The organism is Methylophilus sp. 14, assembly GCF_015354345.1.
In the GTDB taxonomy this organism is placed as follows: domain Bacteria; phylum Pseudomonadota; class Gammaproteobacteria; order Burkholderiales; family Methylophilaceae; genus Methylophilus.
Window position 1 is genome coordinate 858,295 of the sequence record NZ_JADKYS010000001.1, and the last position, 57,671, is coordinate 915,965.

Here is a 57,671-nt window from a genome sequence, read left to right on the forward strand (position 1 = left end):
TGACGGCGATGAAGTGGCATTTTTTCCACCGGTGACCGGGGGCTAGGTTGAGCGCACTCATTGACCTCAATGTGTCTGTGCAGGCTGACGATTTTGATGTTGGCCTGGAGTTGCAGCGGCTCAGGGCCGCGACGCCACAAGCTGGTGCGCTGGTGAATTTTGTCGGCTTGGTGCGCGAGCTGTCTGCGGCTGGCCAGTTAAGCGAAATGGTCATTGAGCATTATCCTGGCATGACCGAAAAAGCCTTGCAGCAGATTGCCCTGCAAGCCGCACAGCGCTGGCCATTGCTAGGGGTGCGTATGATTCATCGCGTTGGGAGGCTGCCCGCGCAGGCGCAGATTGTGCTGGTGGCTGCCACCAGTTTGCACCGGCAAGCGGCGTTTGAAGCCAGTGCCTTTATGATGGATTATTTAAAAACCGAGGCGCCTTTCTGGAAAAAAGAAGTCGGTGATTTTGGCCAGCACTGGGTAGAAGCCCGTGCATCCGATGAACAAGCAAAACAACAGTGGCAAAAGAATAGTGGAAAGTCTCCTAAATGATGCAAGTACTCAGTCCTAATGAAATGACCGTTTCCTACAAACTGTCGCCCATGTCGTTTGAATCTACCGAAGCGTTACTGGATGCGGCCGACTTGGGATTAACGGACTATGGCTGGAAATTACAGCCGGAAGCGCAGAAAACCCTGATGCTGGGGCTGTCCTTGCAGCAGGCCGGGAGTAATGTGCTGGTACTGGGTACACCAGGTTCTGGCCGGGCGGCGTTAACCATGGCGGCCATGAAGGCCGCTGCCGTCACGGGCATTGATAGTTCGCTGACAGATCTGGTAGCCCTGTATGACTTTAGCCAGCAGGCGTGCGTCAACTACATCAAATTGCCAGCAGGCCTGGGTGCGCAATTACGCACGGTGATGGACTCCTTTATCAAGGCCTTGGTCGCTGAAATGCAACAGTGGGTGGATGCTAGCGGGCAGGTGAATCTGCCGCAGGCTGAAACCTGGCTGGAAGAGCGCGTGGATAGCTTGCGCTCGCAGTTAAGCAGTGCCAAGTTGTCACCATTCTTTAATATCATTAAGCCGGAAGTACTGGCCTATTTGCAAGCCTGGCAGCAAGTGGGTGGCGAGGGCGAAAGCGGCTCTGACAGCATTATCAACGATGGCTTCTTGTCCCGCTTCCGCGTCAATTTACTGGTCGATCAGCGTGCCAATCTCACGGCTGGTGTGAAACAACCGGTGGTTGAAGAGAAAGACCCGGGGTTTGCGGCGTTGTTCGGCATGCTGGAAACAGCCGCTGGTGAGTCTGCGCAATGGCCGGAATTTTTACGCCTGCGTGCCGGTAGCCTGCATCAGGCCGATGGCGGCATGCTGTTGTTGCATCTGCGTGATTTAATGCAGGACGAAGGTAATGGCAGCGCATTGCTCGAAAAGCTGTATCGTTTTATGCGCAACTGCGAGGTGCAGATCGAGGATTGGGCCAACCACGCGCAGCAGGGCGCAGGCGGCAACCGCCATGGCGCACTGCCAGTGCATGTGAAAATGGTCATGATTGCCAGCCGCGAAGATTATTACGATTGCCTGGAAGCGCAACCGGATTTCTTTGACTTCTTCCCGATTAAAGTCGAATTTGAAGACCGTGTGCCAGCCACGCTGGAAAACTATGCCTGGGTGTCAGGCTATATTGCCCGCAAATGTCAGCAGCAAGTGTTGCCTCATTTTAGCGGCGCAGCCGTCAATGTGATGTTGCAGTTTATGCATCGCGTCGAGGAGGACCAAGGCCGTATCAGTACGCGTTTTGCGCATCTGGACCAGTTAATGTACGAAAGTGTGGCGGTGGCAGCAGATGCACGCCTGGTAACCGATGTGCATGTGAAACAGGCGCTCTCGGCTCGTTTGCTACGTCAGCAGTTTTTTGAAACGCAGATTCGTGACTCCATTATCGATAACGAGTTGCTGATCCAAGTGCATGGCAATGTAGTGGGGCAGGTCAATGGTTTGACGCATATTGAGTTGGGCGATGCCAGTTTCGGCTCGCCCATCCGGATTACTGCGCGTTGTTATCCTGGCCGCAGTGGCGTCATTAATATTGACCGTGAAGTCAATATGAGCGGTCCTACACACGACAAGGGGATTTATATTCTGCAAAACTGGCTCAGTGCCAGTTTTTGGGCGCTGGCACCGCTGAGCCTGAATGCCTCGCTGGTATTTGAGCAGGAATATACCGGTGTGGAGGGTGACTCTGCCTCGTGTGCCGAGTTGTTCGCGCTGCTTTCTGCGTTGACTGGCCTACCAATCAAGCAAGGCATGGCAGTCACCGGCGCGCTCAACCAGTTTGGCGAAGTGATGCCGATTGGCGGCATCAACGAGAAGATTGAAGGGTATTTCCGTGTCTGCGAAGCCTTGGGTTTGAATGGCGAGCAGGGCGTGATTATCCCCAAACGTAACCAGCGCCACCTGGTGCTGGATGAGAGTGTGGTGACGGCGGTGAGTAATGGCATGTTCAAGATTATTGCTATCGACCACGTGTTGGAAGGGATTGCGCATTTAACTGAATGTGAGGCCGGCACGCAGGAAGCTGACGGCACGTATGCAGGGAATACCCTGATGGCGCGTGCGCAAGGCGCCTTGGCCAGTTACCGCCATACGCTGGAACGCAACCAGGCGCGCATGGCTTATATCCAGCAGCATCCAGATCAATTGGATCTCTAATATGCCACGCACGCATCATCGTAAGCAGGAAGCGCCCCCGGAAAAAGACGACGGTTGCCGCCTGGACAAATGGTTATGGGCTGCACGCTTTTTTAAAACACGCAGTTTGGCGGCAGAAGCGGTAGATGGCGGTAAAGTGCGTATCGATGGCGACCGTGCTAAAAACGCACGTGAAATGAAGCCGGGCATGCGTGTCAGCATCAAAAACAAGGATATGCAGATTGAGGTCGAAGTGCTGGCCTTAAGCAATGTGCGGCGCGGTGCGCCTGAGGCCGCGTTGCTCTACCGTGAAACGGATGAAAGCCAGCGTCTACGCCAGCAGGCACAAGAGACGGGTGCTGATCAGTATGCTGAGCGTGACCGTGGCCTCGGGCGACCCACCAAGCGGCAAATGCGCGAGATTCAGCGCTTTACCGGGCGGGGCTAGCTGCTGGATTAGCTCGGGCGGCGTACACCTGCAGGCATCCCTGTTTTAGCCACGGCTTGTGCCCGGCAAGACACATCCAGCTTCTGGAAAATGCGTTTGAGGTGGTTTTTAACGGTATTGGCGCTGATATTCAGGATCATGCCGATTTCGAGGTTGGTCTTGCCGCTACGCACCCAGTGCAGAATCTCCTGCTCACGGTCAGACAAGCCGCCTTGCGCCATGCTATCCAGCAAGTCTTCATCTTTAATCACCGGGGTCAGGTGGCCGATACGGCGGATAGCAGCATCCAGGTGCGGCATAATCATGCCCAGCATCTGGTCTGGCACCGTAAACTCTTTGGTGCGGTCAAAAAAGACATAAATGCAGTCCGCTTTGCCACGCGTATCGCGCACGCCATACACCATTAATGAATGCATTTTAATCAGTTGCTGGGTGAATGGATTTGGGGATTGTGCATGAATGCCGCTGGCATCAAAGCGGTTGATCACATACCATTTGTCATCGTTTTCCACCCAGCGCTTGTATAAGTTGCACATCAGGTAGTTCACAATAGCCGAGTCTTCAAGCAGGCGCTGTGTGGATAATTCAGGAAAGGACGACGACACATCAAAATGCAGTTCACCACTGCTAAAGTCGCCCCAGGCCGCCAATAGTACATCGTGCCGCATCAGCGGATGAATGTCTTGTTTTAGCCAGTTAAAGAATTCAATATGGCGTTTAATCGCATATGAGTTCTGGATGGCCTGCAAGATGCCTTCCCAATGGGTTTGTTTTTTTTGTACCAGCATGCAGTTACCTCAAGTTATTCTACGCAGGACGGACTTAGCCCGCTGTATCTTCATGGTCTCAAGGTCTTTACGGCGCAATTCTATACTTCTTTAATAGGGATAGTCTGTGGCTCAGACAGAAATCTCGGTTGATACAAGTCAAAGATTCCACTTTTTTGGATTTTTCATTTCAAAACAAAGGGATACTTGCGTTAAAATAAGAAGTAAAGAATCGTAATGCATCAGCAGGTATGAGTGGACAGCGATGAGTAGACTAAATAAGTTGCCGAATGGCGTGCGATATCCCAGTCATAAAGAATGGCAGTTGCTGAAAAAACTGCCCAAATGGTGGTTGTTGGGCACGCTGGTATTTGTGGCGCCGCTAGCGTATGCCTGGTGGCAGAACGGCGATTTGTTGACGCGTGATATCGAGCGCACGGCCATGTTTCTGGGCTTGCTGTTTACCTTCTGGTTTTTTATTGGCGCCATGATGATAGGGCTGATCGTCATCATTATCATGAAAGGGCCGGGTTATGTGTCTGATCCTTATTACCTGCCAAAAGAGGATAAGGCGCTAGAGAATCCGCCAAAAAAGTAATAAGTCCTTGTTGTAGCATGAAATCCGGTTTATAATCGCGTGCTTTGCAACCTTGCCACACTTTGTTCGCAACCACTGTATGCCCCATGGCATGTGCGTGATTGGATCTGGAGGTGGCTATTAACCACAAGGAAATCTCATGCGACACTATGAAATCGTGTTTATTGTTCACCCTGACCAGAGTGAACAAGTGCCAGCAATGATCGAGCGTTACCGCGCTCAAATCACTGGCAATGGCGGCAACATCCACCGTCTGGAAGACTGGGGCCGTCGTCAACTTGCCTATCCAATTCAAAAAGTACACAAAGCACACTACGTGTTGATGAACATCGAAGTGAGCCAAGAAGTGCTGGAAGAAATGGAACACGGCTTCAAATTTAACGATGCTGTATTACGTCACCTGACAATCGCGACGAAAACAGCCGTGACAGCACCAAGCCCAATGATGAAAGAGGAAAAATCCAAAACCATCGTTGGTGACGCACCTGCTGCGACCACTGAGGCAACTGCTTAAGTCGTGTTGTGAATACGCTGGTGATTGCGGCAAGGATTCACTCTGTTGAAGCGTTGCGTTACACACCGGCAGGCTTACCCTTGTTGCGATTGCAATTGCAACATGATTCAGAGCAGCAAGAAGCTGGGATGAATCGCAAAGTGCAGTGTCAGTTACCCGCAGTGTTGATTGGCGAAAAAGCCAATCTGCCATTGCAAAGCGGCGATCACATCAAAGTCAAAGGGTTCTTGGCGCAGCGCAGTGCAAAAAGCACACAAGTGGTACTGCATATACAAGAATTACAGCGAATACAGTATTAAAGAATTTAAGGAGTTTCAAATGGCAAGAGATATGTACAAACGTCGCCGTTACTGCCGTTTTAGCGCAGAAGGCATCAAAGAAGTTGACTACAAAGACGTAGATCTGTTGAAAGATTTCGTTTCTGAAAACTTCAAAATCATCCCAGCCCGTATGACTGGTACCAAGGCTAAATACCAACGTCAACTGACAACCGCGGTAAAACGCGCACGTTTCCTGGCGCTGATGCCTTACACAGACAAACACCCAGGTTAATTGGCGGCTTAGGAGAACAACATGCAAGTAATTTTATTGGAAAAAGTAGCAAACCTGGGCTCACTGGGCGACGTGGTTAAAGTGAAAGACGGTTACGGCCGTAACTTCCTGATTCCACAAGGTAAAGCTAAACGTGCAACAGAAGCAAACAAAGCTGTTTTTGCAGCACAGCGCGCTGAGTTGGAAAAACAACAAGCTGACTTGTTGGCCGTTGCACAAGCACGCGGCGAAAAACTGGCTGGTTTCAGCCTGACAGTAGCTCAAAAAGCAGGTGTGGATGGTCGTCTGTTCGGTTCCGTGACTAACATGGACATCGCTGAAGGCTTGCAAGCACAAGGTCACGAAGTGAAAAAATCTGACGTGCGCCTGCCAAACGGCCCACTGAAGAACATCGGTGACTTCGCTGTGAGCGTTGCACTGCACCACGACGTGGTTGTAGACATCACTGTAACAGTGACACCAGAAGCTTAATCAAGCCTCTGTATGCAGTATAAAAAGGCTACTTCGGTAGCCTTTTTGCTTTTTATGGCCAGGATAAGAATAAACTTTTGTCCGCCGATGAACGCAGATAAACGCCGATATTAAGTCCTGTATTTTAAAGTTGTTTACAGGGCATTGTTACAAAGCTTCTCTGATTGATTGTCTGAATTTTGGCTTTTATCGGCGTGCATCTGCGGTAAATTAAATTCATTTTTCTCTGTGTACTCCGTGCCCTCTGTGGCTAAATTATTTTTAATCTTTCATCCCTGCCAAAACCCCAAAATGCGTGACGGCTTTTCGGTATAATCGCCAGATGGCTGATGAACAACTCGAATTCTTAAAACTCCCTCCACATTCCATTGAAGCTGAGCAATCGGTCCTCGGTGGGCTGTTGCTCGACAATGAAGCGCTGGACAAGATCGCCGATATCCTCGCGCCGCAAGATTTTTACCAGCACGACCACAAGCTGATTTATGAGCATATTGCGCGCCTGATTGAACGCAACCAGCCTGCTGATATTGTGACCGTGGCTGAATCGCTGGAAAACAGCAATGAGCTGACAACGGTAGGCGGCGTGGCTTATCTTGGCGCACTGGCGCAGAACACGCCGACGGCGGCCAATATCCGCCGCTACGCGGAAATTGTGCATGAGCGCTTTGTCATGCGCCAACTGGTTGCGGTGGGCACCGATATTGCCGAAAGTGCTTACCAGCCTAATGGCCGTGATGCACAACAGTTATTGGATGAGGCTGAAGCCAAGATTTTCCAGATTGCTGAAGGTGGTAACCGTAAAAGCCAGGGCTTTTTGGGCATGCAAGTGCTGTTGCCGCAAGTGGCTGACCGTATCGACTACCTGTATTCCCGTGAAAACCATTCTGATGTGACCGGGATCCCGACCGGGTTTACTGACCTCGACTCCATGACCTCAGGCCTGCAAGGGGGCGACATGGTGATTATTGCCGGTCGTCCTTCCATGGGTAAAACGGCATTTGCCATTAACATCGCCGAAAACGTCGCGCTGGACACCAATAAAGCCGTGGCGATTTTCTCAATGGAGATGGGCGCGACACAGTTGACAACGCGTATGATCGGCTCGATTGGCCGCCTCGACCAGCACAAAATGCGTAACGGTAACCTTGAAGATGAGGACTGGGAAAAGCTGACAACAGCGCTGGGCAAACTGAACGAAGCGCCGATTTATATTGATGAAGGCGCAGGCCTGAGCAGCTTTGACGTGCGTGCGCGTGCGCGCCGCTTACACCGCCAGACCGGCGAGCTGGGCCTGATTGTGATCGACTATTTGCAGTTGATGACCTCGCCTGCGGGGCGTGCCGGTGAGAACCGCGCGACGGAGATTTCAGAAATTTCACGTTCGTTGAAAGCGTTGGCCAAAGAGTTGAACGTGCCGTTAATTGCGATTTCTCAGCTCAACCGTAGTGTGGACCAGCGGCCTGACAAACGTCCGGTGATGAGTGACTTGCGTGAGTCGGGCGCGATTGAGCAGGATGCTGACTTGATCATGTTCGTGTACCGTGACGAATACTACAACCCGGATAGTGCCGAAAAAGGCACGGCCGAGATTATTATCGCCAAGCAACGTAATGGCCCGATTGGCCGCGTGCGCCTGACGTTTATGGGCGCGCATACTCGCTTTATGGACTACGCCAACGCGGCATATATGCCTGACGAGTATTAATTGGCAGGCATGACTGATGCGTCCTATTGTTGCCCATATTTCAGAAGCTGCGCTGGCGCATAACCTCGCGCAAGTCAGGCGCTATGCGCCGCAATCCAAAGTGATTTCTGTCGTCAAGGCCAATGCCTATGGGCATGGCCTACTCAATGCTGCGCGCGGATTAAAAGATACCGATGCGTTTGCTGTCCTTAATATCAGCGAGGCGATTGCCTTGCGCGACGCCGGTTACCAGCACCCGATTCTGTTGCTGGAAGGGGTGTTTTCAGCGGATGAAATGACGCTGGTGGATCGCTATCAGTTGGATACGGTGGTCTCTCATCAGGCCCAGTTGGCATGGGTGCTTGAAAGTGCGCCCAATATTCCGCTGCGGATTTACCTCAAGCTGGATAGCGGTATGCACCGCCTGGGTTTTCAGCCGCAGGCATACGCGCATGCTTTGCAGCAGTTGGCCAGTTCAGCGAATGTGCGTGAGCTGATCCTGATGACGCATTTCGCCAACGCCGATGTGGCGGACGGCACAGCTGCTGCCATGCAAGTGGTGGCGCAAATGATGCCAGCGTCCTATGCACGCTCGCTGGCCAACTCCGCGGCTATTGTGCAGCAGTCACACACGCATGCAGACTGGGTGCGCCCAGGCATTATGCTGTATGGTGCCACGCCCGTAGCTGAAAAATCTGCCAGCAGTTTGGGGCTGAAGCCGGTGATGACCTTGCAGTCTGGCTTGATTGCGGTGCAGGAAATTACTGCCGGTGAGAGCGTAGGCTATGGCAGCCGCTTTACCGCAGACAAACTTACGCGCGTAGGCATTGTCGCTTGCGGGTATGCTGACGGTTATCCACGGCATGCACCGACCGGCACGCCAATTGCCGTCGCTGGTCATGTAACCCGCACATTAGGGCGGGTTTCCATGGATATGCTAGCCGCCGATATTAGCGATATTCCACAAGCCGCCATTGGCAGTGCAGTGGAGTTGTGGGGGGAACAGGTGCCGGTGGACGCGGTGGCGCAAGCAGCCGGTACCATAGGCTACGAATTATTATGTGCCGTCACGGCCAGGGTGCCTTTTAAAATTCATGGCTAAAGCAAAAACACAATATACCTGTACCGAATGTGGTGCGTCTGAGCCTAAATGGCAAGGCCAGTGCCCGAGCTGCCAAGCCTGGAATACCTTGGTTGAAACCGTGCCCGAGGTAGCAACGCAAAGCCGGTTTGCCAGCCTGGCACCGACGGCGCAACTGCAAAAGCTGGCCGATGTCGAGGCGCAGGATGTGTCGCGACAGGCCACCGGCATTGCCGAGTTTGATCGTGTGCTGGGCGGCGGGCTGGTAGCCGGAGGCGTGGTGCTGATTGGTGGTGACCCCGGTATCGGTAAATCTACGCTCTTGCTGCAAACCGTGTGCAAGGTGTCGCAGAGCCTAAAGTCTTTTTATATCAGCGGTGAAGAGTCTGCGCAGCAGATTGCCATGCGCGCACAACGCCTGGGGCTGGATGCCAGCCAGGTCGATGTGCTGGCCGAAATTAACCTGGAAAAAATCAGCCAGGTATTGCAACAGCATAAACCCGATGTGGTGGTGATTGATTCGATTCAAACCGTGTATTCCGAGGCGTTGCAATCAGCGCCTGGTTCTGTCGCGCAAGTGCGTGAATGCAGTGCGCAACTGACACGTATTGCCAAGCAGTTGGGCATCAGCATGATACTGGTCGGTCACGTGACCAAAGAAGGCTCGCTGGCCGGGCCGCGTGTGCTGGAGCATATTGTTGATAGTGTGCTCTATTTCGAAGGTGACCAGAATTCGAGTTTCCGCTTGATCCGCGCCTTTAAAAACCGTTTCGGTGCGGTCAATGAGTTGGGCGTGTTTGCCATGACTGAAAAAGGCCTGCGCGAAGTCAGCAATCCTTCGGCTTTATTTTTATCGCATCACGAGTCGCCGGTGCCTGGTTCCTGCATCACCGTCACCCAGGAGGGCACGCGGCCTTTGCTGGTTGAGATTCAGGCGCTGGTGGATACCGCGCATGCCCCGAATCCCAAGCGCTTGTGTGTTGGCCTAGAACAAAACCGGCTGGCCATGTTGCTGGCCGTGCTGCATAGGCACGCTGGTGTGGCCTGCTTTGATCAGGATGTGTTTATCAACGCTGTCGGCGGCGTTAAAATCAGTGAGCCTGCGGTTGATTTGGCCGTGTTGCTGGCTATTGTGTCGTCATTGAAAAACAGACCACTGGCCAATAAGCTGATTGTATTTGGTGAGGTTGGTTTGGCTGGAGAAGTACGGCCAGTACAGCGCGGCCAGGAACGCTTGAAAGAGGCGGCCAAGCTGGGCTTCACACATGCGATTATCCCCAAAGCTAATGCTCCTAAAGGCGGTGTGGCTGGCTTGCATATTGATGCGGTGGATCGGCTGGAGCAGGCGATAGACGTGCTGCGCGCATAAAAAAGTGGCAACGACTGCTGGGAGTGCAATCGTTGCCAGAGAGTGAGGCTGCCCAGAAGAGGGAGGACAGCCGCAGGGAAGCGGTTGTGCGCCTGGGTGCAGGCTAAATCATTTAAAAAAATTCGGTTTGTTTCGGGTTGTCAGTCTTCAAGTTCTGGGTATTCTTAGCTGTTTTATCTGCTGTATTAACTTCTGTACGGGTGACTAGCGGCTGACAGGCGCGTAGCGTCTGCTCGTCACCAGCCAATCTGATACATTCCACCTGTTTATTCAGCTGCTTGATCATGCGTTGCTTGTTTTTCATCAACTCGGCATAGGGTTCCGTGGACGACATGTCTGATGCGAAGATAGAGATATTCACCAACAGTCCCGTGGTCATCACAGTTGCGTATTTCATGGGCTTGCCTTTCTGCGATTGACGATGGATGCAGTATAAAAAACCGCTGCGGCATTGTCAGTTACAAACCGGTTGGCTTTTGTAGCAATTTGTAGCGACTTCGATACAGAAGGGGGTCCGTCGGCCACGACGATGGCATTTAGTCACAAAAACTTCATGCAACTATTCGCAATAAGCACTTGCCCAAAATGGGTGTCACTTATCACTTGGGTGTGACAATAAGATGACATTCAATAAAAAATACATCAGGAGCAACAATAATGAAAAAAATCATTTTTCTTTTACCTCTGATGATGTCGGCTTGTGCCAGCGTGACGCCGCATCAATATACGACGCAACAAGGCAGGATGGGTTATACATTGACGTGCAGCGAGTTCAATACGACATGGGAGCAGTGCCAGTCCAAAGCTGGTGAGTTGTGTTCACAGGGATATGAAGTAGACAAACAGTTGTCGTTTAAAGAGACTTTCCCTGATAGTGGCGATGGTATTTACCGGCCAGCCAACAACCATCTGGCGGTTGTGTGTAAAGACTCAGCGGGCTAAGTGTGCGCCGTCTATGATGGCCTGCGCGGCGGCAAAGCCACTGCTGACCGCACCTTCAATAGTGGCCGGGTAGGGGCCGGCGATATAGTCGCCCGCCAGGTAGATATGCGGATCGACGGTATGCGTGGCAGGTCGCTGTAGCGATGGCGTGCAACTGAAGGTGGCGCGCTTTTCGGTGATGATTTGCGACCACAGTGGTTGTGCTGGTAGCGAGCAATGGTAGGTGGATAAAGCTAGATTGATTTCGGCGATACATTGTGCCACCAGAGCGGTTTTATCAGCGATCAGCGGCGGATGCGCGCTGATGACCACGGCAAGTAGGCCTGCCTGGTCGCAACATTGTCCGCGGTCAAATACCCATTGAGCGAAGCCGTGACATAAGCCCATGATGGGGTGTGGTAAACGCGTCTCAGCGCTGTATTGCAGGTAAACCGTGGTGATTGGTTGATAGTCGAATGCCGGGATGGCCGCCACACCGGTCATGGTTTTAAGTTGATGCGGGCCCGCGGCAATAATGACATCGTCAAATATGTCTATATCTGTCGCAGTAGATATTTCACAACCGGCATCTGTGGTTTTGATCGCTGTCACCGGGCAGCGCAACCTGACCTCACCACCCAATGCTTGAATACGCTGTAATAACGGTTGTATCAAGGCACTGGATAAGTCTGTTTTCACTACCAGAAAGTCGCTGTCCTGGCGGCGATGTTGAAAGCTATCACGTAATACATTCAGAAAAACTTGTGCGCTGGCCAGGTTGATTGGTGTATTGAGCGCCGCCAGGCACAGGGGCTCCCACAATGTGCGAATGGCGAATGGCGTTTGCTTGCCTTGTTTGAGTAATTCAGCAACAGGGATGTCTTGCGCCAGCGTAAATGCTTGTTGTTTCAGCTGTTGCATCCAGCAGATCGCGCGCCATTTGCTAGGCCAATCCAACCCTTGCGCAGTGAGCAATCCCCATAACAAATGCAGCGGCGCAGGCAGCCAGGCGGGCGTGACGAGTGACATGCGCTGTGCACCATGGTGCATATGCAAGGCCAGTGGCAGGCGCATAAACACTTGTGCTGCTTCTAGCTGCGCTTCTTGTAGCAATGTGAGCGTGGCACGATAAGCGCCTATACACAGGTGTTGCCCGTTATCCAATAGGGTCGTGTGATGTGGGACGCCGCGCGCACGGCCACCGGCTTGCGGCGCAGCTTCAAACAGGCACACCTGGTGACCATGTTGTAGTAGCCTGATCGCGGCAGAGATGCCCGCCAGTCCGGCACCGATGACCGCTACTTTTTTACCCGCAGACGCAGTTGCGTTCATGACTGGCGATATTTAAACCAGGCGCCCAGCGCCAGTTTGAGCTTTCTGAAAGGGGGTAATGCAATTTTATGTGTCAGCACCAGGTTAGGCTCTGGTTTGATTTCTTGCAGCAGCGCGCGGTAAATGGCCGCCATCATTAAGCCTGGCAATTGCGGTTTGGTATCTGCCTTGGGGAGCTGGCTCAGCGCTTTGTCATAAAACATTTCAGCGCGTTCGATCTGCTTCAGCAACAAGGCTTGTGTCTGCGGCGAAGCTTGGCTGTGCAGCAACTGTTCCTCAGTCACCCCGGCGCGTTCTAGTTCATCGAGCGGAATATAAATGCGGCCACGGCGTGCATCTTCGCCAACATCGCGAATGATATTGGTGAGCTGGAATGCCATGCCCAGGTCATGTGCATATTCCAGCGTTGCCTGGTCTTTGTAACCAAAAGTCTGTGCCGACAGCAGACCCACCACGCTGGCAACGCGGTAACAATACAAGGCCAGTTGCTCAAAGTCGGCATAACGGTTGTATTGGGTGTCCATTTGCATGCCGTCGATGATTTCAACGAAATGCGCTTCTTGCAAGCCGAAGGTTTTGACCACCGGTTGCAAGGCCTGTGTCACCGGATGTTGCGGAGTCTCATGAAATAATCTGTGGATTTCCTGCTTCCACCAGGTCAGCTTGGTCTGGGCGATCTGGTAGTCCGTGCACTCGTCCACCACATCATCCACTTCGCGGCAAAACGCATACAGCGCGGTCATGGCATCGCGTTTGTCTTTAGGCAAGAACATAAAACTCAGCGTGAAGCTGGAGCCACTTTCACGGGTTTTTTGTTGGCAATATTGTTGCGGTGTCATTGTTTAAACAGGGCTTTCAGCAAAATCAGTAGCCAGTCATAGGCTTTCAAGGTCGGGCGATGGTGATAAATATCGCCACGGCAGGATTTTAATTTATGTAGGATACGTTCGCCACCAGCAATCATCATGCGCAATTCAAAACCGATACGGCCAGGCAGGGCACGTCCCAGTGGTTTCCCAGCCAGCAGCAAGTCTTCTGCACGCATCACGTTGTGTAAAAAGAATACTTCCCAGGTGGCATCCAGGCGTTGTTGACGCAAATCCTGCTCACTGATGCCCGCCGCTTGCATCTCGTCCTGGCACAGGTAAACCCGTCCGGTTTGACCGTGCTTTTGCAGGTCGATGGCAATGTCCTGATAAAAATTAATCAGTTGCAAGGCACTGCAGATCTGGTCAGACCACAAACAGTGCTGTGGCGTGTCGCTACCGTAGAGTTGTAGCATGAGGCGGCCGACCGGGTTGGCCGAGCGGCGGCAGTAGTCCAGCACCTCGTCAATATTGGCATAGCGCGTTTTAACCACGTCCTGTTTAAAGGCATCAATCAGGTCCAATAATAGTTGCACGTCCAGCTTGTGTGTCCTGACTACTTGCTGCAAGGCCATAAACAAGGGCAACGATGGCTGGATATAGGCCTGGATCAGCTGTAACTCGCCTTCATAGGCTTGCAATGCCTGCAAGCGTTCGGCCTCGGTGGCGTGACCTTCGTCGGCAATATCGTCTGCCTCGCGTGCAAACTGGTAAATGACGGTGACGGCATGGCGTAAATGCGCGGGTAACAGCAGAGAGGCGACCGGGAAGTTTTCGTAATGGGTCTGTGCCAGCGACAAACTGGGTTGTGCCCCAGATGGCGGCTGGGCTGGCTTGGAAAAGGCTTGCATGGCTTAAGTATGCCATAAATCCGTGATACGCTTACGCCTTGCATATTAACAAGTCATAAAGAGAACTTATGTTAGGAATTATTGGCGGCACCGGACTCACTGAGCTGGCGAATTTGAATATTTCTAAACGCCTGATTGTGCGTACGCCGTACGGGGAGCCTTCTCAGCCATTGGTATTCGGTGAGATCAATGGCAAAGAAGTAGTGTTTTTGGCACGTCATGGTGGCGGCCATACGATTCCTCCGCACGCCGTGAATTACCGGGCGAATATCTGGGCGCTGCATTCAGTCGGGGTGTGTGATTTGCTAGCCGTGGCTACCGTCGGTGGGATCGGCGATCACTTGATCCCCGGCGATATTGTGCTGCCCAACCAGATTCTGGATTACACCTATGGCCGTAGCAATACCTACCATGATGGCATTGAGCTTCCGGTGCGCCACATCGACTTTACCTTGCCGTATTCACAGGCCATGCGCGATCGTTGCATCAAGGCTGCCAGTGATGTCGGTTACCGCCTGGTTGATGGCGGTGTCTACGCCTGTGTGCAGGGTCCCCGGTTGGAAACTGCGGCAGAAATCGACCGTTATGAGCGCGATGGAGCAACCGTGGTTGGCATGACGGGCATGCCGGAGGCGGCATTGGCCCGTGAACTAGGCGTGGCTTATGCGGCCATCTGCCCGGTGGCCAATTTTGCGGCTGGGCGTGGCGATAGCCGTCAATCTATCCAGTTTGAGCAAGTCATGCCTTTGTTGCAGCAAACCATGGATAAAGTGCGCACCGTGATTGCACAATATTTGTCCGATAACGATTGTTCGGTGGCCTAAGTCCACCCAGGCATCCCTGAGGAGTAACGCCAATGGCGGTAAAACCTGTACTTAGAATGGGCGAGCCACTGCTGAACCGCGTGGCAGAAAAAGTGACTGACTTTGATACGCCAGCCCTGCATGCGCTGATCCAGGATATGCACGACACCATGACGCAAATGAATGGTGCAGGCATTGCCGCGCCGCAAATTGGCGTCAGTTTGCAGGTGGTGATGTTTGGCGTCGGGGCGAACCCGCGTTATCCCGATGCTGAAGAAGTGCCATTCACTATTTTGATCAACCCTGAATTGACCCCGGTTGACCAGGCAGAAGAAGAGGGCTGGGAAGGCTGCTTGTCTGTGCCTGGTATGCGTGGCATGGTCCCTCGCTACCAACACTTGCATTACCGTGGGTTTGATCCGCAAGGGCAGGTCATTGATCGCACCGTGAGCGGCTTTCACGCGCGGGTGGTACAGCATGAGTGCGACCACTTATTTGGCATACTTTACCCTATGCGCATCCGTGATCTGACAAAATTTGGCTTTAATGATGTACTTTTTCCTGGAATAACACTTCCAGATGACTGATTGTTTGTTATAATGCCGTCTTTCCGGAAGAGTGGCAGAGCGGTTTAATGCTACAGTCTTGAAAACTGTCGAGGGTTCACGCCCTCCGTGAGTTCGAATCTCACCTCTTCCGCCAAACACGACATGCCGCAGTTTTTGCGGCATTTCTATTTGCAGGTTTTAATTACACATTTTAAGGAATCGTCATGACACAAATCATCATCGACCATAACCCGTCAGAAGAAAAACTGAAAGAGCTGGGCGTAAAAAGCTGGAACACATGGGATTGCGCACCTTCAAAATTCCCTTTGGACTTCACTGCCACTGAAAAAGCCTACGTATTAGAAGGCGAATTCAGAGTGACTCCACAAGGTGGCGACACTGTAACGATCAAGGCTGGTGACTATGTTGAGTTTCCAAAAGGCCTGAAATCCCAGTGGGAAGTGGTTAAACAATTGAAAAAACACTACAAACATTTCTAATTGATTTGTTGTAGCCAGTATTCAATAAAAAACCCTGCATTGCAGGGTTTTTTGTTTTTGGCACTCAGAACACTTTTAGAGAAGTCCGATATTTAAAGCTGGAATCATTAAACTTTGCAAAGTGTGCGCAGTATTTAAACCTAATACGATGCCACTCTCTAGCCAAGTGGTTGATATTAAAATACAATCTCATCCTGATTGAAAAATCAAAACGCCTTGGGGTGGCTAAAGCGCCTGAGATCTCGCACTCGCGGGAAACCCAATGAACCTGACCCAGATAATGCTGGCGTAGGGACAGGCAGAGCATCTACAACGCAAATGTTTCTGGTTTGTTGTCGCATCAATAAACCTACTCACGTCATTGTCACTCTCCCCCTGTCCTTTTTATGTGTCTTATAGAAAGGATAATCGTGAAACCGATTACAAAACCGCTGTCCTTAATTGGATTGTTATTGACCACCCCTGCGTTAGCCGCAGAAGAGGAAGAGGTGCGTGAGCTCTCTGAGGTCGTGGTGAGCGCGGATTTTCGCCCCAGCACGGCACAAAAAACCGCTGTCAGCCTGACAGAAATTGACAAAGAAACCATAGAGGCACGCGGTGCTCAGCATCTGGAAGAGGTATTGAACCTGGCGCCGAACGTGAACATATCTGCCGGGGCATCCCGCGGACGTTTTTTCCAGATTCGCGGCATGGGCATCCTCAGCCAATACGATAATCCCGTCAATCCATCCGTGGGCTTAATCATTGATGGTATAGACTTTAGCCGCTTGGGTGGCGCCGCGACCATGTTTGATATTGATGCGGTAGAGGTGCTACAAGGCCCACAGGGCACTAAATTTGGCCCGAATGCCATCGCTGGCGCCATTACCATGCGCAGTGCCGAGCCTAGCAAAGAGTTTAAAATGCGTGCACAAACCGGTATTGGTGAATATAACACGCGTAACTTTGGGGCAGCGGTAGGCGGTACCATCGTCGAGGATAGGTTGCTCGGCCGCGCTTCAATTTATACGCACAAATCTGACGGTTATATGCAAAACGATACCTTGGGGCGTGATGACACGCAAAAGCAGGATGAGCTCACCTTTCGTAGTAAATTCAAGTTATTTGCAACAGAAGATTTAACCCTGGATTTTACCTTGATGCATGTGAATGTGAATAACGGTTATGACGGGTTTACCTTAGACAATTCGAGGCACAGTACCTCTAATCAGCCAGGTGTAGACACGCAGAACACGAATGCTTTTGCTGTCAAAGCCAATTGGCAAGCTTCCGATGCGGTCATTATCCAGTCAGAAGCCAGTTATTTAAATTCTTCATCGACCTATAGTTTTGATGGGGACTGGAGAACATTGGATGACCGCGAGAAACATAACCGTGATCGCGACAATTACTCGTTTGAGCTACGTGCTTTGTCTGATAAGGCGGGCCGTATTTTCAACGACTCAACCGATTGGACGGTGGGTGTTTATCGTTTTGTGCAAGATGAGCGTTTTAATTCGCGTGTCGATTACAGAAGTTATGGTCCGGATTATTTGACGCAAATTGCGGGGAAGTACAACACAGAAAATACTGCTTTATTTGGGCAATTAGATAGCCATTTGACCGATAAGTTAACCTTGGTTTCAGGATTGCGTATAGAGGACTTCAAAGCGCAATATTCCGATAGCGGCATTGTGGAGTCGGTTTCAAGCAGCGTGAAAAAGAACGTGAATGAAGTGCTGCTCGGCGCTAAATTGGGCTTGAATTACCAAGCTGACGCCAATCAACTCCTGTATACCTCATTAACGCGCGGTTATAAGCCTGGCGGCATCAATAACAATGCCAGTTTGGCTCAAAACCAAAGGCAGTTTAATACAGAGTATATGTGGAACTTTGAAACAGGCCTTAAATCCAGATGGCTGGACGGCACTTTGACTACCAATCTGGCAGCTTTCTACGCAAAACGTCTGGATGCGCAAACACATAGTTCCGCGCAAGTGCCGAGCACGGGCATTTTTACTGAGTTCTATGACAACGCTGCCCGAGCGACACATCAAGGCGTAGAAGCAAGCATGGATTGGTTCTTGACGGATCAATTTCGACTGTTAGGTTCTGTTGGCTACTTGGATGCAAAGTTTGATAGCTATAAAAACCCGGATCCGACTGCGTATAATCCGCAAGGCCGCCAAGTCGCGCATGCCCCTAAATATACGTTTAATTTGGGATCTGAGTTCTATGCAAATACAGCCTGGACTTTGCGAGCGAATGTAGAAGGCAAAGATGCGTTCTATTTTTCAGACAGTCACAATGCGAAATCCAATGGCTATGCTTTATTAAACGCCAGCGCTGATTACCGTTACGATAAACATTGGATAGTCCGCGTATGGGCGAGAAACTTGCTGGATAAAGATTATGCCACCCGTGGCTTTTACTTTGATAACGGATTCGGCGAACAACGCTATGTTCAATATGGCGAGCCACGCGTTGCTGGTTTCACGGTGACTTACGATTATTAAATAAAGGGGTTTATTGCCCCTTTTAATTTTATAAAGGTTGGAGTTTAGATGCGTATTTCAGTCGATATTAGTTTGTACCCTTTAACCGAGGGATATGTAGAGCCCATTCTGGAGTTTATTAACAAGCTCGAAGCCAATCCAACTCTGGTGGTGAAGCGCAACAGCCTGGCGACGCAAGTCTTTGGTGAGTATCGCGACGTGATGGATTGCCTGGATGCAGAAATGGAAGCAGTGTTTAATGCGCTGCCGCACAGTGTGTTTGTGATGAAGTTTGTTGGCACAGACAGAGCCGATGTAGTTGATGTCTAACCCCGACATCTATTTTATGCATACTCGTTAATATGATTGCTGGACATGAACCAAGATAATTATCAGGCCATCCTGACCGCATTTCATCAAATGTCCGGCTGGGAAATTGCCGCAGCTTTGATGGGCGTTGCCTATATTTTGCTGGCGGCAAAAGAGTCACAATGGTGCTGGCTGTTTGCCTTTTTAAGCACGCTGGTTTACACCGCGCTGTTTTGGGAGGGGCAACTGCCCATGCAGGCGCTGCTTAATTTTTATTATATGGGCATGGCAATTTATGGCTTTTGGCTATGGCAGAAACATGGCAAGCAAACGGACACCTTGCTGATTAGCCGTTGGCCCTGGACAAAGCATCTTAGTTTTATTGCTGTTGGTTTGGTGGTGAGTGCGTTGCTGAGTGCTTATTTGCAACACAGCGGACAATCGCAAAGCCCGATTTTAGATGCTTATACGACGGTTTTTTCTGTGATGAATACCTGGTTGATCGCCAGAAAGGTGTTAGAAAACTGGTTATATTGGGTGGTGGTTGATGGCGCTGCCACGCTTTTGTATGTGCAAACAGGGTATTACGCCACGGCCGTTTTATTTGTGTTGAACACGATTCTGGCTGTTGCCGGATTTATTAGTTGGGTGAAGCTTTACCGGCAACAAGCGGCTTAAACTGCATCCAGGTTGCCAAATCTGTTTCACCCAGCACATTCATTAAAAACAACAGTAGCTGATAGCAGGGCGTATTCACTGTGTGATCCAGCCAGGTGCGCGTATAGTGTTGTTTAAATAAAGCCAGTTGCGCAGGTGTTAATACATATTCGAGCAACACCAGGTCCAGCGCACGTGGCGCAATCACAAATGCATCAAGATCCAGCAATGCCAAGTCATGGTCGCCTGAGTCATTTATTTGGCTATCACGGAATTGATCCCAGCGTAAATCCAGCATCATCGGGACAAATTCGGTTTCATGGCAATGGGGTGCCTGTGCTAACACTTCAGCCAGTAGCGGGTCAGCAATCAAGGTATCGTGCTGCTTAGTCAAAAAAACTAAGCTGTCGTGCAACCGGCTGGCCCATTCATGTGCAGCAAGTGGTGGCGCGTGCAGCTTGCCCCAACTGTGGTAAGTCGATTGGTGCAAGCATGAGATATGTTCAGCTAACTGTATCACCCATTGGTCGGCTATCTCCGTACCTACATCGTTGCCAGCTAAAAACCGGCTGAGCACAAATCGGTTGGCGCTGGCTGCGACAAAATCAGGCACGGTCAGTGCACCGTTCTTCTGCAAAAAGTGATGCGTTAAATGGATAGTGCCCAAACTATTTGGAAAATCAGCGGCAAATAAATGGTTTGCGCCTAACCAAAAGTGAGACTTTGCAATGGTTGCCTGGTTGCAGACTTTCAGCACCATCTCCCCATCCGCCGTTTGGCAATAAAAGAGCCGATGCGTACTATCCTCGAACTTGTTCGGGATAGCGCTTGGTTGGGCAATCAGTTTGGGCAAACTGGCTTGTTCGGCTGCGGTGAGGAGGGGATATGTAAACATAGTCAGGCTGACATTTTAAGTCATCAAGCCGTTTAAATCACCTGCATCTCAAGCGGGTAATGATGCGTAGAGGCACAACTGCAATTGTTGGATCTCTGCCATTAGCCTAAGTCGATCAGTAGTCTCTCAAAGTCTTCTGCGGGCATCGGCTTGGCGAACAAGTAGCCTTGCCCAAAGTCGCAATGAATGTCTTTAAGCAGATAGAGTTGTTCAGCTGTTTCTATACCTTCCGCAATGACTTTAATGTTGAGTCTATGCGCCATTTCAATAATGGCTTCGCAAATCGCGAGTTCACTGGAATCGGGCGCCAGGTTGGCGGTGAATGAGCGATCAATTTTCAAATAGTCTACGTTGAATTTTTTCAGGTATGACAATGACGAATAGCCGGTGCCAAAATCATCAATAGCAATATGCATCCCCGCATTGTGAAAGCCGGTCAGTTTTTCTTGAATATTGCCGACGACATCCATCAGCACGCCTTCTGTAATTTCAATCACAACGCAGCTAGTTGGAAAGTGAATGTGATCCAGCAGGCTGATCCAGTTATGCATGATCTCTTCATTGGCTTTGAATTGCACTGGCGATTTGTTGACAGCAATTTCAAAGTCCCGACCCAGCAGCTGTTTAAATCTGGCCCCTTGCTTAACGGCTTCTACGAATACCCAATTGCCAATCTCATGGATGGTGCCGTAGTGTTCGCAAATGGGGATGAAAACATCCGGGCTGATATACCCTAGCTCCGGATGTTTCCAGCGCAGCAAGGCTTCTGCTTTGTTAATGCGGCCGCTGCACAGCTCAATAATGGGCTGATAGTGCACAGAAAATTGTTTGCGTAACAAAGCCTGGCGCAAGTCGGTAGACAGGCGGATGCGGAAGTCTGACTCCTGTTGCATCAGCTTGGTGAAAAAGCGGTAGCAGCCACGCCCGGCATTTTTGGCCACATACATGGCCTGGTCTGCCACTTTAAGCAGCTCTTGTGCATCGGTAGCGTCTTCAGGGTAAATGGCAATGCCGATGCTGGCTGAGATAAATGCCTCTTTTTTCGCAGTGATAAACGGTTCAGACAAGTGATCAATAATATTCTGTGCAATATGCGCAATCATCATATTGTCGTGAATATCATTCAGAATCACAGTGAACTCATCACCGCCCAGGCGGGCAACGGTATCGGATTTGCGCACACAGGTGACGATGCGAGCGGCGGCTTCAATCAGTAAGGTGTCGCCCATATTGTGGCCATGCGTATCATTGATTTCTTTAAAGCGGTCAAGGTCAATAAAGAGCAGGGCACATTTCTGCTGTTCGCGTTGTGATAATTTCAGTGTTTGCTGCAGCCTGTCCTGAAACAGTTGCCGGTTAGGCAATTTGGTCAGTTGGTCAAAGTTGGCCTGTTTGAGTATCAGCGCCTCTGCCGCTTTGATGGCGGAAATGTCGGAAAACAGACTGACGCGCCGATTGACGCGACCATCCGTCTGGTAAGAGGTGTTGATTGTGAGCCAGGTGGGGAACATTTCGCCATTTTTACGCTTGCTCCAGACCTCGCCCTGCCATTGACCACACTGCTGAATGGTCTGGGTTTGCGTGTCATAAAAGCGCGCATCATGTTGCTCTGAGCGGAGCAGGGTAATCGATAGGCCTTTGATCTCTTCTAGCGCATAGCCGGTCATTTTAGTAAAGGCGGGGTTAATGGCGAGAATCGCGTCGTAAGCATCTGTGATGGCCATCGCCTCACTGCTATTGTTATACACCAGCCCCGCCAGTTTTAGCTCTTCTTCCGCCAGTTTTCTTTCGCTGATATCTTGCACTGCGCTGATGTAATACAGCGGCTGTTGCGCATCATCGCGCAATAAATGCACTGACAGATTGACCCAAACCACTTGCCCCAGTTTGTGCAGGTAGCGCTTCTCTACGCGATATTGGTCTATATCACCCTGTAATAAGCGGGCGATGGTTTCGGCTTCCTGTATCAGATCTTCAGGCAGTGTAATTTGCTGATAAGTCATCTGCTGCGCCAGAATCTCCTCTTGGCCATAACCAATGATGTTGCAGAACTCACGGTTGATTTGCAAAAAATGGCCAGATAAGTCTACCTGTGCGATCCCAACCGCTGCATTTTCAAACACGGCGCGGAATAGCGCCTCGCTGTCGCGTAGGGCTTCTCTGGCCTGGTCTCTTTGTTCGGTGGCGACGAGAGAGTGATAAATATAAAAGAGACTCAGCTGAATACTGTCGCGAAACTGGCCAATCAGGTCTTTGACCTGATGATCATAGTGGTGCTCTTTATTATCCAGGATGCAAATGGTGCCGAATACTTCGCCATTCGGCCAGTTAAGCGGCAATCCATAGTAAGAGATCATCCCTAGCGCCACATCCGGATTATGTTCCCAGCCTGGGCTGGTCAATGCATTCGGAATCAACAATGACTGCTGGTTGCCGATGACGTTTTCGCAATAGAGGCCGGTATTTAAACTGGCAAGTTCGCCTGGATGATAGACATTGCCTTCGCTATGGCTGGCAACAAAGACTTCAATTTCCCGGGCATGTGCCCGCATGATGAGCGCCGCCGGGATATGGGCAATGCTGGCGAGCAAGTCCGTGGTGATTTGCCAGCTTCGCAGCACTTTTTCAGGCACATCTATTTCGTCGAGAACGGCATATTGAGGCGTAGCCCCGGAACCCTGATTGATCATAACTACCCCCAATACTGTTCGTAGTCATTTCTGTATGGCATGACACACGTCTTTATTCTTTTTCGGCAATAAGCCGCAATTTCTTTACGTGTGTTAATGTGATTATGTGCCTTAAAAATCGCATAATCAATGTGGATTAGGGTGCGGGAGATGAAAATATTTATTAAGAAACAGTCCCTTGCGCTGATATGCAAAGATCACTGAAAAAGACTAAACTGTGAGGCTGAGTCCGCAACAAAAGCATGCATGTTGTTGTAAACAGCATGCTTTTTTAGCATCACCTGGTTTTTGACGCCATGACAAAGGAGTTGTGATGAGTCAGATCAAAGTAGAAAAGCCCAGTGCCATGACCTTGGCCGCCCTGGGCGTGAAGCAATGGCCAACCTGGTCGAAAGACGTATCGACGTTTACATGGCAATATAGCAGCACTGAAATTGCTTACATTATCGAAGGCGAGGTCACTGTGACCCCTAAGGATGGTGCGCCAGTGAGCTTTGCCGCCGGTGACCTGGTCACTTTTGCCAGCGGCCTGGATTGCGTCTGGGAGGTCAAAAAGCCGCTACGCAAACACTATCATTTTGAGTAGCGTTTAAAGCGCAGACAGTGCCTGCTTGAGCGCGTCGGTTTGGCTGTCGTCCATGGCCTGGCCATTGCAGGATGAGATCAGGAAGCTGTCTTCTACGCGGTTACCCAGCGTGTTGATTTTGGCGTTATGTAATTCAATACCATGGGTGAGAAACACCAGCGCCATACTAGCCAGCAGGCCTGGCCTGTCATTGGCAACCACATCCAGTTGTTGGAACGCTGCCGAAGTCTCCTGCTGGTGAGCGACGGGGCGCAGGTTGACCTGGGTTGGAATCGGCATGTGCTTGACCTGGCGGCTGACGCGCCCGCGTATCGGTGTCGGGATTGCCTGCGCACTGAGCAACTGGTCGTTCAGGCCATGTTCTATGTGTTTGAGCAGGCCGTTATAACTGATCTGTCGGGTTTCCGGTTCCAGCACAATAAAGTTATCCAGCGCGTAGCCATGCGCAGTGGTGTAAATCTTGGCCTGCACAATGTTGTATTGCATACTGTCAAAAAAGTGGCAGATGCGGGCAAAAATCTCTTTCTGGTCACGGCTGTAAATCATAACCTGTATGCCGTCACCCTTGGGGCTCAGGCGCGCGCGCACGATCGGTTTGTCAGAGCGCAGGTGCGGAATCAGCAAACGGCTTTGCCAAGCGATTTCATCGCTGTCAAAACGGCTGAAATAGCCCGTGCCAAAGGCCTGCCATAAGGGTTGTACAGAAGCTTCTTTCAGGTTGAAGCTGCTGAGCTTTTGCAATACCTCTTGCTTGCGCAAAATTAGCTGTGCTTCGGTATTGAGTGATTGCTGCAACACGCGGCGCGTCTGCAAAAACAGGCTTTCCAGCAGCTTGGCTTTCCAGGCGTTCCACACGTTGGGGCTGGTGCCGCGAATGTCGGCCACGGTGAGTAAATACAAAGCGGTCAGGCGGTATTCCGAGCCCACCAGTTGCGCAAAGGCTTCAATCACATCCGGGTCAGATAAATCACTTTTTTGTGCCGTACTTGATAATTTCAAATGCGCTTCAACCAGCCAGGCAACTAGCTCTGTATCGGCTTTAGGCAGGCCCAGTTTTTGGCAAAAGCGTCTGGCATCAATAGTGCCTAGCTGTGAGTGATCGCCGCCGCGGCCTTTGGCAATATCGTGAAAAATCGCGGCCAGGTAGAGTAAGTGCGGCTGGCTGAATTCATTAAACAGCTCACTGCATAATGGAAATTCATGGCGCAGGTCAGGCTTGGCAAAACGGCGCAGATTGCGCAACACATTCAAGGTGTGTTCATCTACCGTGTAGACATGAAACAGGTCGTGCTGCATTTGCGCAATGACGCGGCCAAACACAGGGATATAACGCCCAAGGATGCCATAACGGTTCATGCGGCGCAGGCTGCGGTGCACGCCTTCACGGCTTTGCAATATCTGCAGGAACAGCGCTTTGTGTGCTGCATTTTGCCTGAACTGGCTATCAATCAGTGGTTGGGCTGTTTGTAACGCCCGAACCAGCGGCGCACTGAATCCGGTAATGGCAGCGTGCTGTTGTAGTAACTGGAAGCAGCGCAGGATGGCCTCTGGTTTGCGCTGAAAAAGATCTTCAGTCTGCGCGCTCAGCAGGCCTTGTGATAGCGTAAAGTCCTGGTCAAGGACACTGGGGGCGTCTGTGGCAGGGCTGACGCGGGCATGCATCAGTTTGAGCAACACTTCATTTTCAATGATGACGGCCCGGGCACTGCGGTAAAATCCCTGCATTAATTGTTCGCTGGCCCGCTTTTGCGGGGTGGTTTGATAACCCATTTGTTCGGCCAGCGTATTTTGAAAGTCAAATACCAGGCGATCTTCGCGGCGTTTGGACAACAGGTGCAGGCGGATACGCAGGTTTTGCAGCAGGCGTTCATGGCGCTTGAGTTGGCTGGCCTGGCTGCGGTTGAGCAGGCCTGCTTGCACCAGGGCATTCCAGTCATGCCCCAGGCCCTGGCTTTGGGCAATCCATAGCACCATATGCAAGTCACGCAGCCCGCCTGGGCTTTCCTTGATATTAGGCTCCAGGTTGTAGGCGGTGTCGTGAAACTTGGCGTGGCGGATTTGTTGTTCACGCAGTTTCTCGGCAAAAAAACGGGCACTGTCGAGTTCTGCGTGTAATGTGTGCGTGAGGTTTTTAAAGCTGGCTTTGTCACCGGTGAGCCAGCGTGCTTCCAGCAGGTTGGTCATGATGGTGACGTCGAGCTTGGCTTCGTCCAGGCACTCTTGCAAGGTGCGCACGCTGTGGCCGATGTTGAGGCCAATGTCCCATAAGGTGCCGATCAGGGATTCGACAGTCGCTTGCAAGGCGCTGTCACTGTTTTCAGGCATCAGAATCAGCAGGTCGATGTCTGAGTGCGGGAACATATCGCCACGGCCATAACCGCCAACAGCAATCAGGCTGGCAGTCGGTGGCAGCTCATAACTGCGCCAGAGGTCTTTAAGCAGTTGATCAAGCACACGGGTGTGTTGCTGTAGCAGTGTTTTGGCTTGCGGATTCGCCAGGTAAACGTCTGCCATCTGCTGGCGTGCCAGTTGTAACGACTCCCGCCAGTGCTTGAGTTGTTCTTTGGCAATCACCATCATGATTCTGTCGCCTAGAGAACGGGGCGCGGCGGCGTACCGGCAGATAGCGTCATGATTTCAAAACCCTCTTCGGTGACCAGTACCGTATGCTCCCACTGGGCCGACAAACTGCGGTCTTTGGTGACCACTGTCCAGCCATCGGACATGAATTTAATGTCGCGACGACCGGCATTAATCATGGGTTCAATCGTGAAGATCATGCCTGCTTTGAGCGTCAGGCCAGCGCCTGGCCTGCCGTAATGCAGCACTTGCGGTTCGCAATGGAATTTTTTGCCTATGCCATGCCCGCAAAATTCACGCACGATGCTGTAGCCATTTTTTTCGGCAAACGATTGAATGGCGTAGCCGATATCGCCGAGCGTATTGCCAGGTTTCACTTTTTCAATGCCACGCCACATGGCCTGGTAGGTCAGTTCGCACAGGCGTTTTGCCTGTGGCGTGACGCTGCCGACCATAAACATGCGTGAGGTGTCACCGTGATAACCATCTTTGATCACGGTAATATCGAGATTGACGATATCACCATTTTTCAGCTCTTTTTCGCTGGGCACGCCGTGGCAAATTTGCTGGTTGATCGAGGTGCAAATAGACTTGGGATAAGGCGTATGGCCATCTGGCGCATAATTAAGCGGCGCGGGAATCGCCTGTTGCACATTGACGATATAGTCATGGCATAACTGGTCCAGCTTGTTGGTGGTGACGCCAGCCACGACAAACGGCGTGATGTAGTCCAGCACCTCTGAGGCCAGACGGCCAGCGACGCGCATTTTTTCAATTTCTTCGGGGGTGTGCAGAATAATTGCCATATGCCTGATGACCTTCAAAGCCAGCGTAAGTGCTGGCTCGCTTGGGAATCAATAACTAAAATGTCATTCTAACATAGGCATTTATCAGTCATCACTAAAGAAGCGCGCCTTTCTTGGCGATAAGCTTATAGGGGTGCAAAATGGATATGCCATAAAAAGAAACAGGCGCCGATTTGTGCGATTGATTGCGACATCGCATGCGGTGCCAATGTTTTATACTCGGGCGCATCATCAAGCTGGAGCGAACACATGGTGACACTCACCGAAGCAAGGGCAAACCGGACCGTCAAGGACTGGGTCGCTTTTTTTCAACAGGCAGATATTCCTGTCTTGCGGCAAACGGCCAGGGAACTGGCGCAGTTGCGTGAGCATGAAGACGAAACCGGTGCGCGTGATATTACGCGGGTGGTGATTAACGACCCGCTCATGATGTTTAAAGTACTGACCTACGCCAATAATCACCGCAGTCGCCACCAGTTGCAAGACCTGGTGCAGGTTGAGCAGGCGATTATCATGATGGGGACCAGTACATTTTTTGCCCAGATTCCAACCGTGCCACACGTGGAAGATGTACTGAACCAGCATGTGCCTGCGCTGGTGGATTTATTAAAGCTGATGATACGCGCCCACCGGGCTGGCTATTTTGCCGCTGAATTTGCTTCACACCTGATGGATTTGCATGCCGAGGAGTTGCGCGTGGCAGCCTCGTTGTATGACTTTGCCGAAATGCTGATGTGGTGTTTTAACCCTGAAGCCATGAGCGAGATCAGCAAACGCCAGGCGGCCGATAAAACCTTGCGCAGCCGGGTGGTGCAGCAAGACGTACTCGGTTTCCGCGTGGTGGAGTTACAAGCTGAATTGGTCAGGGTGTTTAATCTGCCATCGTTGTTGACCGACCTCATGGATGAGCAACGTGCCCATTTGCCACGCGTGCGCAATGTACAGCTAGCGGTGAATCTGGCCCGGCATTCTGCCGATGGCTGGGGCAATGCGGCTTTGCCGGATGACTATAAAGACATCGCTCAACTGCTGCATGTGGATGTGGAGCGCGTGATGCATATTGTCGGCGTGCCGCACTAGTCCCTTAAAGTCTTGCTCAGGTTTCGCCAGGCCGGTTTGCCAACAGGTCGGTAATCGCCTGGTGTACCTGGTCAATCACATTCTCCCAAGGCTCTTCAGCGCCTTGCCTGAATAACCGCATGCCCGGATACCACGGGCTATCTTGCCGATGTTGCAACCAGCGGAAATGCGCCTGGTGCGGCAGCAATAACCAGACAGTTTTGCCTAAGGCCGCTGCCAGATGGGCGACGGCGGTATCGACTGAAATCACCAGGTCCATTTGCATGATCAGTCCGGCCGTTTCCGTCAAATCTGTCAGCGCCGGATGGTGGCATTCCAGCATGGGGAAGCGCTTGAGCATGATATGGTCTTCACGGCGGAACTCCTTTTGCAGGCTGTGCCATTCGACTTCCATTTGCAGCAGCGGTGCCATCGCATAGAGCGGAATGCTGCGTAAACGGTCATATTTGTTGTCTGCATCTCCGCACCAGTTGAGGCCGATACGCAACCGGCGTGCAGGGCCTAACAGTTGTTGCCAGGGCAACTGGTGCCGCTCAGCAATCTGCAGATAGGGCAGGCTGGATGGAATCGTATCCAGTCGCGTGTTAAACGCCGCGGGCAAACTCAGCATGGGGCAATGCACATCAAAATGCGGCAGTGGCCGCCCGTCCTGGCGAATCACCAAAATGCCTGCATCTTGTGCCCAAAGGGCGTTCATTAAGTCAAACAAAGCCTCGGGTACCGCAACAATCATCTGGTTAGGCTTAAAGGCTTTAATGAGCGGAATATAGCGGCAATACTGCAAGCTATCGCTCAGTGTTTGCTCAGCCTGGATGAGGATGGTTTTGCCAACCAGCGAACCGGTTTCACGCCACAATAAGCCCGGGTCCGGCCGTTGCGGATCTGGCAATAGCTGAAAACGCGAGGCATACATGGGCCAACCGTCTTCATATTCGCCTCTGGCCAGCTTGAGCATGCTCAGGTAATAACGGGCTTGTGCGTGCTGCGGCGCATGTTGCAGGGCCGTGCTGAGGCAGGAGTATGCCTCGTCGGTGTCGCCGTTCTCATACAGCGCCAGCCCCAGATTGCAATAGGCCGAGGCGTAGCCAGGGTTGAGTTGCAGCCCCTGCCTAAAATCGGCAATGGCTGCCGGATACTGGCCGAGCTGGCAGAGTACCACCCCGCGGTTGTTATACGGCACCGGCAAATTGGGCTGATAGTGAATGGCATCGTTAAAGCTGTCCAGCGCCGCTTGTGTTTGCCCCTGGAGTTGCAACATCAGGGCACGTTGGTGGTAGGCTTCGGCAAAGTCTGGCTGGATATTGATCGCCTGTTGCATGCATTGCAGGGCTTCATCCGTCGCCTGCAATTGCTGGCATAACACGCCCAGACGATAGTGAAAGTGCGCATGTTCTGGATGGGCGGCGACCGCTTGCCTGAGCATGTTCGCTGCTTGTTCTGGCTGTTGTGCCTGCAGCATCAGGTCTACACATTCGCTGAATGCCTGCGATTGCTGTGGGTCGAATTTGGTCGCGGTGCGCAGGCGTAAAATCGCCTCTTGCGTGCGCCCCATGTTTTTCAGCGCGCGGGCATCCAGGTAATACAGTTGCGCCTGTTTGGCATCCAGGGCAATCGCTTTTTTATAACATTCGTGCGCGGCTTTAAACTGCTGCGTGCGCATATGCAGGTTCGCCAGTTGCACATGCAACTCAAGTATGTTGGGCTGTAAACTGATCGCCTGCAGTAAATACTGTTCGGCGGCATGAAACTCCTGATTTTTTAACATCAGGCCAGCCAGCTTCTGGTAGGCATCCCAGCGCGACGGGTCATCGGCAATCAGTTTGAGCAGTTTTGCAATGGCTTCATTATTCATGGGAGAGACTGCAACACTTCAAACGTTTGCGTATGACCTTAAAATGACAGATGGCGGATTAAGGTACAATAAGCAGCTTAAAGCGTCAACGGCCAAACGGTCATCAGGCCCACTTTAAAGTCACTTCACGTCTACAGGGGAAATCAAGCAATGCTCATCAAACTGATCATGTACGGACTGATATTATGGCTAGCCATCTGGGGTTATCGTCAGTATCAACAGCCCTCGAACCGCGTCAGTGTTGGCATGAAAGCCCCCGATTTCAAGTTGCCGGATGCGCAAGGCCATACGCGCCGCCTGGCTGACTGGCAAGGCAAATGGCTGATCCTGTACTTTTACCCCAGGGATGACACGCCGGGTTGCACGCGCGAAGCCTGTCATTTTCGCGACGATATCCAGCAAATCCACGCCCTGGGCGCAGAGGTTGTTGGCGTGAGCGTAGACAGCGTCGCCAGCCATGCTGACTTTGCACAAAAACACCGTTTATCGTTCCCCTTGCTGGCAGATACCAATGGCCAGGTGGCCGATGCCTACGGCGCTTTGTTAAATCTAGGTATATTGCAGGCCGCCAAACGCATGACCTTTATCATTGATCCACAAGGCATGATTGCGCAGACCTACAGCAACGTCAATCCAGACGGCCATAGCCAGGCCATTATTGATGACCTCAAACGCTTATCCGCTTTTTAAGAGATGTCTATGCAAGCACTTTCCCTCATCGTTGCCCACGCCGACAACCGGGTGATTGGCCACAACAACCAATTGCCCTGGCACTTGCCAGAAGACCTCAAACGCTTCAAACAACTCACCATGGGTCACCACATCATCATGGGCCGTAAAACCTATGAGTCGCTGGGGCGCTTGCTGCCAGGACGCACCACGGTGATCGTGACGCGCGATACTGAATATGCGGTTGAAGGTGCCAAAGTCGTACATTCATTGCCAGAGGCACTCGCTGCCTGTGCAGGTGATGATGAGCCATTTTTGATTGGTGGTGCAGAGATGTATGCACAAGGCCTGGCCTACGTCACGCGGCTATATATCACACGCGTGTATGCACATGTAGGCGGCGATGCATTTTTCCCGGAAATCGAGATGCATGACTGGGCGTTGGTGAGTGAGGAAGGGCATACCTCGGTGAATGGACTGCATTATAGTGATATGGTTTATCAGCGGCGGGCCTAAAGGGTGAACCTCATTCAGATTTCGATCGCAACTTCATTCTGTCGTAGATTGAATCTAGTTGGTTAGATGTTTATTCAAATGTTGCTCTTTCATTTGTTGTTGATGAGTTGATTGGATGTTTTCTTTCGCCTCTCGGCGAGTCACTTTCTGGTGCTTGTCCCCCAGAAAGTAACCAAAGAGGACGACACCCAGCCATCACGGCCTGCGGCTCCCTTGCGTTGCTCAACAAAGTGGGCGTCCATCGAAACTCGCCCTAGCGGCTTGCAAAAGACGCAAGCCACCGCGGAACTCGAACAGACGATGGCCGACTACCCCCACTTCGTCTCCGCTACTCAGCGTGATGGGATGGGATTCTTCTCATCAAACTTACATCGTTGAAGTTTGGACAGTTCAAAAAACAATTCTTTTCTTATAACCATCGAGGGTGGCAGTCGCATGGTGTTCGGGGTCCCCATCTGCCGCGCCGAGTAGCGCAGGCAAAATAAGAAAGAAGGGAGCGACTGTCCGAATCCCGCGGTGGCCTGCGTCTTGTGCAGGCCGCTAGGTTGAGTTTCGTGACCGCTTATTTTGACGAGCAACGCAGGAAACAAGCGGAAGCTGGGGTGCACTTTCTTTTGGTTACTTATTCTTTGTGCAAGCAAAGAAAAGTAACTCGCCAAAAAGGCGAAATAGATCGCTCATCAAACAGCTTTCGTTTTGTGCAAGCAAAGAACAATTTTTTATATCAATCACCACCAGCGGCCTAGCTGAAGACTATCAGCACTTTTAAGCACTGCTGGCCTTAAAAACAAAAAAGGGAAACGCTTTGGCGTTTCCCTCATGTAACATCACACGAACTAGTCTTCCTGTTTCACGCAATCCACGTAGTACACTGCTTTACCATCCACGATTTGTTTCACCAAGCCATGGTTATCGGTCTCAAAGCCTGGAAACTTCTCGTTAAACTCACGTGCAAACTTGAGGTAATTCACAATCACCTTGTTAAAACGTTCACCAGGAATCAGCAATGGAATGCCTGGCGGGTAGGGCGTTAACAGTACGGCTGTGACGCGACCTTCCAGTTCGTCGATAGCAACACGTTCAATCTTGCGATGCGCCATTTTTGAGAAGGCATCGGTTGGTTTCATGGCTGGCACCATGTCTGACAGGTACATTTCTGTGGTCAGGCGTGCGACGTCATTGGCTTTGTACACTTCATGAATCTGCGTACACAGGTCTTTGAGGCCAATACGCTCGTAGCGCGGATGTTTCTGCACGAATTCAGGCAGGACTTTCCATAATGGCTGGTTCTTGTCGTAGTCGTCCTTAAATTGTTGCAAGGCAGCTACCATGGTGTTCCAGCGGCCTTTGGTGATGCCGATGGTGAACATGATAAAGAATGAGTAGAGGCCGGTTTTTTCGACGATGACGCCGTGTTCTGCCAGGTATTTGGTGACGATGGCCGCCGGGATACCAAACTCATCTGAGAATTCGCCGTCTACGTCCAGGCCTGGCGTGATGATGGTGGCTTTAATCGGGTCCAGCATGTTAAAGCCTTCGGCCAGGTTGCCGAAGCCGTGCCAGCGTTCGTTGGCTTTCAACATCCAGGCATCACGTTCTTCCAGGCCGTCTTCTGACAGGTCCGTCGGGCCCCAGACTTTAAACCACCAGTCGGTGCCCCATTCTTCGTCCACCTTGCGCATGGCGCGGCGGAAATCCAGCGCTTCTTTGAGGGACTCTTCTACCAAGGCAGTGCCGCCAGGCGCTTCCATCATGGCGGCGGCCACGTCGCAGCTGGCAATAATCGAATATTGCGGGCTGGTGGAGGTGTGCATCAAATAGGCTTCGTTAAACAGGTCGCGGTCAAGGTGATTGTCTTGCGCGTCCTGCACTAGGATCTGTGAGGCCTGGCTCAAGCCTGCCAGCAGTTTATGCGTAGACTGGGTAGAGAACACCATAGACTCTTTACAGCGCGGGCGGTCAGCGCCGATGGCGTGATAGTCACCGTAGAAGTCATGGAAGGTGGCGTGTGGCAACCAGGCTTCGTCAAAGTGCAGCGTGTCTATCTTGCCATCTAGCATTTCCTTGATTTCTTCGACGTTATATAACACGCCGTCATAGGTAGACTGCGTGATGGTTAATACGCGAGGTTTGGCGTTTTTGTCACTGGCAAACGGGTTGCGTTCGATTTTTTTCTGGATGTTTTCCCAGGCAAACTCGCTCTTGGGAATCGGTCCGATAATGCCGAAGTGGTTGCGGGTTGGCATCAGGAATACCGGAATCGCGCCGGTCATGATGATGGAGTGCAACACGGACTTATGGCAGTTACGGTCAACCACCACAATGTCACCTGGTGCCACGGTGGAGTTCCAGACGATTTTGTTGGAGGTTGAAGTACCGTTGGTGACAAAATACAAGTGGTCGCAGTTGTAAATGCGCGCTGCGTTACGCTCAGAAGCGGCTACCGGGCCGGTATGGTCCAGTAACTGGCCTAATTCATCCACGGCGTTACAGACGTCGGCCCGCAGCATGTTTTCACCAAAGAACTGGTGGAACATCTGACCCACAGGCGATTTCAAGAAGGCGACGCCGCCAGAGTGGCCAGGGCAGTGCCATGAGTAAGAGCCGTCAGCCGCGTAGTGTGTCAGCGCTTTAAAGAACGGCGGTGGCAGGCTGTCCAGGTAAGCTTTTGCTTCACGGATAATCAAACGTGCCACAAACTCAGGCGTGTCTTCATTCATGTGAATAAAGCCGTGCAGCTCGCGCAAGACATCGTTAGGGATGTGGCGGCTGGTACGGGTTTCACCGTGCAGGAAAATCGGAATTTCCTCATTGCGGTAGCGGATCTCGGCGACGAAATTGCGCAATTGCTCGATGGCTTCTGGTTTCTCTTCGACGATTTCTTCATCATCAATGGATAAGATAAACGCAGAAGCGCGGCTTTGCTGTTGCGCAAATGAGGTCAGGTCGCCATAGCTGGTCACGCCTAGTACTTCAACGCCTTCATCTTCGATGGCTTTCGCCAGTACACGGATGCCGAGACCGGAAGAGTTTTCGGAGCGGAAGTCTTCGTCAATAATGACGACGGGAAATCTAAATTTCATTCAATGAATCCTTAACTTGTCACTGAAACGTGTAACTCAAAGTACAAAGGCACTGAGCAAGCCATGCTTTTACTCGGTGCCTTTGTGGTGAATATGGGTTGTTCTTCAATGTTGGGTACAGCTATATTTTTGGCAGCGTCACGCCAACCTGGCCCTGATATTTGCCGCCACGGTCTTTGTAGCTGGTTTCGCAAATTTCATCAGACTCAAAAAACAGGACTTGGGCGCAGCCTTCGCCGGCGTAAATTTTGGCAGGCAGTGGTGTCGTGTTGCTGAATTCCAGGGTGACATAACCTTCCCACTCTGGTTCAAACGGCGTGACGTTGACAATGATACCGCAGCGCGCATAAGTCGATTTGCCCAGGCAAACGGTTAATACCGAGCGTGGGATGCGGAAGTATTCTACGGTACGTGCCAGCGCAAACGAGTTCGGTGGAATCACGCAATAGCCTTTGCCTGAGACTTCAACAAATGACTGCGGGTCGAACTGCTTGGGGTCGACAATGGTGCTGTTTATATTGGTGAACACGCGGAATTCGTCAGCGCAGCGGATATCGTAACCGTAAGAAGAGGTGCCGTAGGACACAATTTTCTCACCGTTCGCTTCACGCACTAAGGTCGGTGAAAACGGCTCAATCATGCCGTGTTGTTCAGCCATTCTGCGTATCCATTTGTCCGACTTAATGCTCATTCCGATATCCAGTCTCAGCGTATTGATTTACTTGTCTTAAAGAGAAAAAAGCGGAGTTTAAACTCCGCTTTTAGTAGGTGCAAATAATAACAACAAAAGCTGTCAAGTTTGCAAATTTTTTGTGAATTTTTGGCGATTTTTTCAGCCAGTGGCCAGAAGGCCACTGATCCTTATTTGTCGCCGCCTAATTCAATGCTGTAACGCCAGAACTGGTCTTCAGCTTCAAAGATAACTTTGGACGCTTCAGGGTCGCGGCTGCCAGCAGGGTACTGATGTACCGGCTTTTTGTCTTCTGCCCAGGCTTTAACGACTGGATCCACCAGGCGCCATTGTGCTTCTGCTTCAGAAATGTGCAGGTAGTTGGAGTTGTCACCTTGCATCAGGTTGAGCAACAGGGCTTCGTAGGCATCTACGGAGTCATCGCTATCCCAACGGTTGGCGGCATCCAGCTGGATAGTACGTGTTTGCACGTCCAGGCCAGGAATCTTGGATTGCACTTCCAGTTTGATGCACTCACGTGGCTGGATACCAATGATGAGCCAGTTTTGGTCCTGATCATTGATTTGCAGTGGCGCTTTTTTGAAGCGGATAGAAATACGGGTATCGGCTTCGTGCAGGCGTTTGGCCGTGCGGATGTAGAACGGCACCCCTTTCCAGCGCGGATTGTCGATAAACAATTTCAGAGCAGCATAGGTTTCCACCACGCTGTCATTGTTGCCCAACTCTTCCAGGTAACCAGGCACTTTTTCGCCGTTGATTTCACCAGCAGCATATTGCGCACGGAAAGCATGTTTTTCCAGCTCGTTGACTGGAATAGGGCGAATCTGCTCCAGCAAAGCGATTTTTGCATCGCGCACGCCTTCTGGTGACAGGTCTTTCGGCTGTTCCATGGCGGTCAGTGCCAATGTTTGCAGAATGTGGCTTTGCAACATGTCACGCAAGGCGCCAGTGCTGTCATAGAACTGCGTACGGTCGCCAACGCCTAACATTTCGGTGTTGGTGATTTGTACGTGGTCGATGTACTGGTTGTTCCAGATTGGCTCTAACACGGTGTTGGTAAAGCGTTGCAGCAAAATGTTTTGCAGTGCAGACTTGCCCAGGTAGTGGTCGATACGGTAAATCTGGCTTTCTTTGAGGTGCTTGGTAATCGCCGCTTGCAATTCTTTGGCAGAAGGCAGGTCGGTGCCAAATGGCTTCTCGATTACCACACGGCGCCAGTATTTGTCTTCTTGCGTCAGGCCAACGTTGGCCAATGATTCCACCACTGGGGCGAAGTCAACCGGGCGCACAGACAGGAAGTAAGCCAGGTTTTGCGGGAAAACGCTTTCGTCGCTAAGGGTGGCTTTCAGTTTGCTAAATGCATCTGGATCTGTTGGTGGGTTGGCATGGTAGAAGTTACGGGCAATAAAGCGTTCAAACACTTTTTGGTCGTAACCTTTTTTAAATTTAGTATCCAGCATGGATTTGATGTCTGCACGCCAGGCATCCAGATCAACCACTTGACGGCCAACGCCGATAATTTTCATGTCATCAGGCAAACGGCCCAGCAGGTCGAGCCTGAACAAACCAGGATACAATTTAACGCGGGCCAGGTTGCCGCTTGCGCCAAATAATACCAAGGTGCATGGATCAATTTTATTCGTCATTTCTAACCTTAAGATAAAAATGTAAACGGGAAAGGGCAAGCCTTTCCCATATCAAAAAACAACCGTAATCAGCAAAAAGCCTCCCATGGAGAGAGGCTTGTTTGATTACTTGGTTTTTACTGAGTGACCACCAAATGCATTACGCATCAGTGACAGCAGTTTGTAGCTATAGCCTTCTGAGTCTTGGCTACGGAAACGTGCTTGCAACGCAGTTGTCAGCACTGGCGCTGCAACACCTTGCTCAACGGCTTCGACCACAGTCCAACGGCCTTCGCCAGAGTCAGCCACGTATGGCGCGATTGCTTGCAGGCTTTGGTCTTCTTTCAAAGCTTCAGCGGTCAAGTCTAGCAACCAGCTGCGAACCACGGAGCCATGACGCCACAATTCTGTGATCTGCGCCAAGTTCAGGTTGAAGTCTTCTTTACCTTTGATCAGGTCCAGGCCTTCAGCAAATGCTTGCATCATGCCGTATTCGATACCGTTATGGATCATTTTGGTGAAGTGGCCAGAACCAACTGGACCCACGTGCGCCCAACCGCGGTCAGCGTGTGTCAATGCTTGTGCATAAGGAGCCAATACGTCAGCGTATTGTTTGTCGCCGCCGTACATCAGGCAGTAACCGTTGTCCAGGCCCCAAACACCACCGGAAGTGCCACAGTCGATAAAGCCGATACCATGTTCAGCTAACATTGCGCCACGGCGCTGACTGTGTTTGTAGTTTGAGTTACCGCCGTCAACGATGATGTCGCCTTTGTTCAGCAGTGGGATCAGGTCTTTGATTTGATTTTCGGTGATTTCACCCGCTGGTAACATCAACCAGACAATTTTTTGGCCTTCGAGTTTGCTGACTGCATCAGCGACTGAGGTTGCTGCTTCCAGACCTTCTTCTTTTACGAGTCTGTTAACGAATTCGGTATTGAAGTCAAAACCAACCACGTTAATTTTGTGACGCAGCAAGCGTGCAGCCATGTTGCCGCCCATTTTGCCCAAGCCAATCATTGCTAATTTCATTCGGATTTTCCTATGGTGTGAGGATAGTTTTAAGAGACACCCATCTTTTGGATGGCATGAACTCGATCAGTGCTTCGGATAATTTTGCAGAATTATCATGTCGAGTCGGATATAATTATAGCAAATGCAGTCACGCACTAAAAGGCTGCGCACGCTTTTTTGTATTGTTTTTTACAGGTTTTCTATGTCTTTGAATGTTCAAACTCGTTGGCACTCGTTTCAATCCCAGGAAGAAATTAACCAGGCGGCTCTCAATAGAGTTTTGGCGGCAGCGGATGCAGCCATTGCCAAACATGGTAGTTTTCTGATTGTGTTGGCGGGTGGCAGTACCCCCAAAGCCGTTTACCAATTATTAGCCAAGGCCGATGCAGATTGGGCTAACTGGCACGTGTATCACAATGATGACCGCTGCTTGCCGGTGGATCATGTCGAGCGCAACAGCAAAATGGCGCGCGATGCCTGGTTAAGCCATGTGGCCATTCCCGCCAGCCAGATTCATGATATTCCGGCTGAATTGGGCAATATTGAAGGCGCGAAAGCGTATGCGGAAACACTGAAAGGTGTGCGTACGTTTGACCTGGTGATTTTAGGTCTGGGTGAAGATGGTCACACCGCCAGCCTGTTCCCCGGCCAGGTGGTGAATAACACCGCAGATGCCGTGCCAGTATTCAACTCGCCCAAGCCGCCTGCAGATCGCATTACCATTAGCCAAGATCGCCTCAATAATACGCATGAAGTTATGTTCCTGGTCACTGGCGCAGGTAAGCAAGAAGCCGTCGATAATTGGCGTAACGGCGTGGCGATTCCAGCGACTTTGATACAATCGCCTAATGGTGTTGATGTATATTGCTTTGGAGTTGCACTTAACTAAGCTTAAGTTAAAGCCACAGAGAACACAGAGGCCACAGAGAGAAATCTTTGTGGCTTTTTTATAACCCTTCAACTTCAGTTAAGTATTTGTTTGAGCTACAGAGGACAAGGAGGTCACAGAAAAAAGTCTCTCAGGTTTTTAACTCTGTGTTCTCTGTGCCCTCTGTGGCTAAGTCATTGTTTTTAATGTTTTTCAGCCAGCAACTGCTCAAGTAACCCAATTTGCTTTTGCTGTAAAAGAATTAGTTCCTGCCACTGCTGCTCACGCAAGCCATCCAGTTTTTCATGGAGCAGTAAAATCTCTAATTCTGCTTTTAAATTCACTTCGTAGTCGTGTTCAGCCTGGCGGCGGTCAATTTCTGATTGCCGGTTTTGCGACATCAGGATAATCGGTGCCTGAATCGACGCCAGCATGGATAAAAACAGGTTGAGCAGAATATAAGGATAGGGGTCGAACGCACTGTTGCTGCGAAGCAGGATCACGGAATTCAGGATCACCCAGCTCACCAGAATCAGCAGGAAGATAAAAATAAAGGTCCAAGAGCCGCCAAAGCGGGCCATGGCATCGGCTGCACGCTGGCCGCGACTGGGCACTTCATGGGTGTGATGCGCGGCCAGGTTGCGCGACACCGGGTGGCGCTCGGTCATGTGCCGGGCGACACGTTGCATATGTTCATCCATGGTTTCGTATTGCGTGCCCATCAGGCCTTCTGCAATATGGTGTTTGCGGAGTGACATATGCAACGTCCTTGCTGAGGGTGGGAGTTAGGTTTTTTGAATCACAATATTAGGGAATTTAGCGCTGTGATCCAGGCTGGCGATGGCGATTTTGCTCGCGGCTTTGCGTGCGATTTCTTTATAGCTTTGTGCAATGGCACTGTCGGGCGCGGCGACCACGGTCGGCTGGCCGCTATCGGCTTGCATGCGGATATTGATGTCCAGCGGTAAGCTGCCCAGTAAATCTACGTTGTAGTCGTTGGCCATCACCGCGCCGCCGCCAGCACCAAAAATATGCTCTTCATGGCCGCAGTTGGAGCAGATGTGCGTACTCATGTTTTCGACGATGCCCAAAATCGGGATGCCAACTTTCTCAAACATTTTCAGGCCTTTGCGCGCATCCAATAGAGCAATGTCTTGCGGCGTGGTGACAATAATGGCGCCAGTCACCGGGATTTTCTGCGCTAATGTCAGCTGGATATCGCCGGTGCCTGGTGGCAAGTCAATGACCAGGTAGTCCAGGTCTTGCCAGCGCGTGTCGCGCAATAGTTGCTCCAGTGCGCCGGTGACCATCGGGCCGCGCCATACCATGGGCGTGTCAGTGTCGACCAGGAAGCCGATGCTCATGGCCTGGATGCCGTGCGCGCGCATAGGCTCTATGCTTTTGCCGTCGGCGCTATCCGGGCGGCCAGAAATGCCCAGCATCTGTGGCTGGCTAGGGCCGTAAATATCAGCATCCAGCAGGCCCACCGTAGCGCCTTCGGCGGCCAGCGCCAGCGCGAGGTTGACTGAGGTGGTGGACTTGCCGACACCGCCTTTGCCTGAAGCCACGGCAATCACATTTTTCACGTTAGGCAATAAATTCACGCCACGTTGCACACCATGTGCCACGATGCGGCTACCCACATTGACGGTGATCCTGTCAATGCCATCTATAGTTTTCAGTGCGTCAGTTATTTGCTGGCGAATAGATTCCAGTTGGCTTTGTGCAGGGTAGCCCAGCACCACATCGAGGCTGACATCGTTGCCATTGATCTGAATGTTCTTGATTGATTTGGCGCTGACGAAGTCTTTGCCGGTATTGGGGTCTATGCAAAGTTTTAAGGTGCTTTGAATGATAAGTTCGCTAATGGCCATGCCTGAGGTTCCTGCGGTAATGCCCGACTAATTAGATCAGGTATTTTACCGCATTGGTGTGCATTCGTCATGCCACATCTGGTGCGTCAGGTTAACTGCTTGCTCGCCGGATGTGCGGTAGTGATGGTGAAACGTATCAAAACAATGCGCCCAGCTCCACAGGCTGCGGGCTTTGAGCCGAATGGCTTGTTTGTTTAATAGCTCGCAGCGCACAATCGCTTGCTTGAGGTCGTGGTGTAGCACGCCGGAAAATCCTTGTTCGACCACGTCTCTGGGGCCGGTGACATCAAAAGCGGCGACGGGCAAGCCGTTGCACATGGCTTCTATCATCACAATGCCAAAGGTGTCGGTCCGGGAAGGGAAGGCGAATACATCGTGTTGCGCATACAGTTCGGCTAGCTGCTGGCCATAGCGGTAGCCTACAAAATGGATGCGAGGGTATTTTTGTTTGAGGGTTTCTAAATAAGGGCCATTCCCTGCGATCGTAATCTCAAATTCATCCTGGTAAATACATAATGCATCCAGGTTTTTCTCTTTGCTGACACGGCCTACGTTCAAAACGCGCAATTTGTTTGTGGGTGGGGTGTTGGTTGTTGAACTCATTAATTGCTCGGAGACGCCGCGCGACCAGATTACCAGGTGATGAAATCCCTGCTTGAGTAATGTTTGACGCATGCCTTCGGTCGCCACAAAGGTGGTCAAAGCGCCGCGATGAAACCAGCGTAAATAGGCATAGGTCCAGCGTGCCGGGATGTGCCACATCAATGCAAGATACTCTGGAAAGCGTGTGTGGTAAGCCGTGGTGTACGGCTTTTGATTTAACTTGCACCAGTGCCGCGCCACCAAGCCCATCAGTCCTTCAGTCGCAATGTGCAATTGGGTTGGCTGCATGCGGTTGAGGGTGCGCCACAGGCGGAAAGGTTGCAGGTTGAGCTGGATTTCCGGGTAAAACGGCAATGGCATCCAGCGATACAAACTGGGATGCAGCACGCGGAAGCGGATGTTACGCGACCTGGCGATCCGGCGCAGGTTTTTATAAGTGGTCGAAACGCCATTGGTCTGCTGGAAGGTATCCGTCACAATCAACATCGTTCACTGCGCTCCAAGGCTGGGGATGGCTTTATCTTGCCCAGCTTGCGTGACGGGATTATGACTGTCTGTGTTTAACCGGTCATGGCGAATATGATCGCGAGCCAATTTGAGGGGTTGTTGTCAGCCTAGTGTAAGTTTAATGGGCGAGCGGGTAAGCACCATGTAAGAAAGGATGGGTAAGGTGGTTCGTGTCGACGGCAGTAAACGTTTTTGGTTTTAATATTTGGAGAATACTCATGAACAAACTCTTTGTACTCACTCTTCTTGCACTCAGCTATACCAACCATGCCAGTGCTGACACCCTGTTGCAAACAGCAGAGCAAGAGGGCGACTTTAAAACTTTTTTGCAAGCCGTCAAAACCGCTGGTTTGGAGGGCGCACTGAATGATAAGGGGCCGATCACTTTATTTGCCCCTAACGACGCCGCGTTTGCCAAGCTACCTAAGGCCAAGCTCAAGGCACTGATGGCCAACCCGGATCAACTCAAGAAAGTGCTTTCCTATCATGTATACCCCGGCAAAGTCACGCAGGCCGATGTGAGTGCCGGTAAAATTAAGTCACTCGAGGGTGCCGATTTGCAGCTGTCAGTGACGGATGGTGTGAAAGTGAATAACGTGAAAGTGGTTGGCGATGAAATCAATGCGGATAACGGCGTGATTCATACCGTGAGTGCGGTGTTGATACCCAAGAGTTAGCATAATGGCAAAAAGCCCTGTTAAGCAGGGCTTTTTATGACACACTGTTGCAACCTAAATGCTTGAAAGTCTTTCAACCGTATCCGGATATTGCTCCACCATGCGAATCAGCACCGCGGCCTGAGCATTCGGCCTGGCACGTCCTTGTTCCCAGTTTTCTAAAGTACGTTCATTCGTGCGCAAATAGCGCGCAAATACCCCACGCGACAAATGCAAGCGCTCGCGCAATTGCAACAAATCTTGTGGGGTGATGTGTGGCACTGCTTTCTTTTCAACCAAGTGCGTACGCAAGGTGAGTTTGCCTGTACGCACTTGTTCCAAGGCATCAAACCCTTCTTGTAGCTCAGCAAAAATATCTCGGTTCATGTTGAACTCCTTGCTTGTAATTCATGCTTGATTAACTCTTTTAACACTCTTTTTTGGTCTGGGCTCAGATCATCTCTATCGTCTTTACTATAGAGCGTAAAAAGCCAGAACTGGAGGCCAGACGCCCACCAATAATAGATGACTCTCAATCCTCCTCGTTTGCCTTTGCCACGCTTTGCATCAGCAAAGCGCATTTTCCGCAAACCTCCCGCCCCCTCAATCACATCACCAGCTTCCGGGTTTTGCATCAATTCATTTTGCAAAGCCCGAAAGCCTTCATCATCCAGAAAATCCTGACGGTAACGGGCAAATGCGGTCAACTCAATAAATAGAGCTCTCATTTAATTATTGTACGTAAGTTGCGTATATTTATGCAACAAGATTTTATGGTTTGGTAAAGTAAAAGCAGTGATTGTTGCTGGAACTAGTCCGGCACAAAATGCCAATTCAAGCTAAACCAGACACCTCTTGGCGCGCCTGGCGCAATAAAATTAGTACTCAGCCAATCACCTGAGTTATGGTTATAGCCACCAGGACCGATGGCTCCATAAATACTTGGTGAGAATGGATTCCGACCCAATCTACCTGCACTAAAGTATTCTTTATCAAAAATATTGTTAACCACTAAACTGGCTGTCCACTCCTTACTTAACTTGTAACTTGTTTGAAAGTTAAACGTGGCATATCCAGAAACTTTCCCTGGATTGTTAGTAGGTTGGCGGGGCTGCCTTACTTGTACAAAGCCGCCAGCACCGTTTGGTATTTCCACGGTGATATATTCTGTTACGCCGGATTTATGTTCGTTGTTTTCATTTCCACGTAGAAAACTCTCAGAATGCGCTACTGCATTTAGTGCTATCGACCATTTATCTGTTAAGTCATATCTGACATTTGCATTCAGATTATGTAGAGGAACGCCAGGCATTCGGTCTCCAGGTTTAACTGTAATAAAGCGGAACACCTCGCCATCTCCCGTTGCGTTGTAGTATGAAGATACCGCACTGCTATTATTCTCTGAGTTCATTCGAAAGCTGTCTTGGAAGGTAGCATCGGTAAGTGCATAATTGAGACTAAATCCAAGCTTATCTTTTTTGCCTGAGATTCCTGCTTCAATCCCTCTACGACGTGTTTCGCCAATAGTCTGAAAATAACTGTTAGCAGCGCCAACTGAGACTAAATAAATATCATTCTTCAAATCAGTCTGGTATGCCCCAATGTTCCATTGAATACTCTCACCCAGTGTTCCTCTCAATCCCATATCATAAGTAGTTGCTTTGATTTGGGGCAAAAATGGATCGCCAGAGAGTGTTGTAGGTAATGTACAGCTTCTATTCTCAGCAAGGCTCCTAGGAATATCCACAACCTCATCTGGATCTTGAAGCCCATTGCCGTTTGCGTCTATGTACCCAGTAAAGCCTGATGGCCTCGGGTCAAATGCACACCCCAACTCGATTACGCTTGGCACGCGCGTACCTTGAGCCCAATTACTATAAACACTTAGGTTTTCTTTGATTTGCCATATAGCACCCAAAGATGGATTGAGTGAGTAAAAACTAAACTTTTCAGTTTCAGCAGGTTTTAAAAGCCTGCCGCCATCCACTGGTTTATAGCCAGTAGTGGGGCAGTTTTCTTCGGACCCGATACATAAACCATAAAAATCAGGATAAGCTCGATATTTAGCTAAATCGAAAAATTCAAATGCGGTACGCGTTGCTACTTTGTTTGTGATTCGGGTCTGGTTGTATCGGGCTGCGCTGGTAATATGTAGGGTCTCAATCGGGCTCCATGTATCACTGAAGTAAATACTTTTAGTCAGTGAGGTGCCTTTAAAATTATTGTTTGCAAAATCTACATCTGCAGCTGCATATTCGTCGCGAATATCTTCTGGCGATAAATATGCCTTGCGGTTTTCATCAAACAAACCCAAGCGCTGGCTATTTTTATATGATGCATTCGCAGAATCTAGCGAGATTCCAACCATCAACTTATGCTTCTCCAGATTCCAGTTGAATTGGGTTGAAAATCCATCGACTACTTGTCTAATATTGTTATTGGTAATCAATGAGACTGGTGTTCCATCAACAACGCCAGGAAGATTGTTCAACACGCCATCCGGTAGAATTCCGCCAGGATTCTGAGCATTCGTTATCGTAAGCGGGGCTGCGGGATTTGCATCATAGGCTTGTAAACATGCATCTTTATTCACTGGCGCAATACTTACAACCAAATGTTTGACTCCATCCGTTGTATAAAAATAATTTCCACCACCTTCAGACAAAGGGTCAACGTTGAATGTACTAAACCTGGAGTCTGCAATCCCCGTGCCCCCAGAGAGCGAGTAAGAGGCTTCGCCATTCGAATAGGTTTCAATTGACGCAAGCTCAGGTACGGTCAAGTTTGTGAATAGAGAATTCTGAAGATTTTGGTAGTAAAGAAAATTTATGCGCGCTTGCTCAGCATAAGTGGAAGATCCAGCATCATTTGAAAGATCCCGGTTTTTTGAGTTTGGCGCCAAGGCTGCTAACTGAGCCTCTAAATCATAGCTAGGATCACTACTGTTCGCCAAAAAGTCCGCAATAAATGGGTTAGAACTAAAATCCCCAGGGTCTGCTAAATCAAATACATAATAATCTGGGATACCATATTTATTCGTGCTAATAAAATTACAACTAAACTGCTCCCCCTGAGCTAGATTACGCTGAATGTATTGTTCACTTCCAAAGCCGTCCATATAAGCATCGGCACCCAATGAGTGTCTTTTGCTTTCTCTTCTGTAAATTTGACTCGTGATGCTGAAATTCTCAGTTGCCTGAAAAGCACCCGAAAGTTGAAACTGAAGGAGCTTGTTCTTTGTTGTATCCTCTGATGTGAATGTTGCTTCTCGATCTTGTGCATACATTTGAGATGGCACTAGGCCGTTACCCACCAAGTCAGTCTGAACAATTAGGCTGCTCAGATTCAGATCCAGTTTTTCTCCGCGATAACTACCCTTGGTGAAGAGCTGGTTAACCTTACTGGGAGAGTTAACTCTCCAGCCGTCCTCAAGGAAAAAGTTGCCCGCTCCAAATAATGCAAACTTTCCATTGTTGACACCGCCCTCTACTTGTAATTGCTTACGTCCAAAAGAGCCAGTGAGTATCTCAGCATCAGCACCAGCGTTATTAAAGCCATCTTTAGTTTTAAGTGAGAATGCGCCGCCTAATGTGTTTAAACCAAAAATCGGATTCGATCCTGGGAACACATCAACGCTCGACAAAGCATTCATGGGAATCATGTCCCAGTTCACGACATCACCAAATGGCTCATTCACGCGGATGCCATCAAAGAAAACACTCAAGCCTTGCGGCGTGCCAATCTGCGGCCCTGCGGTAAAACCACGGTATTGCACATCCATCTGAAACGGGTTGCCTTGATAGTCATTCACTGTCACCGATTGCAGTTTTCGATTCATGAGGTCGGTGAGACTTAGAGAGTGCGCCTCTTTGATCTCCTTGGCTGAAATGCTTTGCACGTTGCCGGGGATCTCTTCTTTGGTGAGGCCTAAGCCGGGCAGCGGGCCGATTTCATAAAAGCGTTTGGCGCGGACTTCGACTGTGTTGAGGTCTAGAGTTTCGACCTTTTTTTCAACCGTGGGGCGAGCGGTGCGGATGACGATGGTGCCATCTTCTTGCACAGCCTCCAGGCCTGAGTTTTCGAGCACGCGTTTGAGCGCCTCTAGCTCGGCGTAGTTGCCTTGCACCGGTGGTGAGACTTTGCCGTTAACCAGCGTTTTGTCATAAATGATATTTTTGCCAGTTTGCGTGGCAAATTGTTTGAGTGCGCTGCCTAGCGGTTGCGATGGGATGTTGATATTGGACGGAATCCCAACGTTGAGTGGCTCTGCTGCTGCGGTGTTTAAATGTGTGATGGCACACAGCAGTAGTGCAGATTGTTTACTTAGCAGACGAATTTTTTTAGTTTTAAACATAGGCTTCCCTGTCAATTTAAAGTCTCCTCACAACTTTATTGACGGGGAGGGCGCACGCACCCTGACGTGCAAAAGGTAAAAACTTGTGATGATCTAACGATCAATCACGGTGGTTTGGCTTGCTGACTCTTGCAGTTTTACTGGCGCGACCGATGGCAGGGTGTGAATAAATCGGTTGAGCGTTTTTACATCGACCACTGCCGAGATTTCAGTCTGCGTCGTCGAGTGGTTAACTAACGGTGTCTGCCGGTAACGTGACAATGTCTCGGTGACTTCGCTCATGGCTGCGCCATCAAAAATAAGCTTGCCTTGCAAAAAGGCAAAGTAGTCACTGGCAGGTTTGTGTAGCGTTACTGGCGCTTGGTTGCGTGTGACTTCTGCGACCTGGTTGTTGGTGATCAGCGCAGCGCTGGTTTGGCCTGCGGCCAGGCTTTCAACCAGCACTTTGCCGTGATCAACCGCAACCACTGTTTTATGGTTGACCATGTTGACCAAAAAGCGCGTGCCTTTCACCGTGATTCTGGCGTGATCGCTCTCAACCACAAACGGCCGGTTAGCATCTTTAACCACCTCAAACACAGCCTGACCGCGCAGTAGCTTAACGTAGCGTTTGTCACGGTAATACAGCACTTGTGTATCGCTGTGAGCGTCTAGCGTGAGCTTGGTGCCATCAGATAAAAAGCGGCTCACCATCTGGCCAGGGGCGCTATTTTGCGCGATGGTCTCCAGCGGCTGTGCCCGCCATAATTGCCATTGATGAAAGCCAAACACACTTGCCAGGCCAATGGCGACCACTGCACCAAGTTTGGCAAAGCGCGTCGCATGCTGACGTTTGCGCATATCTTCATCGAGCTTACGCATGCGCATGGCATGAGAAATCTGTGTTACCTGCTCAGAAGAGTCAAAGTCATCCCAGGTTTCAGCAATCATCTGATAAGCCTCTCTGTGTGCTTCAGAGGCCATCAGCCAGGCTTCAAACTTGCCGCGGTCGGCATGGTCAGGCGCCGCGTCTTTTAAGCGCAAAAACCATTTAGAAGCCTGCTCAAGTGCAGCATGTTTGGGTGGTGTCATTTTTCGTTGAGCAGATAATGTTTGGCTAAAGCAATATCCACCAGCGCGCGGATCATGTGTTTTTCAACCATATTCACACTAATCTTCAACGCCAATGCAATCTCGCTCTGCGCCTGTTCTTCAATCCTGTGCATCCAAAACACCTGACGGCATTTGGGTGGCAGGCAGTCGATAATGTGTTGCAACGCCAGCATGCGCTGCTTGATATCCGCAATTTTCTCTGGCGAATAACGGTCGCTGAGCGCATGTTCCGGGTCAATCAGGGGCGATTGATTACCTGCAATGTCCAAATCAACATAATGGCAAGAATCGCGGTAGTAGTCGACGATGGTATTTTTAACAATGCCGCGCAAATAAGCTTGTGGCTCATCTACCTGCTTGAGGCTGTTTTTCACCGCAAATTTAACAATCGCGTCATGCAATACGTCATTCGCCAGGTGAAAGTTCTTGGTCTGACCATAAATGCTGCGGAACAAGTCGGTGTAAACCCACCTCAGGTTAAGGTTGTTCCAGTAAAGGTCGGTATTGGTGGGGGTGAAAAAACGCATATGACGACACCGCAGGCATGAGTGAACTCATTGCTGCAATATTTATGCCCTGGCTCAGGGCTGTGGTAAGTGATTGATTTAGATGGAGTAGGCGAGAGGCGGTATTGCAAAAGTGGCTGATTACATTAAAGGTTTGGTTGTAATCAGCCAGGTATTATTGTGAGTAAGTGGCAGATTCTAGTGGCACAGTCAAGGTATTGATGGTTTTTAGGCTGACCCCAAACATTTTCCTATTCTGGTTATTTTTTAATGTTTGACGTTTAACGGTATCCGTTATATTATTGGCTATGTCTATTTTGTCATTTCATTGCAAAGATACCCGACAACTGTTTGATGGTGACGCACCCAAACGATTTAAAAATATTCAAACGGTGGCTGAGCGTAAACTACATATGCTTAACAGTGCGGTTGCGTTGGGAGACTTAAGAGCACCGCCAGCAAACAGGCTCGAGAGTTTAAGTGGTGACCGCGCCGGGCAATACAGCATCAGAATCAATGATCAGTGGCGTATTTGTTTTAAATGGACTAGCACAGGTGTGACAGACGTTGAAATCGTGGATTACCACAAATAGGAGCAATCATGACAACAAGTAAATTAAGGCCTATTCATCCAGGCGAAATTCTACGTGAAGAGTTTTTGGTGCCACTGGAGATGACACCGCATGCATTAGCGATGCAGTTACGCGTGCCTGCTCCACGAATCAACGATATTGTGCGTGAAAAACGAGGTGTCACTGTCGATACCGCCCTTAGACTGGCAAGGTTTTTTAACACCACTGCCCAGTTCTGGCTAAACCTGCAAACTACTTATGACCTAAAAATTGCTGAAAATACTTTAAGCGAAAAAATCAATCTCGAGGTGCCACAATTACAAGCAGCTTGAGTTTTTGGGGATGCTTTATCACACAGTAGGCACCACAAAAAAGTTAAAGAGGCTAATTGCATATTCAGTATTTGCTTAAAAGATCGTCTGTGACAGCCATAGTCAGTATTGCTTTAACGACAGTCACTTTGGGCGTTTACTCTGACCCCAAAGTATCTGTAAAAGTGGCTGATTACATTAAAGGTTTGGTTGTAATCAGCCAGGTATTCGTGTGAGTAAGTGAAGGATGCTAATGACACAGTCCAGATGTTGATTGTTTTAGGCTGACCCCAAACTCAGTCCACATTTACTCAACTAACCCATCCAGTTTTTTAGGTTGAAACTCATAGCTTAAAGTAATAAAAGCTGATCTAGGTGCGCCAGTTCCAAGGAAGCTTGTCCCTTGCCACTCACTGCTATTGTAATTAAATCCACTGACTCCAATTGCACCATTAGTCGCAGGCGAAAATGCGTTCAGGCCAAGTCGTCCAGCACTGGCATACTCTTTATCTAAAATATTATTAACACGGATACCAAATGTCCATTCTGGACTTAATTTATAGCTCGATTGCAGGTTTAATACTGCATATCCAGTGGTTTTTCCTTCACGCCAATCGGCTCTGTTAATTTGGCAGTTAAAGGTACTGTTTGCGCCTAAACACTCTTGAGGAAAGAGCGGTGTGGCCGGTCCTGCTTGATGTTGATTATTTTCATTGCCTCTAACGAATGCGTTTGAATGTGCCACCATATTCAATCTTATGTTCCACTTATCTGTTAGCTCGTATCCTATGTTTAGATTTAAATTATGCAAGGGTACGCCTGGCATACGATTCCCGGGTTTGACCGTAATTTGTCCATACTTGCCTTCGCGATCAAAATTTAAATCATAAACATTGCCAGCACTGCTGTTGTTTGGACTAGCCATGGTAAATGTAGACTGAAATGTGGCATCGGTGAGTGCATAGTTGACACCAAACGACGCTTTACCGTATTTCCCCTTCAGTCCCATTTCAAGACCTTGTCTACGCGTGTCACCTATATTTTGAAAGTAGCTTTGAATTGCGTTGACTGAAACGAAATAGATATCATCTGTCAAATCCGTACGGTATACGCTAGCATTCCATTGCAGGTTTTCTGTCAGCCAGCCTCTCGCACCAAACTCAACGCTTGTTGAGCGAACTTGCTTGAGGTATGGGTCTCCTGACATCGCCCCTGGTAAATTACAAGTACGTCTCTCTCGCCATGTGCGTGGCACATAGATAGGCTCTCCGGTCACTGGATCAAATTTATCAAACACTGGACTATCATCAAAAGCACAGCCTAGCTCAATGGTGGTTGGCGTTCTGGCCCCTCGGCTAAAATTACCATACAGATTCAAGTCTTCGCGTGCTTGCCATGTCACGCCTAATGAGGGATTAAATGAGCGATATTTGAATTTTTCCTTCTCGCCAGGATCCATGCCTAAATAGTTGAAATTATTACCTGAGATAAAGCCGAACCTTGGCTCAAAAGGCACAATATAGCCGTCCACCCCTGTCGGACATTCGCTGGCCTCGACGACACCATCATTATCGTTGTCAGTACATAATGTCAGCCAATTCAGCAGATTCAGTATGCGATTGGCATCACCAAACTTGGTTAGGCGACTGACAGCCAATTGATTATTGACCTCTGTATGATTGAAGCGAGCAGCTGCAGTAATATTAAGGTTTTTAATCGGTGTCCAAGTTTCGCTCAGATAGATACTTTTGGTCGTGTTGTCCCCTTTAAAGTCGTTAAGACCAAAACCGTTTTGTTTGCTATTAGTAAAATATTCCCACCCAAGTTGGTCGGGGTCTGTATACCCGTGACGATTCTTGTCTAAAAATCCCAGATATTGTTTGCTCACATAAGTGCTGTCCGAAGTATCGTAGGAAGCGCCAAGCATAAATTTATGCTGTTCTAAGTTCCAGTTGAGCTGCATTGCAGCGCCCTTGCCAAGCTGATCTATTTGCGTGTCATTAAAGATAGCAGTCGGTGTCCCTTCAATATAGCCTGCAGAGGATGGTGACGATCCTGAACCGTTGTTGATATAAGAGTACTTACCATCCCTATAGATGTAGTTGCCATTAGCATCTTTGACACATGGGCCGCTTGCATAAGACCCTAAAGCACCTGTTGGACATAAAAAGGGGACCGTTGACTGATTAACAGGTATTAAAAGTTCCTGATAGTCATGGAAAAAACCATTTGAGTCTGTGTAGCCGCCAGTCACGCCACCAGCAAGTGCACCAGACATAATGTCATAAAAATAGGTCGAGCTACCGCGACCCGGATGCAGCGTATTTGCAAATGGTTCAAACCCTGCAGCTCTGATAATGCCGCTATTAGTAACGATGGCTAAGCCTCTATTTTCCCAAGTATAGCGTACCAGTTTGGCGTATTCTGAGGATGAGACTGGTGCATTAAAAGCGCCAGGCACCTGGGAGGCATTTTGAAAATTATCTTGTGCATCTACAAGCCAACGAGGATCAAGTACCCAATTCCATACCATGGTGCCGGATGAGTCTTGAGCGGGAACTTGAGCTTGATTAGGGTTGGCTCTAATATCGAAATTAGTACCGTAAGCTAAATTATTTAAATCAAAATTTGGGTTGGCGATGTATTGTCCAGAAGCGTCCAATACTGGATCACCGTTACTATCTACTACAAACTCTGTATCACCGTCTTTATCCAGTGCGAAATAGTTTTTATCAGCTGCCACGTTCCAAGCGTAGTCATTGTAATCAGGTAAGCCATCTCGGTTAATGTCAGGCAAACCCTGTAATAATTGCCTTGAAGGGTCTCTGGTGCTGGCCGTTGCCGGATTGCCATCACTACCTCCAAAGTTTTCATTGACATCAGATGTGTGAGATTTTCTTTTGCTATTACGATTGTAAATTTGACCGGTAATGTTAAACGTATCAGTGACGTCCCATACACCAGACAATTGAAATTGAAGTAAGTCGTTTTTGCTCTCATCGGGCGATGTGTATACCTGTCTGGGGTTTTGATCGACCATTTGCTGTGGCAGGAGTCCATTTCCGGTCAGCTTATTACCCGCGTATAGTACGGATAAACCAAGTTTTGCTCGTTCGCCTTGCCATTCTGCTTTGCCAAAGATTTGATTGACTTTGCTTGGAGAATCATCACGCCAGCCATCCTCTAGAAAAAAATTGCCAGACAGAAACCCTGCCAAGACGCCATTGTTGTTGCCTGCGGATACTTGTAATTGCTTACGACCAAAAGAGCCTGTCAGTACTTGGGCATCTAGCGTTTTGCCATCAAAGCCACTTTTGGTTCGCATGGAAAGCGCACCGCCCAACGTCCCTAGTCCAAATACAGGATTAGAACCTGGAAAAATATCTAGACTACTGAGTGCATTCATCGGAATCATGTCCCAGTTCACCACATCGCCAAACGGTTCGTTGACACGGATACCATCAAGAAATACTGAGATACCTTGTGCTGTACCCAGTTGAGGTGAAGCGGTAAAACCGCGGTACTGTAAGTCCATCTGGAATGGATTGCTTTGGTAGTCGTTGACAGTAACCGATTGCAGTTTCTGGTTCATTAGGTCAGTGATTGTCAGAGTATTCGACTCCTTGATCTCTTTGGCCGAGATGCTTTGCACGTTCCCGGGAATTTCTTCTTTGGTGAGTGCCAAGCCGGGTAAAGGACCAACTTCGTAAAATTTCTTGGCACGGACTTCAACTTTCTCTAGATTTAGGCTGGTTTTTTCTTCTTTAAGCTCTTTGGAGGTTTTTGCAGCTGGCTGAATATAGAGTGTGGATTGATTCAGTTTGGCCTCAAGGCTGGTATTGGCGAGTAGTTTTTTAAATAGCTCTTTAGTGAGCATGGTGCCTTTAATGGCAGGTGCGTTTTTGCCAGTCACAAGCGCATCATTAAATGTGATGTTGATACCGAGTTTGTTGCTGATGGCTTTTAATGACGTTGCAAGCGGCTGGCTGGGTAGTTCAATGGACACAATCCGCGTAAACAGGATTTCTTCCTCTGGTTTTGGTATTTGGGTATTGAGCTCTGCGGCTTGCAACCAGGCGATTCCGCCTGCTTGGCTGGCAAAGCAGGCGGCAACTGCTGCGCTTAGAATCCAATGTTTTTTTAACTGCATCTGACTTCCCCGTTATTTTTTGGCTTGTTATTGCCTTAATGCACGGGGATGCAAAACCCTGATATGCGATTTGCAAAAGAATGTAAGTGTTATTTGGCTGGTGAAATGGTTTCGATCTGTGTGCCGCTTGGGTCATGGTGCACACGCACGTTAGCGATGCGTGGCAGGGTGGTGATAAAGCTGTTGCTGTCTTTGATGGCGACGACGGCGCTGATGTGTTCTTGTGACAACTCATCGGTAGTGACCGGGGTTGGCTGGTAGCGCGAGAGGGTTTCTGCGATTTCTGACAGTGTGGCCTGGTTGAACACAAGCGTGCCTCTGGTGAATCTGAAATAGTCTTGTGCCGACACGTTTGTACGTGGTGTGAGGTGGTTTTGCTTGAATTCGGCCACCTGGTTGTTTTGTAGAATGATGGTGTCTGTGCCGGTTTTTGACACCACCTCGACTTTGCCGTGGTCGACGCTTACACGTTCCAGGTGCTGGAGTTTATTCACGGCAAAGCGCGTCCCCAATACGGTGACCTTCAGGCGGTCGGTTTCTACGACAAAAGGTTTTTCTGGATTGGGTTGCACCTCAAAAATGGCTTCGCCTTTTAGCAGTGCAACATGGCGCTGGTGGCGGTAATACTTGATTTCAATCTGCGAATTGGCGTTGAGCGTGACGCGGCTGCCGTCCTCCAGCGTTTGCGTGGTGAGCTGCGCATAACGCGTTTGTGAGGCAAGTTGCAGGGTAGGCGTGCGTTGCCAGACCTGGTATTGATGCAAGCCAGCCCAACCTATACATAGGGCAGCGACTACGCCCGCCACGGTGCTGGCCAGTTTTTGGCGAGACTTTTGATGTTCGCTTTGTTTAAAGAAGTGGTCGGCTTGTTTTGCCTGCGCCATGGTTTGCAACTCGCTGATGGCATCTATACCTTGCCAGGCGTCACTGATGCTGGCGTACTCTTGCTGATGCAGCGGGCTTTGCATGAGCCAGGCTTCAAACTGGCTGCGTTCAGGCGCATCGGGCGCGGCTTCTTGCATGCGGATAAACCAGCGTGCGGCGGTTTCACTGATTTTTTTATTAGCCTGCATGAGCTTACTTTAAAAATTGCGCGCGGGCGTTGCGCAGGTCGAGCAGGGCACGAATCAGGTGCCGTTCCACCATGTTGAGGCTGATGTCGAGTTGCCTGGCAATTTCTTTTTGTGCATAGCCTTCAATGCGGTACATGATAAATACCTGGCGACAACGCGGCGGCAGGTCTTGAATAATTTGGGTGACCAGTTCCAATCTCTGCTTGATATCCGCGAGGTGCTCACTGGAAACCGTGGTGGCTTGTTCGAGGTCGGCTTGTTGCTGGTAGTCAGCCAGATAGCTGTCTTTGCGATATTGCTCGAGAATCAGGTTGTGAACAATGGTACGCAAGTAGGCGTGCGGCTCTTCGCTTCGATGTGGGCTGGTGGTGAGTGCAAAGCGCAAAAAACCATCATGCAAGATGTCTTTTGCCTGATGCTGACAATGGGTTTTGCGACGAATGCCGGGCAGCAGCGTCGTGTAAGCCCATTGAAGATTAATGCCGTGCCATAACATGCGAGATTGCCAAACGGTTTGAGATGACTTAATAACGCAAAGATCGTACCGCGGATTGATGGTTTGCCAGCAGAGGTTAACTGCTTGTTTCGCATGTGCTTTTGCCAGACATTCCCCGGTTATGCTGATTTTAATTGGTTGCTTTCAGCCGACTTGGTTTTAATAAACCAACGGCAGGGAGCTGTTGCCGATATGCAAGTGGCCGCAGGTGCCATTGCCGAAACCGTTGGCTGAAACCATTAATGGTTTGCTAAAATAGCGGTTTTTATCCTGGTCTTGTTTTCATGACACGCAAACTTCTGGTGACGTCCGCCTTACCTTATGCCAATGGCAGCATTCATTTGGGGCATCTGGTTGAGTATATTCAAACCGATATCTGGGTGCGTTTTCAGAAAATGCAGGGCCATACGGTGCATTATGTGTGTGCGGATGATACCCACGGTACACCAATCATGTTGCGTGCAGAAAAAGAAGGCATTACGCCGGAAGCCTTGATTGAAAAGGTGCATGCTGAACACAGCCAGGACTTTGCTGAGTTTTTGGTGCAGTTTGATAATTACTACTCGACCAACTCGGAAGAAAACCGCCAGTTGTCCGGCAATATTTATCGTGCGCTGAAAGCCAACGGCAAAATTGCCACCAAAACCATAGAACAATATTTTGATCCGGTTAAAAACATGTTTTTGCCGGACCGCTTTATTAAAGGTGAGTGCCCCAAGTGCCACGCCAAAGACCAATATGGCGATAACTGCGAAGTCTGCGGCACGACGTACAGCCCGACGGAGTTGATTAACCCGTTTTCGGCCGTCTCTGGTGCGACACCAGTGCGCAAAGAAACCGAGCATTACTTTTTTAAATTGAGCGAGTGCGCAGACTTTTTACGTGACTGGACGCGCTCTGGCACTCTGCAAGCCGAAGCCGCCAATAAAATGAGCGAGTGGGTAGGCGAAGTTGGCGAGAATAAGCTTTCTGACTGGGATATTTCGCGCGATGCGCCTTATTTTGGATTTGAAATCCCTGATGCACCAGGCAAGTATTTTTACGTCTGGCTGGACGCGCCGATTGGCTACATGGCTAGTTTTAAAAACCTGTGCTCCAAAGCTGGCCTGGACTTTGATGAATACTGGAAACAGGATTCTTCGACCGAGTTGTATCATTTTATCGGCAAGGATATTCTGTATTTCCATGCCTTGTTCTGGCCTGCAACCCTGCAATACTCCGGTCACCGCACGCCAACACAGGTGTTTGCACATGGCTTTTTGACCGTGAATGGTGAAAAAATGTCCAAGTCGCGCGGCACGTTTATCACGGCGCGCAGCTACCTTGAGCATGTGAAAAATCCTGAGTATTTACGTTATTACTATGCGGCTAAACTCAATGGCAGCATGGAAGATATCGACTTGAATCTGGAAGACTTTGTCGCCCGTGTGAACAGTGACCTGGTAGGTAAATACATCAATATTGCCAGCCGCACGGCCGGGTTTGTGGCGAAGAAGTTTGAGAATAAGTTGATCACGGCGCAGCATGCGGTGATTGACGATATGCGTGCAGCAGCCCCGGCAATTGCCGAAGCGTATGCCGCCCGCGACTTTGCACGTGCGCTGCGTGAGATCATGAAGCTGACTGATGCGGCGAATGCTTATGTGGCTGAAGCGGCGCCTTGGGTGGTGGCAAAAGATGAAACTAAGGCGGCTGAGTTGCATACGATCTGCAGCAATGCGCTGGAAATGTTCCGCTTGCTGACTATTTACCTGAAGCCGGTATTGCCGAACATTGCAGCTGCTGTTGAAGCTTTCCTGAGTGTGCAGCCATTGCAGTGGGTGGATGTCGGCCAGGGCTTGGGGACGCAAACGATTCAGCCTTATAATCACATGGTGACGCGCCTGGAAGGTAAGCAGATCGAGGCCATGGTCGAAGCCAATAAAGACAGTTTGCAAGCGGCGGCGCCGCCTGCCAAAGCAGAGGCAGTTGCCAAAACACCCGCCAAGGCTGAAGCGCCAGCTGCCGAAGAGGGCGCTTATATTTCGATTGATGACTTTACCAAAGTGGATTTGCGTATTGCTAAGATCGTCAGTGCCGAGCATGTAGAGGGTGCTGAAAAGTTGCTCAAATTGCTGCTCGATATTGGCGAAGAAAAGCCTCGCCAGGTATTTGCCGGGATTAAATCGGCGTATGACCCGGCGACGCTGGTGGGCCGTTTAACGGTGATGGTGGCTAACCTGGCGCCGCGCAAAATGAAGTTTGGCATGAGCGAAGGCATGGTGCTGGCGGCCAGCGATGAGCGTGGTGGTCCATATATTCTGTCGCCTGACAGTGGCGCGCAAGCTGGCATGCGCGTGAAATAATTGCCTTAAACATCAGCCAGCGCGTGTTGTGTCAACGCGCGCTGGCTGATGGATATCTTTTCTATTTTTGTTGTCTCAGATCAACTGAAGATTGGCGATACGCTGTTTTAATGGCGTGCGCCACACATGCGCTAACACATTGATTTATATTATATTCAATCATATAATATAAAGTTATATATTGTTCTACGGACGGTCCATCACTCAATGGCAAACCCTTTAGCAGTGAGCAGTGCAAACCCATGGCAAGGGCTGGATATCCAGTCTGAATGGGAGCGATTTAGTCAGCGCGATGCAGCTTCTGCCGAGGTATGGACCTCTCATGTGTGGGTTGACAACATGCACTGCGCCGCTTGCAGTGGCCGTATTGAGCAAACTATCAAACAACAGCGCGGCGTGCTTGCCGTGCATGCCAGTGCCGCTTCCAAACGTGTCCGTGTGGTGTGGGACGCGAAACAAATCTCCCCTTCAAGCTGGTTTGCCAATTTAAATGACATCGGCTATCCCGCGCTGCCTGTCAACGAATACAACGCTATTTCCGATCGTACCGTGCAGCAACGCAAGATGCTGTGGCGCCTGGTGGTGGCGGTGTTCTGCATGATGCAGGTCATGATGTACGCTTATCCTACTTATTGGTCGGACAGCAATGATATGGCGCCGGATATGGTGCAGCTCATGAAATGGGCATCGTGGGTGCTGACCCTGCCGGTGATGTTGTTTTCAGCCACCCCATTTTTGTCACAAGCCTGGGC

General features: G+C 50.1%; 54 protein-coding genes, 1 tRNA gene and 1 riboswitch (2 of these 56 only partly in view). Of the genes, 30 read left to right on the plus strand and 25 right to left on the minus strand.

What is annotated here, in order from left to right:
- The 4 genes in view from moaD to INP78_RS04370 are tightly spaced (at most 1 nt apart) and all read left to right on the plus strand, a layout consistent with a single transcriptional unit that may run on beyond the window.
- Positions 1–46, plus strand: partial view of a molybdopterin converting factor subunit 1 gene (moaD, locus tag INP78_RS04355; RefSeq protein WP_194740924.1) — the end only. The gene continues 212 nt to the left of window position 1, outside the view; only the last 46 of its 258 coding nucleotides appear in the window; its start codon lies beyond the left edge, outside the window; it ends in the stop codon at positions 44–46.
- 1 nt (position 47) lies between these two features.
- The gene (locus tag INP78_RS04360) at positions 48–539 is read left to right on the plus strand and encodes a molybdenum cofactor biosynthesis protein MoaE (protein WP_228522635.1); all 492 of its coding nucleotides are present in this window, start codon (positions 48–50) and stop codon (positions 537–539) included.
- Entirely contained in the window at positions 536–2,701 is a 2,166-nt protein-coding gene (locus INP78_RS04365) for a Lon protease family protein (RefSeq protein WP_194740925.1), read from the plus strand. Before INP78_RS04360 ends, INP78_RS04365 begins: the two co-directional genes overlap by 4 nt.
- A gap of 1 nt (position 2,702) precedes the next feature.
- A complete protein-coding gene (locus INP78_RS04370; protein WP_194740926.1) occupies positions 2,703–3,128 on the plus strand; it encodes an RNA-binding S4 domain-containing protein in 426 nt (141 codons plus the stop codon).
- Between the two features lie 8 nt (positions 3,129–3,136).
- Here INP78_RS04370 and epsA read toward each other — a convergent pair whose 3' ends face one another.
- Positions 3,137–3,916: an XrtB/PEP-CTERM-associated transcriptional regulator EpsA gene (gene epsA / locus INP78_RS04375; RefSeq protein WP_194740927.1), complete on the minus strand. Its 780-nt coding sequence runs from the start codon at positions 3,914–3,916 to the stop codon at positions 3,137–3,139.
- Positions 3,917–4,160: 244 nt separating this feature from the next.
- On the opposite strand from epsA, the gene INP78_RS04380 reads away from it, so the two are divergent.
- The 8 genes from INP78_RS04380 to radA all read left to right on the plus strand — a co-directional run bounded on the left by INP78_RS04380 (position 4,161) and on the right by radA (position 10,164).
- Positions 4,161–4,493, plus strand: a complete 333-nt coding sequence (locus INP78_RS04380) for a hypothetical protein (RefSeq protein ID WP_194740928.1) — start codon at positions 4,161–4,163, stop codon at positions 4,491–4,493.
- Positions 4,494–4,632: 139 nt separating this feature from the next.
- Positions 4,633–5,007: a 30S ribosomal protein S6 gene (gene rpsF, locus INP78_RS04385; protein WP_194740929.1), complete on the plus strand. Its 375-nt coding sequence runs from the start codon at positions 4,633–4,635 to the stop codon at positions 5,005–5,007.
- A gap of 8 nt (positions 5,008–5,015) precedes the next feature.
- A complete protein-coding gene (priB, locus tag INP78_RS04390; protein ID WP_194740930.1) occupies positions 5,016–5,306 on the plus strand; it encodes a primosomal replication protein N in 291 nt (96 codons plus the stop codon).
- A 19-nt stretch (positions 5,307–5,325) separates the two neighbouring features.
- The gene (gene rpsR / locus INP78_RS04395) at positions 5,326–5,559 is read left to right on the plus strand and encodes a 30S ribosomal protein S18 (RefSeq protein WP_024929836.1); all 234 of its coding nucleotides are present in this window, start codon (positions 5,326–5,328) and stop codon (positions 5,557–5,559) included.
- 21 nt (positions 5,560–5,580) lie between these two features.
- Positions 5,581–6,030: a 50S ribosomal protein L9 gene (gene rplI / locus INP78_RS04400; protein WP_194740931.1), complete on the plus strand. Its 450-nt coding sequence runs from the start codon at positions 5,581–5,583 to the stop codon at positions 6,028–6,030.
- Between the two features lie 322 nt (positions 6,031–6,352).
- The gene (gene dnaB / locus INP78_RS04405) at positions 6,353–7,735 is read left to right on the plus strand and encodes a replicative DNA helicase (protein ID WP_194740932.1); all 1,383 of its coding nucleotides are present in this window, start codon (positions 6,353–6,355) and stop codon (positions 7,733–7,735) included.
- Positions 7,736–7,751: 16 nt separating this feature from the next.
- A complete protein-coding gene (gene alr / locus INP78_RS04410; RefSeq protein ID WP_194740933.1) occupies positions 7,752–8,816 on the plus strand; it encodes an alanine racemase in 1,065 nt (354 codons plus the stop codon).
- Entirely contained in the window at positions 8,809–10,164 is a 1,356-nt protein-coding gene (gene radA, locus INP78_RS04415) for a DNA repair protein RadA (RefSeq protein ID WP_194740934.1), read from the plus strand. Before alr ends, radA begins: the two co-directional genes overlap by 8 nt.
- Before the next feature lie 112 nt (positions 10,165–10,276).
- Here radA and INP78_RS04420 read toward each other — a convergent pair whose 3' ends face one another.
- The gene (locus INP78_RS04420) at positions 10,277–10,561 is read right to left on the minus strand and encodes a hypothetical protein (protein ID WP_194740935.1); all 285 of its coding nucleotides are present in this window, start codon (positions 10,559–10,561) and stop codon (positions 10,277–10,279) included.
- A 260-nt stretch (positions 10,562–10,821) separates the two neighbouring features.
- Between INP78_RS04420 and INP78_RS04425 the strand changes: the two genes are divergently transcribed.
- Positions 10,822–11,106 carry a hypothetical protein gene (locus INP78_RS04425; RefSeq protein WP_194740936.1) on the plus strand — a complete coding sequence of 95 codons (285 nt, stop codon included), beginning with the start codon at positions 10,822–10,824 and terminating at the stop codon, positions 11,104–11,106.
- Here the strand turns inward: INP78_RS04425 and hpnE are convergent.
- Genes hpnE through hpnC form a run of 3 tightly spaced genes read right to left on the minus strand, consistent with a single transcriptional unit; the run spans position 11,095 to position 14,134 of the window.
- Complete coding sequence (gene hpnE / locus INP78_RS04430; protein WP_194740937.1) at positions 11,095–12,417, minus strand: hydroxysqualene dehydroxylase HpnE; 1,323 nt, start codon at positions 12,415–12,417, stop codon at positions 11,095–11,097. The genes INP78_RS04425 and hpnE overlap by 12 nt on opposite strands.
- Positions 12,414–13,256 carry a presqualene diphosphate synthase HpnD gene (hpnD, locus tag INP78_RS04435; RefSeq protein WP_194740938.1) on the minus strand — a complete coding sequence of 281 codons (843 nt, stop codon included), beginning with the start codon at positions 13,254–13,256 and terminating at the stop codon, positions 12,414–12,416. The genes hpnE and hpnD overlap by 4 nt, the downstream gene beginning before the upstream one ends.
- The gene (gene hpnC, locus INP78_RS04440) at positions 13,253–14,134 is read right to left on the minus strand and encodes a squalene synthase HpnC (RefSeq protein ID WP_194740939.1); all 882 of its coding nucleotides are present in this window, start codon (positions 14,132–14,134) and stop codon (positions 13,253–13,255) included. The genes hpnD and hpnC overlap by 4 nt, the downstream gene beginning before the upstream one ends.
- A 68-nt stretch (positions 14,135–14,202) precedes the next feature.
- Here hpnC and INP78_RS04445 point away from each other — a divergent pair, with 68 nt between their 5' ends.
- The 7 genes from INP78_RS04445 (at position 14,203) to pnuC (ending at position 19,446) form a co-directional block, all read left to right on the plus strand.
- Entirely contained in the window at positions 14,203–14,958 is a 756-nt protein-coding gene (locus INP78_RS04445) for an S-methyl-5'-thioinosine phosphorylase (RefSeq protein ID WP_194740940.1), read from the plus strand.
- Positions 14,959–14,990: 32 nt separating this feature from the next.
- On the plus strand, positions 14,991–15,524 hold the full coding sequence (gene def / locus INP78_RS04450) for a peptide deformylase (RefSeq protein WP_194740941.1): 534 nt from the start codon (positions 14,991–14,993) through the stop codon (positions 15,522–15,524).
- 25 nt (positions 15,525–15,549) lie between these two features.
- Positions 15,550–15,639, plus strand: a tRNA-Ser gene (locus INP78_RS04455).
- Between the two features lie 70 nt (positions 15,640–15,709).
- A complete protein-coding gene (locus tag INP78_RS04460; RefSeq protein ID WP_194740942.1) occupies positions 15,710–15,985 on the plus strand; it encodes a cupin domain-containing protein in 276 nt (91 codons plus the stop codon).
- A gap of 207 nt (positions 15,986–16,192) precedes the next feature.
- Positions 16,193–16,298, plus strand: a riboswitch (TPP riboswitch).
- 97 nt (positions 16,299–16,395) lie between these two features.
- Entirely contained in the window at positions 16,396–18,480 is a 2,085-nt protein-coding gene (locus INP78_RS04465; RefSeq protein ID WP_368667965.1) for a TonB-dependent receptor, read from the plus strand.
- A 48-nt stretch (positions 18,481–18,528) separates the two neighbouring features.
- The gene (locus INP78_RS04470; protein WP_194740944.1) at positions 18,529–18,789 is read left to right on the plus strand and encodes a YkoF family thiamine/hydroxymethylpyrimidine-binding protein; all 261 of its coding nucleotides are present in this window, start codon (positions 18,529–18,531) and stop codon (positions 18,787–18,789) included.
- Between the two features lie 45 nt (positions 18,790–18,834).
- Entirely contained in the window at positions 18,835–19,446 is a 612-nt protein-coding gene (gene pnuC / locus INP78_RS04475; RefSeq protein ID WP_194740945.1) for a nicotinamide riboside transporter PnuC, read from the plus strand.
- On the opposite strand, the gene INP78_RS04480 is transcribed toward pnuC, so the two are convergent.
- Both INP78_RS04480 and INP78_RS04485 read right to left on the minus strand, forming a co-directional pair.
- Positions 19,409–20,320: a hypothetical protein gene (locus INP78_RS04480; RefSeq protein ID WP_194740946.1), complete on the minus strand. Its 912-nt coding sequence runs from the start codon at positions 20,318–20,320 to the stop codon at positions 19,409–19,411. The genes pnuC and INP78_RS04480 overlap by 38 nt on opposite strands.
- 101 nt (positions 20,321–20,421) lie before the next feature.
- Positions 20,422–23,010: a bifunctional diguanylate cyclase/phosphodiesterase gene (locus tag INP78_RS04485; RefSeq protein WP_194740947.1), complete on the minus strand. Its 2,589-nt coding sequence runs from the start codon at positions 23,008–23,010 to the stop codon at positions 20,422–20,424.
- A 313-nt stretch (positions 23,011–23,323) separates the two neighbouring features.
- Here INP78_RS04485 and INP78_RS04490 point away from each other — a divergent pair, with 313 nt between their 5' ends.
- A complete protein-coding gene (locus INP78_RS04490) occupies positions 23,324–23,596 on the plus strand; it encodes a cupin domain-containing protein (protein WP_194740948.1) in 273 nt (90 codons plus the stop codon).
- 3 nt (positions 23,597–23,599) lie between these two features.
- Here INP78_RS04490 and INP78_RS04495 read toward each other — a convergent pair whose 3' ends face one another.
- Both INP78_RS04495 and map read right to left on the minus strand, forming a co-directional pair.
- Positions 23,600–26,176: a [protein-PII] uridylyltransferase gene (locus tag INP78_RS04495; protein WP_194740949.1), complete on the minus strand. Its 2,577-nt coding sequence runs from the start codon at positions 26,174–26,176 to the stop codon at positions 23,600–23,602.
- Between the two features lie 11 nt (positions 26,177–26,187).
- Entirely contained in the window at positions 26,188–26,982 is a 795-nt protein-coding gene (gene map, locus INP78_RS04500) for a type I methionyl aminopeptidase (protein ID WP_194740950.1), read from the minus strand.
- A 249-nt stretch (positions 26,983–27,231) separates the two neighbouring features.
- Here map and INP78_RS04505 point away from each other — a divergent pair, with 249 nt between their 5' ends.
- Positions 27,232–28,062: an HDOD domain-containing protein gene (locus INP78_RS04505; protein WP_194740951.1), complete on the plus strand. Its 831-nt coding sequence runs from the start codon at positions 27,232–27,234 to the stop codon at positions 28,060–28,062.
- Between the two features lie 16 nt (positions 28,063–28,078).
- On the opposite strand, the gene INP78_RS04510 is transcribed toward INP78_RS04505, so the two are convergent.
- Entirely contained in the window at positions 28,079–29,914 is a 1,836-nt protein-coding gene (locus INP78_RS04510; protein ID WP_194740952.1) for a tetratricopeptide repeat protein, read from the minus strand.
- Between the two features lie 150 nt (positions 29,915–30,064).
- On the opposite strand from INP78_RS04510, the gene INP78_RS04515 reads away from it, so the two are divergent.
- Entirely contained in the window at positions 30,065–30,604 is a 540-nt protein-coding gene (locus INP78_RS04515; protein ID WP_194740953.1) for a peroxiredoxin, read from the plus strand.
- A gap of 9 nt (positions 30,605–30,613) precedes the next feature.
- Positions 30,614–31,099 carry a dihydrofolate reductase gene (locus INP78_RS04520; protein ID WP_194740954.1) on the plus strand — a complete coding sequence of 162 codons (486 nt, stop codon included), beginning with the start codon at positions 30,614–30,616 and terminating at the stop codon, positions 31,097–31,099.
- Positions 31,100–31,935: 836 nt separating this feature from the next.
- Here INP78_RS04520 and INP78_RS04525 read toward each other — a convergent pair.
- The 4 genes from INP78_RS04525 to gnd all read right to left on the minus strand — a co-directional run bounded on the left by INP78_RS04525 (position 31,936) and on the right by gnd (position 37,530).
- Positions 31,936–34,182, minus strand: a complete 2,247-nt coding sequence (locus tag INP78_RS04525) for an arginine/lysine/ornithine decarboxylase (RefSeq protein ID WP_194740955.1) — start codon at positions 34,180–34,182, stop codon at positions 31,936–31,938.
- A gap of 121 nt (positions 34,183–34,303) precedes the next feature.
- The gene (gene dcd / locus INP78_RS04530) at positions 34,304–34,873 is read right to left on the minus strand and encodes a dCTP deaminase (RefSeq protein WP_194740956.1); all 570 of its coding nucleotides are present in this window, start codon (positions 34,871–34,873) and stop codon (positions 34,304–34,306) included.
- A 170-nt stretch (positions 34,874–35,043) separates the two neighbouring features.
- Positions 35,044–36,519: a glucose-6-phosphate dehydrogenase gene (gene zwf, locus INP78_RS04535; protein WP_194740957.1), complete on the minus strand. Its 1,476-nt coding sequence runs from the start codon at positions 36,517–36,519 to the stop codon at positions 35,044–35,046.
- Between the two features lie 105 nt (positions 36,520–36,624).
- Positions 36,625–37,530, minus strand: a complete 906-nt coding sequence (gene gnd, locus INP78_RS04540) for a phosphogluconate dehydrogenase (NAD(+)-dependent, decarboxylating) (protein WP_194740958.1) — start codon at positions 37,528–37,530, stop codon at positions 36,625–36,627.
- A 184-nt stretch (positions 37,531–37,714) separates the two neighbouring features.
- Here gnd and pgl point away from each other — a divergent pair, with 184 nt between their 5' ends.
- Complete coding sequence (pgl, locus tag INP78_RS04545; protein ID WP_194740959.1) at positions 37,715–38,401, plus strand: 6-phosphogluconolactonase; 687 nt, start codon at positions 37,715–37,717, stop codon at positions 38,399–38,401.
- A gap of 182 nt (positions 38,402–38,583) precedes the next feature.
- On the opposite strand, the gene INP78_RS04550 is transcribed toward pgl, so the two are convergent.
- Genes INP78_RS04550 through INP78_RS04560 form a run of 3 tightly spaced genes read right to left on the minus strand, consistent with a single transcriptional unit; the run spans position 38,584 to position 41,343 of the window.
- A complete protein-coding gene (locus INP78_RS04550; protein WP_194740960.1) occupies positions 38,584–39,138 on the minus strand; it encodes a DUF1003 domain-containing protein in 555 nt (184 codons plus the stop codon).
- Between the two features lie 27 nt (positions 39,139–39,165).
- Positions 39,166–40,254, minus strand: a complete 1,089-nt coding sequence (apbC, locus tag INP78_RS04555; RefSeq protein WP_194740961.1) for an iron-sulfur cluster carrier protein ApbC — start codon at positions 40,252–40,254, stop codon at positions 39,166–39,168.
- A gap of 45 nt (positions 40,255–40,299) precedes the next feature.
- A complete protein-coding gene (locus INP78_RS04560; RefSeq protein WP_194740962.1) occupies positions 40,300–41,343 on the minus strand; it encodes a glycosyltransferase family 1 protein in 1,044 nt (347 codons plus the stop codon).
- A gap of 239 nt (positions 41,344–41,582) precedes the next feature.
- On the opposite strand from INP78_RS04560, the gene INP78_RS04565 reads away from it, so the two are divergent.
- On the plus strand, positions 41,583–42,041 hold the full coding sequence (locus tag INP78_RS04565) for a fasciclin domain-containing protein (RefSeq protein ID WP_194740963.1): 459 nt from the start codon (positions 41,583–41,585) through the stop codon (positions 42,039–42,041).
- A gap of 54 nt (positions 42,042–42,095) precedes the next feature.
- On the opposite strand, the gene INP78_RS04570 is transcribed toward INP78_RS04565, so the two are convergent.
- The 5 genes from INP78_RS04570 to INP78_RS04590 all read right to left on the minus strand — a co-directional run bounded on the left by INP78_RS04570 (position 42,096) and on the right by INP78_RS04590 (position 47,993).
- A complete protein-coding gene (locus INP78_RS04570; RefSeq protein WP_194740964.1) occupies positions 42,096–42,407 on the minus strand; it encodes a DNA-binding transcriptional regulator in 312 nt (103 codons plus the stop codon).
- Complete coding sequence (locus INP78_RS04575; protein ID WP_194740965.1) at positions 42,404–42,748, minus strand: type II toxin-antitoxin system RelE/ParE family toxin; 345 nt, start codon at positions 42,746–42,748, stop codon at positions 42,404–42,406. The genes INP78_RS04570 and INP78_RS04575 overlap by 4 nt, the downstream gene beginning before the upstream one ends.
- Before the next feature lie 83 nt (positions 42,749–42,831).
- Positions 42,832–46,374, minus strand: coding sequence for a TonB-dependent receptor (locus tag INP78_RS04580; protein WP_194740966.1), 3,543 nt, complete (start codon positions 46,372–46,374; stop codon positions 42,832–42,834).
- A gap of 93 nt (positions 46,375–46,467) precedes the next feature.
- A complete protein-coding gene (locus tag INP78_RS04585) occupies positions 46,468–47,445 on the minus strand; it encodes a FecR domain-containing protein (protein WP_194740967.1) in 978 nt (325 codons plus the stop codon).
- The gene (locus tag INP78_RS04590; protein ID WP_194740968.1) at positions 47,442–47,993 is read right to left on the minus strand and encodes an RNA polymerase sigma factor; all 552 of its coding nucleotides are present in this window, start codon (positions 47,991–47,993) and stop codon (positions 47,442–47,444) included. Before INP78_RS04590 ends, INP78_RS04585 begins: the two co-directional genes overlap by 4 nt.
- 287 nt (positions 47,994–48,280) lie before the next feature.
- Between INP78_RS04590 and INP78_RS04595 the strand changes: the two genes are divergently transcribed.
- Together INP78_RS04595 and INP78_RS04600 are read left to right on the plus strand one after the other, a co-directional pair.
- Entirely contained in the window at positions 48,281–48,565 is a 285-nt protein-coding gene (locus tag INP78_RS04595; RefSeq protein WP_194740969.1) for a type II toxin-antitoxin system RelE/ParE family toxin, read from the plus strand.
- Positions 48,566–48,573: 8 nt separating this feature from the next.
- Entirely contained in the window at positions 48,574–48,876 is a 303-nt protein-coding gene (locus tag INP78_RS04600) for a HigA family addiction module antitoxin (protein ID WP_194740970.1), read from the plus strand.
- A gap of 286 nt (positions 48,877–49,162) precedes the next feature.
- On the opposite strand, the gene INP78_RS04605 is transcribed toward INP78_RS04600, so the two are convergent.
- From INP78_RS04605 to INP78_RS04615, 3 genes are all read right to left on the minus strand, one after another.
- Complete coding sequence (locus INP78_RS04605; protein ID WP_194740971.1) at positions 49,163–53,005, minus strand: TonB-dependent receptor; 3,843 nt, start codon at positions 53,003–53,005, stop codon at positions 49,163–49,165.
- An 89-nt stretch (positions 53,006–53,094) separates the two neighbouring features.
- On the minus strand, positions 53,095–54,078 hold the full coding sequence (locus INP78_RS04610; RefSeq protein WP_194740972.1) for a FecR domain-containing protein: 984 nt from the start codon (positions 54,076–54,078) through the stop codon (positions 53,095–53,097).
- 4 nt (positions 54,079–54,082) lie between these two features.
- Entirely contained in the window at positions 54,083–54,574 is a 492-nt protein-coding gene (locus INP78_RS04615; protein WP_194740973.1) for an RNA polymerase sigma factor, read from the minus strand.
- A gap of 284 nt (positions 54,575–54,858) precedes the next feature.
- Here INP78_RS04615 and metG point away from each other — a divergent pair, with 284 nt between their 5' ends.
- Complete coding sequence (metG, locus tag INP78_RS04620; protein WP_194740974.1) at positions 54,859–56,919, plus strand: methionine--tRNA ligase; 2,061 nt, start codon at positions 54,859–54,861, stop codon at positions 56,917–56,919.
- Positions 56,920–57,126: 207 nt separating this feature from the next.
- A protein-coding gene (locus tag INP78_RS04625; RefSeq protein ID WP_194740975.1) for a cation-translocating P-type ATPase crosses the window boundary here: on the plus strand, positions 57,127–57,671 show its 5' end (the start). The gene runs 1,750 nt beyond the window's last position; the window shows 545 of its 2,295 coding nt (coding positions 1–545); its start codon is at positions 57,127–57,129; the stop codon falls past the right edge of the window.

Bases quoted from the DNA above. Each gene is read 5' to 3' on its own strand.
- INP78_RS04505 (WP_194740951.1), top strand. From the start codon at position 27,232: ATGGTGACACTCACCGAAGCAAGGGCAAACCGGACCGTCAAGGACTGG.
- INP78_RS04420 (WP_194740935.1), bottom strand. From the start codon at position 10,561: ATGAAATACGCAACTGTGATGACCACGGGACTGTTGGTGAATATCTCT.
- dcd (WP_194740956.1), bottom strand. From the start codon at position 34,873: ATGAGCATTAAGTCGGACAAATGGATACGCAGAATGGCTGAACAACAC.
- INP78_RS04425 (WP_194740936.1), top strand. From the start codon at position 10,822: ATGAAAAAAATCATTTTTCTTTTACCTCTGATGATGTCGGCTTGTGCC.
- INP78_RS04445 (WP_194740940.1), top strand. From the start codon at position 14,203: ATGTTAGGAATTATTGGCGGCACCGGACTCACTGAGCTGGCGAATTTG.
- zwf (WP_194740957.1), bottom strand. From the start codon at position 36,519: ATGACGAATAAAATTGATCCATGCACCTTGGTATTATTTGGCGCAAGC.
- INP78_RS04580 (WP_194740966.1), bottom strand. From the start codon at position 46,374: ATGTTTAAAACTAAAAAAATTCGTCTGCTAAGTAAACAATCTGCACTA.
- INP78_RS04370 (WP_194740926.1), top strand. From the start codon at position 2,703: ATGCCACGCACGCATCATCGTAAGCAGGAAGCGCCCCCGGAAAAAGAC.
- INP78_RS04460 (WP_194740942.1), top strand. From the start codon at position 15,710: ATGACACAAATCATCATCGACCATAACCCGTCAGAAGAAAAACTGAAA.
- INP78_RS04485 (WP_194740947.1), bottom strand. From the start codon at position 23,010: ATGATCAATCAGGGTTCCGGGGCTACGCCTCAATATGCCGTTCTCGAC.
- rplI (WP_194740931.1), top strand. From the start codon at position 5,581: ATGCAAGTAATTTTATTGGAAAAAGTAGCAAACCTGGGCTCACTGGGC.
- gnd (WP_194740958.1), bottom strand. From the start codon at position 37,530: ATGAAATTAGCAATGATTGGCTTGGGCAAAATGGGCGGCAACATGGCT.
- pnuC (WP_194740945.1), top strand. From the start codon at position 18,835: ATGAACCAAGATAATTATCAGGCCATCCTGACCGCATTTCATCAAATG.
- INP78_RS04480 (WP_194740946.1), bottom strand. From the start codon at position 20,320: ATGTTTACATATCCCCTCCTCACCGCAGCCGAACAAGCCAGTTTGCCC.
- INP78_RS04510 (WP_194740952.1), bottom strand. From the start codon at position 29,914: ATGAATAATGAAGCCATTGCAAAACTGCTCAAACTGATTGCCGATGAC.
- INP78_RS04520 (WP_194740954.1), top strand. From the start codon at position 30,614: ATGCAAGCACTTTCCCTCATCGTTGCCCACGCCGACAACCGGGTGATT.
- metG (WP_194740974.1), top strand. From the start codon at position 54,859: ATGACACGCAAACTTCTGGTGACGTCCGCCTTACCTTATGCCAATGGC.
- INP78_RS04610 (WP_194740972.1), bottom strand. From the start codon at position 54,078: ATGCAGGCTAATAAAAAAATCAGTGAAACCGCCGCACGCTGGTTTATC.
- alr (WP_194740933.1), top strand. From the start codon at position 7,752: ATGCGTCCTATTGTTGCCCATATTTCAGAAGCTGCGCTGGCGCATAAC.
- INP78_RS04605 (WP_194740971.1), bottom strand. From the start codon at position 53,005: ATGCAGTTAAAAAAACATTGGATTCTAAGCGCAGCAGTTGCCGCCTGC.
- INP78_RS04565 (WP_194740963.1), top strand. From the start codon at position 41,583: ATGAACAAACTCTTTGTACTCACTCTTCTTGCACTCAGCTATACCAAC.
- INP78_RS04495 (WP_194740949.1), bottom strand. From the start codon at position 26,176: ATGATGGTGATTGCCAAAGAACAACTCAAGCACTGGCGGGAGTCGTTA.
- epsA (WP_194740927.1), bottom strand. From the start codon at position 3,916: ATGCTGGTACAAAAAAAACAAACCCATTGGGAAGGCATCTTGCAGGCC.
- INP78_RS04600 (WP_194740970.1), top strand. From the start codon at position 48,574: ATGACAACAAGTAAATTAAGGCCTATTCATCCAGGCGAAATTCTACGT.
- INP78_RS04515 (WP_194740953.1), top strand. From the start codon at position 30,065: ATGCTCATCAAACTGATCATGTACGGACTGATATTATGGCTAGCCATC.
- INP78_RS04595 (WP_194740969.1), top strand. From the start codon at position 48,281: ATGTCTATTTTGTCATTTCATTGCAAAGATACCCGACAACTGTTTGAT.
- INP78_RS04560 (WP_194740962.1), bottom strand. From the start codon at position 41,343: ATGTTGATTGTGACGGATACCTTCCAGCAGACCAATGGCGTTTCGACC.
- INP78_RS04590 (WP_194740968.1), bottom strand. From the start codon at position 47,993: ATGCGTTTTTTCACCCCCACCAATACCGACCTTTACTGGAACAACCTT.
- pgl (WP_194740959.1), top strand. From the start codon at position 37,715: ATGTCTTTGAATGTTCAAACTCGTTGGCACTCGTTTCAATCCCAGGAA.
- map (WP_194740950.1), bottom strand. From the start codon at position 26,982: ATGGCAATTATTCTGCACACCCCCGAAGAAATTGAAAAAATGCGCGTC.
- INP78_RS04615 (WP_194740973.1), bottom strand. From the start codon at position 54,574: ATGTTATGGCACGGCATTAATCTTCAATGGGCTTACACGACGCTGCTG.
- INP78_RS04380 (WP_194740928.1), top strand. From the start codon at position 4,161: ATGAGTAGACTAAATAAGTTGCCGAATGGCGTGCGATATCCCAGTCAT.
- rpsF (WP_194740929.1), top strand. From the start codon at position 4,633: ATGCGACACTATGAAATCGTGTTTATTGTTCACCCTGACCAGAGTGAA.
- hpnC (WP_194740939.1), bottom strand. From the start codon at position 14,134: ATGCAAGCCTTTTCCAAGCCAGCCCAGCCGCCATCTGGGGCACAACCC.
- INP78_RS04550 (WP_194740960.1), bottom strand. From the start codon at position 39,138: ATGTCACTCCGCAAACACCATATTGCAGAAGGCCTGATGGGCACGCAA.
- def (WP_194740941.1), top strand. From the start codon at position 14,991: ATGGCGGTAAAACCTGTACTTAGAATGGGCGAGCCACTGCTGAACCGC.
- INP78_RS04490 (WP_194740948.1), top strand. From the start codon at position 23,324: ATGAGTCAGATCAAAGTAGAAAAGCCCAGTGCCATGACCTTGGCCGCC.
- INP78_RS04570 (WP_194740964.1), bottom strand. From the start codon at position 42,407: ATGAACCGAGATATTTTTGCTGAGCTACAAGAAGGGTTTGATGCCTTG.
- INP78_RS04470 (WP_194740944.1), top strand. From the start codon at position 18,529: ATGCGTATTTCAGTCGATATTAGTTTGTACCCTTTAACCGAGGGATAT.
- dnaB (WP_194740932.1), top strand. From the start codon at position 6,353: ATGGCTGATGAACAACTCGAATTCTTAAAACTCCCTCCACATTCCATT.
- hpnE (WP_194740937.1), bottom strand. From the start codon at position 12,417: ATGAACGCAACTGCGTCTGCGGGTAAAAAAGTAGCGGTCATCGGTGCC.
- INP78_RS04575 (WP_194740965.1), bottom strand. From the start codon at position 42,748: ATGAGAGCTCTATTTATTGAGTTGACCGCATTTGCCCGTTACCGTCAG.
- rpsR (WP_024929836.1), top strand. From the start codon at position 5,326: ATGGCAAGAGATATGTACAAACGTCGCCGTTACTGCCGTTTTAGCGCA.
- radA (WP_194740934.1), top strand. From the start codon at position 8,809: ATGGCTAAAGCAAAAACACAATATACCTGTACCGAATGTGGTGCGTCT.
- INP78_RS04585 (WP_194740967.1), bottom strand. From the start codon at position 47,445: ATGACACCACCCAAACATGCTGCACTTGAGCAGGCTTCTAAATGGTTT.
- apbC (WP_194740961.1), bottom strand. From the start codon at position 40,254: ATGGCCATTAGCGAACTTATCATTCAAAGCACCTTAAAACTTTGCATA.
- INP78_RS04525 (WP_194740955.1), bottom strand. From the start codon at position 34,182: ATGAAATTTAGATTTCCCGTCGTCATTATTGACGAAGACTTCCGCTCC.
- hpnD (WP_194740938.1), bottom strand. From the start codon at position 13,256: ATGACACCGCAACAATATTGCCAACAAAAAACCCGTGAAAGTGGCTCC.
- INP78_RS04365 (WP_194740925.1), top strand. From the start codon at position 536: ATGATGCAAGTACTCAGTCCTAATGAAATGACCGTTTCCTACAAACTG.